The organism is Cellulomonas sp. P5_C5 (assembly GCF_054049655.1).
Genome location: NZ_JBFULY010000031.1, coordinates 1 through 46,481, shown reverse-complemented (window position 1 = coordinate 46,481; position 46,481 = coordinate 1). Strand labels below are relative to the sequence as shown.

At 72.1% G+C, this 46,481-nt stretch carries 47 protein-coding genes; 21 read left to right on the top strand and 26 right to left on the bottom strand.

Annotated elements, in window-relative coordinates:
* Window positions 1-89: 89 nt before the first annotated feature.
* Window positions 90-2,096 carry an MFS transporter gene (locus tag ACXJKF_RS19010; protein WP_456789286.1) on the bottom strand — a complete coding sequence of 669 codons (2,007 nt, stop codon included), beginning with the start codon at window positions 2,094-2,096 and terminating at the stop codon, window positions 90-92.
* Between the two features lie 145 nt (window positions 2,097-2,241).
* Here ACXJKF_RS19010 and ACXJKF_RS19005 point away from each other — a divergent pair, with 145 nt between their 5' ends.
* The gene (locus tag ACXJKF_RS19005) at window positions 2,242-4,626 is read left to right on the top strand and encodes a pectinesterase family protein (protein ID WP_456789285.1); all 2,385 of its coding nucleotides are present in this window, start codon (window positions 2,242-2,244) and stop codon (window positions 4,624-4,626) included.
* A gap of 99 nt (window positions 4,627-4,725) precedes the next feature.
* A complete protein-coding gene (locus tag ACXJKF_RS19000) occupies window positions 4,726-5,529 on the top strand; it encodes a class I SAM-dependent methyltransferase (RefSeq protein ID WP_456789284.1) in 804 nt (267 codons plus the stop codon).
* 52 nt (window positions 5,530-5,581) lie between these two features.
* Here ACXJKF_RS19000 and ACXJKF_RS18995 read toward each other — a convergent pair whose 3' ends face one another.
* Entirely contained in the window at window positions 5,582-6,268 is a 687-nt protein-coding gene (locus ACXJKF_RS18995) for a DNA alkylation repair protein (RefSeq protein WP_456789283.1), read from the bottom strand.
* Window positions 6,269-6,474: 206 nt separating this feature from the next.
* On the opposite strand from ACXJKF_RS18995, the gene ACXJKF_RS18990 reads away from it, so the two are divergent.
* The 3 genes from ACXJKF_RS18990 to ACXJKF_RS18980 are packed head-to-tail and all read left to right on the top strand — an operon-like array spanning window position 6,475 to window position 9,360.
* Window positions 6,475-8,265: a ribonucleoside triphosphate reductase gene (locus ACXJKF_RS18990; RefSeq protein ID WP_456789282.1), complete on the top strand. Its 1,791-nt coding sequence runs from the start codon at window positions 6,475-6,477 to the stop codon at window positions 8,263-8,265.
* Window positions 8,262-8,942, top strand: a complete 681-nt coding sequence (locus ACXJKF_RS18985; RefSeq protein ID WP_456789281.1) for an anaerobic ribonucleoside-triphosphate reductase activating protein — start codon at window positions 8,262-8,264, stop codon at window positions 8,940-8,942. Before ACXJKF_RS18990 ends, ACXJKF_RS18985 begins: the two co-directional genes overlap by 4 nt.
* 19 nt (window positions 8,943-8,961) lie before the next feature.
* Window positions 8,962-9,360, top strand: a complete 399-nt coding sequence (locus tag ACXJKF_RS18980; protein WP_456789280.1) for a VOC family protein — start codon at window positions 8,962-8,964, stop codon at window positions 9,358-9,360.
* Between the two features lie 9 nt (window positions 9,361-9,369).
* On the opposite strand, the gene ACXJKF_RS18975 is transcribed toward ACXJKF_RS18980, so the two are convergent.
* The gene (locus tag ACXJKF_RS18975) at window positions 9,370-10,338 is read right to left on the bottom strand and encodes an EamA family transporter (RefSeq protein ID WP_456789279.1); all 969 of its coding nucleotides are present in this window, start codon (window positions 10,336-10,338) and stop codon (window positions 9,370-9,372) included.
* Between the two features lie 81 nt (window positions 10,339-10,419).
* Between ACXJKF_RS18975 and ACXJKF_RS18970 the strand changes: the two genes are divergently transcribed.
* The 4 genes from ACXJKF_RS18970 (at window position 10,420) to ACXJKF_RS18955 (ending at window position 14,603) form a co-directional block, all read left to right on the top strand.
* On the top strand, window positions 10,420-10,998 hold the full coding sequence (locus ACXJKF_RS18970) for a CGNR zinc finger domain-containing protein (protein WP_456789278.1): 579 nt from the start codon (window positions 10,420-10,422) through the stop codon (window positions 10,996-10,998).
* Window positions 10,995-13,277 carry a beta-L-arabinofuranosidase domain-containing protein gene (locus ACXJKF_RS18965; protein ID WP_456789277.1) on the top strand — a complete coding sequence of 761 codons (2,283 nt, stop codon included), beginning with the start codon at window positions 10,995-10,997 and terminating at the stop codon, window positions 13,275-13,277. Before ACXJKF_RS18970 ends, ACXJKF_RS18965 begins: the two co-directional genes overlap by 4 nt.
* A 76-nt stretch (window positions 13,278-13,353) precedes the next feature.
* Window positions 13,354-14,115: a deoxyribonuclease IV gene (locus tag ACXJKF_RS18960; protein ID WP_456789288.1), complete on the top strand. Its 762-nt coding sequence runs from the start codon at window positions 13,354-13,356 to the stop codon at window positions 14,113-14,115.
* A gap of 107 nt (window positions 14,116-14,222) precedes the next feature.
* A complete protein-coding gene (locus ACXJKF_RS18955; protein ID WP_456789276.1) occupies window positions 14,223-14,603 on the top strand; it encodes an SHOCT domain-containing protein in 381 nt (126 codons plus the stop codon).
* Between the two features lie 62 nt (window positions 14,604-14,665).
* Here ACXJKF_RS18955 and ACXJKF_RS18950 read toward each other — a convergent pair whose 3' ends face one another.
* From ACXJKF_RS18950 to ACXJKF_RS18935, 4 genes are all read right to left on the bottom strand, one after another.
* The gene (locus ACXJKF_RS18950) at window positions 14,666-14,986 is read right to left on the bottom strand and encodes an SHOCT domain-containing protein (RefSeq protein ID WP_456789275.1); all 321 of its coding nucleotides are present in this window, start codon (window positions 14,984-14,986) and stop codon (window positions 14,666-14,668) included.
* 22 nt (window positions 14,987-15,008) lie between these two features.
* Window positions 15,009-15,458: a DUF6325 family protein gene (locus tag ACXJKF_RS18945; protein WP_456789274.1), complete on the bottom strand. Its 450-nt coding sequence runs from the start codon at window positions 15,456-15,458 to the stop codon at window positions 15,009-15,011.
* Window positions 15,459-15,723: 265 nt separating this feature from the next.
* Window positions 15,724-16,194, bottom strand: coding sequence for a Rieske (2Fe-2S) protein (locus ACXJKF_RS18940; RefSeq protein ID WP_456789273.1), 471 nt, complete (start codon window positions 16,192-16,194; stop codon window positions 15,724-15,726).
* A gap of 1 nt (window position 16,195) precedes the next feature.
* Window positions 16,196-16,762, bottom strand: coding sequence for a DUF6529 family protein (locus ACXJKF_RS18935; RefSeq protein ID WP_456789272.1), 567 nt, complete (start codon window positions 16,760-16,762; stop codon window positions 16,196-16,198).
* A 150-nt stretch (window positions 16,763-16,912) separates the two neighbouring features.
* On the opposite strand from ACXJKF_RS18935, the gene ACXJKF_RS18930 reads away from it, so the two are divergent.
* Window positions 16,913-17,311 (top strand): VOC family protein, encoded by a 399-nt coding sequence (locus ACXJKF_RS18930; protein ID WP_456789271.1) that lies wholly within the window; start codon window positions 16,913-16,915, stop codon window positions 17,309-17,311.
* A gap of 56 nt (window positions 17,312-17,367) precedes the next feature.
* Here ACXJKF_RS18930 and ACXJKF_RS18925 read toward each other — a convergent pair whose 3' ends face one another.
* A complete protein-coding gene (locus ACXJKF_RS18925; protein WP_456789270.1) occupies window positions 17,368-17,880 on the bottom strand; it encodes a COG4315 family predicted lipoprotein in 513 nt (170 codons plus the stop codon).
* Between the two features lie 153 nt (window positions 17,881-18,033).
* Between ACXJKF_RS18925 and ACXJKF_RS18920 the strand changes: the two genes are divergently transcribed.
* Window positions 18,034-18,540 carry a sigma-70 family RNA polymerase sigma factor gene (locus ACXJKF_RS18920; protein ID WP_456789269.1) on the top strand — a complete coding sequence of 169 codons (507 nt, stop codon included), beginning with the start codon at window positions 18,034-18,036 and terminating at the stop codon, window positions 18,538-18,540.
* Entirely contained in the window at window positions 18,537-19,262 is a 726-nt protein-coding gene (locus ACXJKF_RS18915) for an anti-sigma factor family protein (protein ID WP_456789268.1), read from the top strand. Before ACXJKF_RS18920 ends, ACXJKF_RS18915 begins: the two co-directional genes overlap by 4 nt.
* Window positions 19,263-19,270: 8 nt before the next feature.
* Here ACXJKF_RS18915 and ACXJKF_RS18910 read toward each other — a convergent pair whose 3' ends face one another.
* The 8 genes from ACXJKF_RS18910 to ACXJKF_RS18875 form a co-directional block, all read right to left on the bottom strand.
* On the bottom strand, window positions 19,271-20,842 hold the full coding sequence (locus ACXJKF_RS18910) for an esterase/lipase family protein (protein ID WP_456789267.1): 1,572 nt from the start codon (window positions 20,840-20,842) through the stop codon (window positions 19,271-19,273).
* A gap of 84 nt (window positions 20,843-20,926) precedes the next feature.
* A complete protein-coding gene (locus ACXJKF_RS18905) occupies window positions 20,927-22,831 on the bottom strand; it encodes a SpoIIE family protein phosphatase (protein WP_456789266.1) in 1,905 nt (634 codons plus the stop codon).
* Window positions 22,832-22,844: 13 nt separating this feature from the next.
* Window positions 22,845-23,831, bottom strand: coding sequence for an ANTAR domain-containing protein (locus tag ACXJKF_RS18900; protein WP_456789265.1), 987 nt, complete (start codon window positions 23,829-23,831; stop codon window positions 22,845-22,847).
* A 141-nt stretch (window positions 23,832-23,972) separates the two neighbouring features.
* Window positions 23,973-24,317 carry a UBP-type zinc finger domain-containing protein gene (locus ACXJKF_RS18895; protein WP_456789264.1) on the bottom strand — a complete coding sequence of 115 codons (345 nt, stop codon included), beginning with the start codon at window positions 24,315-24,317 and terminating at the stop codon, window positions 23,973-23,975.
* Window positions 24,314-25,801: an ATP-binding protein gene (locus ACXJKF_RS18890; protein WP_456789263.1), complete on the bottom strand. Its 1,488-nt coding sequence runs from the start codon at window positions 25,799-25,801 to the stop codon at window positions 24,314-24,316. The genes ACXJKF_RS18895 and ACXJKF_RS18890 overlap by 4 nt, the downstream gene beginning before the upstream one ends.
* Window positions 25,798-27,471, bottom strand: coding sequence for an FAD-dependent oxidoreductase (locus ACXJKF_RS18885; protein WP_456789262.1), 1,674 nt, complete (start codon window positions 27,469-27,471; stop codon window positions 25,798-25,800). The genes ACXJKF_RS18890 and ACXJKF_RS18885 overlap by 4 nt, the downstream gene beginning before the upstream one ends.
* 35 nt (window positions 27,472-27,506) lie before the next feature.
* Window positions 27,507-27,992 carry a YbaK/EbsC family protein gene (locus ACXJKF_RS18880; protein WP_456789261.1) on the bottom strand — a complete coding sequence of 162 codons (486 nt, stop codon included), beginning with the start codon at window positions 27,990-27,992 and terminating at the stop codon, window positions 27,507-27,509.
* Complete coding sequence (locus ACXJKF_RS18875; protein ID WP_456789260.1) at window positions 27,989-28,969, bottom strand: pirin family protein; 981 nt, start codon at window positions 28,967-28,969, stop codon at window positions 27,989-27,991. The genes ACXJKF_RS18880 and ACXJKF_RS18875 overlap by 4 nt, the downstream gene beginning before the upstream one ends.
* Before the next feature lie 62 nt (window positions 28,970-29,031).
* Here ACXJKF_RS18875 and ACXJKF_RS18870 point away from each other — a divergent pair, with 62 nt between their 5' ends.
* From ACXJKF_RS18870 to ACXJKF_RS18860, 3 genes are read left to right on the top strand one after another with little or no spacing between them, the layout of a single operon-like run.
* A complete protein-coding gene (locus ACXJKF_RS18870; protein ID WP_456789259.1) occupies window positions 29,032-29,508 on the top strand; it encodes an RNA polymerase sigma factor in 477 nt (158 codons plus the stop codon).
* Window positions 29,505-30,101: a methylated-DNA--[protein]-cysteine S-methyltransferase gene (locus ACXJKF_RS18865; RefSeq protein ID WP_456789258.1), complete on the top strand. Its 597-nt coding sequence runs from the start codon at window positions 29,505-29,507 to the stop codon at window positions 30,099-30,101. Before ACXJKF_RS18870 ends, ACXJKF_RS18865 begins: the two co-directional genes overlap by 4 nt.
* A gap of 11 nt (window positions 30,102-30,112) precedes the next feature.
* Entirely contained in the window at window positions 30,113-30,463 is a 351-nt protein-coding gene (locus tag ACXJKF_RS18860) for a DUF2277 domain-containing protein (protein WP_456789257.1), read from the top strand.
* Here ACXJKF_RS18860 and ACXJKF_RS18855 read toward each other — a convergent pair.
* The 3 genes from ACXJKF_RS18855 to ACXJKF_RS18845 form a co-directional block, all read right to left on the bottom strand.
* Window positions 30,460-30,723 carry a hypothetical protein gene (locus ACXJKF_RS18855; RefSeq protein WP_456789256.1) on the bottom strand — a complete coding sequence of 88 codons (264 nt, stop codon included), beginning with the start codon at window positions 30,721-30,723 and terminating at the stop codon, window positions 30,460-30,462. The two genes, ACXJKF_RS18860 and ACXJKF_RS18855, sit on opposite strands and share 4 nt — an antisense overlap.
* A gap of 23 nt (window positions 30,724-30,746) precedes the next feature.
* Entirely contained in the window at window positions 30,747-32,231 is a 1,485-nt protein-coding gene (gene mqo / locus ACXJKF_RS18850; protein WP_456789255.1) for a malate dehydrogenase (quinone), read from the bottom strand.
* Window positions 32,232-32,405: 174 nt separating this feature from the next.
* Window positions 32,406-35,204 (bottom strand): cellulose binding domain-containing protein, encoded by a 2,799-nt coding sequence (locus ACXJKF_RS18845; RefSeq protein ID WP_456789254.1) that lies wholly within the window; start codon window positions 35,202-35,204, stop codon window positions 32,406-32,408.
* A 221-nt stretch (window positions 35,205-35,425) separates the two neighbouring features.
* Here ACXJKF_RS18845 and ACXJKF_RS18840 point away from each other — a divergent pair, with 221 nt between their 5' ends.
* Window positions 35,426-35,632: a hypothetical protein gene (locus ACXJKF_RS18840; RefSeq protein ID WP_456789253.1), complete on the top strand. Its 207-nt coding sequence runs from the start codon at window positions 35,426-35,428 to the stop codon at window positions 35,630-35,632.
* 26 nt (window positions 35,633-35,658) lie between these two features.
* On the opposite strand, the gene ACXJKF_RS18835 is transcribed toward ACXJKF_RS18840, so the two are convergent.
* The 4 genes from ACXJKF_RS18835 to ligD (ACXJKF_RS18820) form a co-directional block, all read right to left on the bottom strand.
* The gene (locus tag ACXJKF_RS18835; protein ID WP_456789252.1) at window positions 35,659-36,891 is read right to left on the bottom strand and encodes an App1 family protein; all 1,233 of its coding nucleotides are present in this window, start codon (window positions 36,889-36,891) and stop codon (window positions 35,659-35,661) included.
* Window positions 36,888-37,448, bottom strand: coding sequence for a Dps family protein (locus ACXJKF_RS18830; RefSeq protein ID WP_456789251.1), 561 nt, complete (start codon window positions 37,446-37,448; stop codon window positions 36,888-36,890). Before ACXJKF_RS18830 ends, ACXJKF_RS18835 begins: the two co-directional genes overlap by 4 nt.
* Window positions 37,449-37,538: 90 nt before the next feature.
* Window positions 37,539-38,417, bottom strand: a complete 879-nt coding sequence (ligD, locus tag ACXJKF_RS18825) for a non-homologous end-joining DNA ligase (protein ID WP_456789250.1) — start codon at window positions 38,415-38,417, stop codon at window positions 37,539-37,541.
* Window positions 38,414-39,334, bottom strand: coding sequence for a non-homologous end-joining DNA ligase (gene ligD / locus ACXJKF_RS18820; protein ID WP_456789287.1), 921 nt, complete (start codon window positions 39,332-39,334; stop codon window positions 38,414-38,416). The genes ligD (ACXJKF_RS18825) and ligD (ACXJKF_RS18820) overlap by 4 nt, the downstream gene beginning before the upstream one ends.
* A gap of 90 nt (window positions 39,335-39,424) precedes the next feature.
* Between ligD (ACXJKF_RS18820) and ku the strand changes: the two genes are divergently transcribed.
* The 4 genes from ku to ACXJKF_RS18800 all read left to right on the top strand — a co-directional run bounded on the left by ku (window position 39,425) and on the right by ACXJKF_RS18800 (window position 42,284).
* A complete protein-coding gene (gene ku / locus ACXJKF_RS18815; RefSeq protein ID WP_456789249.1) occupies window positions 39,425-40,327 on the top strand; it encodes a non-homologous end joining protein Ku in 903 nt (300 codons plus the stop codon).
* A complete protein-coding gene (locus tag ACXJKF_RS18810) occupies window positions 40,324-41,358 on the top strand; it encodes a PHP domain-containing protein (protein WP_456789248.1) in 1,035 nt (344 codons plus the stop codon). Before ku ends, ACXJKF_RS18810 begins: the two co-directional genes overlap by 4 nt.
* Before the next feature lie 146 nt (window positions 41,359-41,504).
* A complete protein-coding gene (locus ACXJKF_RS18805) occupies window positions 41,505-41,786 on the top strand; it encodes an HU family DNA-binding protein (protein ID WP_055914607.1) in 282 nt (93 codons plus the stop codon).
* Between the two features lie 93 nt (window positions 41,787-41,879).
* A complete protein-coding gene (locus ACXJKF_RS18800; protein ID WP_056028532.1) occupies window positions 41,880-42,284 on the top strand; it encodes a Fur family transcriptional regulator in 405 nt (134 codons plus the stop codon).
* A 7-nt stretch (window positions 42,285-42,291) separates the two neighbouring features.
* Here the strand turns inward: ACXJKF_RS18800 and ACXJKF_RS18795 are convergent, their stop codons facing one another.
* Window positions 42,292-42,780, bottom strand: a complete 489-nt coding sequence (locus ACXJKF_RS18795) for a DUF6328 family protein (RefSeq protein ID WP_456789247.1) — start codon at window positions 42,778-42,780, stop codon at window positions 42,292-42,294.
* A gap of 87 nt (window positions 42,781-42,867) precedes the next feature.
* On the opposite strand from ACXJKF_RS18795, the gene ACXJKF_RS18790 reads away from it, so the two are divergent.
* Complete coding sequence (locus ACXJKF_RS18790; RefSeq protein WP_456789246.1) at window positions 42,868-43,914, top strand: threonine aldolase family protein; 1,047 nt, start codon at window positions 42,868-42,870, stop codon at window positions 43,912-43,914.
* 40 nt (window positions 43,915-43,954) lie between these two features.
* On the opposite strand, the gene ACXJKF_RS18785 is transcribed toward ACXJKF_RS18790, so the two are convergent.
* Together ACXJKF_RS18785 and ACXJKF_RS18780 are read right to left on the bottom strand one after the other, a co-directional pair.
* Window positions 43,955-46,177, bottom strand: a complete 2,223-nt coding sequence (locus tag ACXJKF_RS18785) for a cellulase family glycosylhydrolase (RefSeq protein ID WP_456789245.1) — start codon at window positions 46,175-46,177, stop codon at window positions 43,955-43,957.
* Window positions 46,178-46,268: 91 nt separating this feature from the next.
* Window positions 46,269-46,481 (bottom strand): cellulose binding domain-containing protein (locus ACXJKF_RS18780; RefSeq protein ID WP_456789244.1); only part of this gene is annotated, 213 nt, incomplete at its 5' end.

Sequence of the window (46,481 nt, the reverse complement as noted above, 5' to 3'; positions counted from 1 at the left end):
GCGTTCGAGGAGGGCGGCAAGCTCGTCGGGATCGCGACGACGCTCGGGTTCGCGGTCGCGTTCGCCATCCACCTGCTCGACTAGCAGCGTCAGCCGCGCAGGCCCGCCGGGGTCGGGTCCTCGCGCCAGAGGCGCGCGGTCAGCTGCTCGACGAGCTGGTCGAGCGCCGGCTCGTCGCCGCCGCTCCACTGGTCGATGATCCGGCGGAGCTCGACGCGCTCGTGCTCCCGCACCTGGTCGGCGACCGCGTGGCCGGCGTCGGTCGGCCGGACGGTGCCACCGTCGACGGTGACCAGGCCCCGGGCGCGCAGCGCCTCGGCCGCGGCGACCACGCGCTCCCGCTCCACCCCAGACCTCTCCGTCATCGCGTCGATCGTGCGGGAGCCCTCGGCCGTCACGCGTGCGAGCATCCAGCACTGGCCGGGGGTGAGCCCGATGTCGAGGTCGCGGGTGAGGATCGCGTACGCCCGGAGCGGGTCCTGGTGGCCGACCTCGCGCCAGAGCAGCAGCCGGAGCTCCTCGAAGGACGTCCGGCTGGACGGCAGCGCGAACACCTCGCCCTGCTCGGGCCGGCTCGCGGCCGTGCGCAGGGTGACCTCGGGGATCAGCCAGGCCAGCACGAACGCGAGCGCACCGACGGGCACGGCGCACAGGAAGATCGTGTGGATGGCGTCGGAGTAGCCGTCGAGGAACCAGTTCTGCACGTCGGGCGGGCACGACGCCAGCGCCGCGGACGTGGCGCTGAGCGCGGGGCCGGCGCAGGGTCCGACGGCTCCGGCCGGGGGAGCGGCGGCCAGGTTGGACGTGAKGTTCGCGTTGAAGACCGTGCCGAACACGGCGACGCCGACGCAGCTGCCGATGGTGCGGAAGAAGGTCGCGCCGCTGGTGCCGACGCCGAGGTCGCGGTACTCGACGGCGTTCTGCACCGCGAGCACCAGCACCTGCATGACCATGCCGAGCCCGGCGCCCAGCACGAACATGGAGAGCCCGGACTGGACGGACGTGGTCTCGCGGCCCATGAGGGAGAGCAGGTACAGGCCGACGGTGAAGATCGCGGAGCCGACGATGGGGAACACCTTGTACCGGCCCGTGCGGCTGATGATCTGACCGCTGGCGATGGAGGTGAGGAGCAGGCCGACCATCATCGGGATCATCTGCAGGCCGGAGCCGGTGGGGGTCGCGCCCTGCACCTGCTGCAGGTAGAGCGGCAGGTAGGTGATCGACCCGAACATCGCGAAGCCGACGACGAACCCGACGACCGCGGTGGTGGAGAACACCCTGTTGGTGAAGAGCCGCAGGGGCATGACCGGCTCCGGGACGCGCGCCTCGACGAACCCGAACGCGACGACGGCCACGACGGCGAGCACGGACAGCCCGATGACCTGGACGGAGCCCCAGTCCCAGCTGCTCCCGCCGAGGCTGGTGACGAGCACGATGCACGTGGCGACCGTCGCCAGGAGCGTGATGCCCCAGACGTCGATCTTCGGCGAGGTCCGCGCCTTGGTCGTCGGCAGGACCGCGGCGACGACGGCGAGCGCGAGCGCTCCGATCGGGAGGTTGACGTAGAAGACCCAGCGCCACGACAGGTGGTCGACGAAGAACCCGCCGAGCAATGGTCCAGCCACGCTGGACAGCCCGAAGACCGCGCCGAACGCGCCCTGGTACCGGCCGCGGTCCCGGGGAGGGACCACGTCGCCGATGATCGCCTGCGCCAGCACCATGAGCCCGCCGCCGCCCACGCCCTGCACGGCGCGCCAGGCGATGAGCTGACCCATCGTCTGCGACGTGCCGGCGAGCGCGGAGCCGACGAGGAAGATGACGATGCACGCGAGGAACAGGATCTTGCGGCCGTAGAGGTCACCGAGCTTGCCCCACAGCGGCGTCGTGACGGTCGACGCCAGCATGTACGCGGTGACCACCCACGACAGGTGCTCGGCGCCGCCGAGGTCGCGCACGATGGTCGGCAACGCGGTCGCGACGATCGTCTGGTCGAGCGCGGCCAGGAGCATCGCGAGCATCAGCCCGCCGAAGATCGCCCAGATCGCACGCTTCGACAGGTCCGGCTCGACCATCGGCGCCGCCTGCTGCTGGGACATGAGCTCCCCCTCGCTCCCTCGGCATCGTCGACCCGTTGCCTGGGGCTCGCAACACGGACGGCTGACCGGCACATGTCGAGGTGAACCGTTTCGACGATCCCTACAGCGTTGTAAACCGACAGGTGTCGGCCATACCGTCCCGGACATGCACACCCCTCGCTCCCTGGTCCGGAGGCGCGGCAACGACGCCGCGCCGGTGCCCGTCCGCTCCCGCTGGGCGGCGCTCGTCGCCGCGGCAGCCCTCGCGCTCTGCGCCGGCGTCGCCGCGGCGGCCCCGGCGACCGCCGCACCGGGCGAMCCGGTGACCGTMGCGGCCGGCACCTACGTGCTGCGCTCGGGCGCGTCGGGGAAGTGCCTCGAGGTCCCCGGCGGCGTGACCACCAACGGCACGCTGCTGACCGTGGCGACCTGCGTGGCCGGTGCCGCGCGCCAGCAGTGGACCGTCAGCCCCCAGGGCGCCGGGTTCCGGCTGACCAACGCCGCCTCCGCGCGGTGCCTCGACGTGCCCGGCGCCTCCACCGCGGCCGGTGCACGGCTCCAGCAGTGGGGCTGCGCCGACCAGACGAACCAGACCTGGACCGCGAGGTCGTCGGCAGGCTCGGGCAAGGCGCAGATCGCCTCGGCCGCGAGCGGGCTGTGCGTCTCGGTCGAGGGCGGGTCCACCGCCTCCGGGGCACCCGCGGTGCAGGACACGTGCGACGACGCGGCGAAGGTGCAGTGGTCGCTGCCGGTCGCCGGCGGCACGACTCCGTCGGGTCCGTGGGCGGAGGTTCCCGACGGCTTCGCGACGGGCACGACCGGCGGCACCGGCGGCACGACCGTGACGGTCACGACCCTCGCCGACCTGCGCACGTATGCCGCCGCGAGCGGCAGGTACGTGGTGCGCGTCGCGGCCGCGATCACCGTGACCCCATACGGCGACGAGATCCCGATCTCGTCGGACAAGACGATCATCGGTGTCGGTACCAGCGGTCAGATCGTCAACGGCGGCCTGCGCCTGAATGCCGGGACGAACAACGTCATCATCCGGAACCTGACCATCCGGGACACGAAGATGGCCGACGACGACCCCGACGACAAGGTGTACGACTACGACGGCATCCAGATGGACACGGCGTCCAACGTCTGGATCGACCACAACCGCATCCTGCGGATGAACGACGGCCTCATCGACAGTCGCAAGGACACCACCAACCTCACGGTGTCCTGGAACGAGATGGGTGGCAGCAACAAGTCGTTCGGCATCGGCTGGACGGAGAACGTCACGGCCCGGATGACGATCCACCACAACTGGATCCACGACACCAACCAGCGCAATCCCAGCACCGACAACGTGGCGTTCGCGCACCTCTACGACAACTATCTGCAGAACATCACGTCGTACGGGAACCTCTCCCGCGGGGCGACGAAGATGGTGCTGGAGAACAGCTACTTCGACAACGTCAAGAACCCGTACGCGCCCCAGGACACCGCCGAGCTGAAGCAGTCCGGGAGCATCGTCGTGAACTCCACGGGCAACCAGACCACCCGGGGCTCGGCGTTCGACCCGAAGAGCTTCTACGCGTACACGCTGGACCCGGCGTCGGCCCTCCCCGCGCTCCTCACGAGGGCGACCGGCCCGCAGGCAAGCATCGGCGGTGCGACGCCGCCGGCGGCGGCGCCCGTGGTGGCAGCCGACGGGACCGGGAKCTTCCGCACGATCCAGGCGGCGGTCGACGCCGTACCGGCGAACAACACGACCCGGCGGGTGATCACGATCAAGCCGGGCACCTACCGGGAGATCGTCACCGTGCCCGCGAACAAGCCCCTCGTCACGCTGCAGGGCCTGGGCGGCTCCGCTGCCGACACGGTGCTCGTCAACAACCGCAGCAACGCGGGCGGGTACGGGACGTCAGGCAGCGCGACGTTCTTCGCGAACGGTGCCGACCTGGTCGCCACCAACCTGACGATCGCCAACGACTACGGGGAGGGCAGCCAGGCGGTGGCCGCCAACCTCAACGCCGCCCGGTTGGTGTTCCGCAACGTGCGGTTCACCGGCAACCAGGACACCTTGCTGGTGAACGACGCCGCCCGCGCGTACGTCGTCGACAGCTACGTGGACGGCACCGTCGACTTCATCTTCGGCGGGGGGACGGCCGTGTTCGACCGGGCGTCGATCTACCAGAAGCGGTCCACCGGAGGACCGATCACGGCAGCGCRCACCGATCCCGCCAAGCAGTACGGCTTCCTGTTCTACAAGAGCACGATCACCGGGAAGACCGCGGCGACGACCCAGCTGGGTCGGCCGTGGGGCGCGGACGCTCAGGTGCTCTACCGCGAGAGCTCGCTGAGCAACACCATCTCGACCGGTCAGCCGTGGACGAACATGTCCTCGAACGTGTGGACCGCCGCGCGGTTCTCCGAGTACAGGAACACCGGCGCCGGAGCAGGGACGGGCACGAACCGCCCGCAGCTCAGCGACGCGCAGGCGCCGAGCTACACGCCGCAGAAGTACCTGGCGGGCAGCGACGGCTGGAACCCGGTGGGGTGAGCGTCGAGCGGCCCTCGCGTCCGCGTCACGAGGTTCCGCGGGGTACGCGGCCGGGCCGCCCGCGTTGCGGATCTCGGGATCGGCGAGTCAACTGGCCTGGTGAGGCGCAGCGAGGAGGCGGTCGCCGCAGGGCGTTCGCAGCACGCGTCCGGCTACGACACCGAGCTGCAGCTGCTCGACGTCGTGTTCCGGCGGGCGTGCGACGTCCAGGTGCGGGACCGGGTCCTCGACGTCGGCTGCGGCACGGGTCAGACGACTCGGGCAGCAGCGCTCGCCGCGCCCGAGGGTGGCGCGCTGGGTGTCGACAGCTCCGCCTCGGCCATCGAGCGTGCTCGCGCGCTCGCCCAGGCCGACGGGATCGCCAACGTCGCGTTCGAGCGGGGTGACGCGCAGGTCCTTCCCTTCGCGCAGGAGGGCTTCGACCTGACCGTCAGCCGATTCGGCACGATGTTCTTCCACGACGCCACCGCGGCGTTCACCAACCTGGCGCGGGCGCTGCGCCCGGCCGGCCGCCTCGTGATGATGGTCTGGCAGGACGCGGACCGCAACGAGTGGGATGTCGCCATCCGCCAGGCGCTCGGAGGGGCGGAGCAGCCGGTCGGCACCTCGCCGGCGTTCTCGCTCGCGGACCCGTCCCGGACGTCCGAGGTGCTCGACGCCGCCGGGTTCGTCGACGTCGTCGTCACGGACGTCGACGAACCGGTCTGCTACGGGCCGGACGTGGCCGCGGCCGAGGCGTGGGTGCGTGGCTTCACGAGCACGAGCGAGCTGCTGGCGCGGCTCGACACCGAGACCGAGGAGCGCGGGCTCGACCGGCTGCGGGAGGCGCTGTCGGACCATCTGCGCGACGACGGTGTCTGGTTCGGTTCGCGTGCCTGGATCGTCACCGCGCGACGTCCCTAGAGAGGCCCGGCCGCGTGCGGACCTCGAGCTCGCAGGAGCCTGCGGCTGACGGTCACCCGCTGCTCTGGCGTCGGACGATCTCCGCGATCCAGCTCGGCGCGAACGGCGAGGTGCAGCCGGGCGGGGTGGGGTAGTCCTTGAGCACCTCGAGCCGCTCCCCGATGTCGACCGCGCGCGCACGGAGCTCGGGGTGGTGAATCCCGATGGTGGCGAGGCACTGGTTCATGGCCCATTGCAGACGGTCCGGCGCGTCCTTCATCTGCGCCTCGATGACGTCGAGCAGCCCGACGAGGTCGAGCCCGGCGGGCGAGCCGGCGACGCGGTCGCTGGTCAGGGCCCAGCCGGCACTGGCGACGACGGGGTCGGGATCGGCGAACCACGCGACGCGCAGCTCCTCGACGTGCGGGCCCTTCTTGACGACGTAGCCGACCAGCCAGTCGTGCACCTTCGGGACACGTGCGTCGCGCAGCATCCCGTCCAGCTCGGCTGCCGAGTAGAGCTTGGGGCGGCTGATGAGGATCGCGACGAGCCGGGCTGCGGTGTCCCCGGTCTCCCAGAGGCGGCCGGCGAGCTCGGGGTCGGTCTTGAGGGTCTTGGCGACCGAACGGAGCCGGGTGAGGTTGACGCCGTGGTCGTCGCCGTGGCGCTCGTTGACCGCCCGGATCTTCGGGTCCTCCAACGCCGCCAGCTGAGCCAGCACGTCGTCGACCGTCGCCTGGGGGAGCACACCGGTGGCCACGCGATCTCCTTCACGTCGTCGTTCGCCGTCGTCCTGGATCGTACGTCGGCGCCCGCTCCGGTGCGGTGGACCCACTAGGGACCAAAGGCCCGTCCGGCGAGCCATGCTCCACCCCTAGCGTCTACATCTAGTCCTCCAGGGGCCGATCGACCACAGCATGTTGTGGTCGACGCCGGAGGGCCTCGGAGTAGAGACCGGAGCGGGACATGTCGGACAGCGTTGTCGTGGAGGTCGGTTCGTCGATCGACGAGTACCTGGAGCGCACCGACTGGCGGGTGAACGCGAACGCGAACCAGGGGTACTCGCTCGGCGGCCTGATCCTGCAGACGGCGGGCAAGGTCGTGGCCAACTACTGGCTCAGCCACGTCTATCCGGCGGACGTGGGTGCGGCCCATCGCGAGGGCGACCTCCACATCCACGACCTCGACATGCTGTCCGGCTACTGCGCGGGCTGGTCGTTGCGGTCGTTCCTGGCGGAGGGTCTCAACGGGGTGCCGGGCAAGGTGGACGCCCGCCCGCCGCGGCACTTCGGCTCGGCGGTCGGGCAGATCGTGAACTTCCTCGGCACGATGCAGAACGAGTGGGCGGGTGCGCAGGCGTTCAGCTCGTTCGACACCTACATGGCCCCGTTCGTGCGGCTCGACGCGCTGTCCTACGAGCAGGTCCGGCAGGGGATCCAGGAGCTCGTCTACAACCTCAACGTGCCGTCCCGCTGGGGCACGCAGACGCCGTTCACCAACCTCACGTTCGACTGGACGTGCCCGGACGACCTGCGCGCGGAGGTGCCGTTCGTCGCGGGGGAACCCTGCGACTTCACGTACGGCGACCTGCAGGTCGAGATGGACCTCATCAACCGCGCGTACATCGAGGTCATGACCGTCGGCGACGCGTCGGGCCGTGTCTTCACGTTCCCGATCCCGACGTACAACATCACGCACGACTTCGACTGGCACAGCGAGAACGCCGACCGCCTGTTCGCGATGACGGCCCGGTACGGGCTGCCGTACTTCCAGAACTTCCTCAACTCCGAGCTGAACCCCGGAGACGTGCGCTCGATGTGCTGCCGTCTGCAGCTGGACCTGCGTGAGCTGCTCAAGCGCGGCAACGGCCTGTTCGGGTCGGCCGAGCAGACCGGGTCGCTCGGTGTGGTCACGGTGAACTGCGCCCGGCTCGGGTTCCTGCACGCCGGGGACGAGGACGGCCTGCTGGTCGCGCTCGACAAGCTGCTGGACCTGGCGCGGACGTCGCTCGAGCTCAAGCGGACCGTCATCGCGCGTTACCTCGACGAGGGCCTGTTCCCGTACACGCGGCGCTACCTCGGCACCCTGGACAACCACTTCTCGACGATCGGCGTGAACGGCCTGAACGAGCTGGTGCGCAACTTCATCGGCGACGGCCAGGACCTGACCGACCCGGAGGGGCACGCACTGGTGCTCCGCCTGCTCGACCACGTGCGCGCCCGGATGGTGGAGTTCCAGCAGGAGACCGGGCACCTGTACAACCTGGAGGCCACGCCCGCCGAGGGGACGACCTACCGGTTCGCCAAGGAGGACCGGCGCCGGTTCCCGGGGATCCTGCAGGCGGGGACCGACGCCAACCCGTACTACACCAACTCCTCGCAGCTGCCCGTGGGCTTCACCGACGACCCCTTCGAGGCCCTCGAGCGCCAGGACGAGCTGCAGACCAGGTACACCGGCGGCACCGTGCTGCACCTCTACATGGCGGAGCGGCTCTCGACACCGGACGCGGCGCGCGAGCTGGTCCGGCGCGCGCTGTCGACGTTCCGGCTGCCCTACCTGACCGTCACACCGACCTTCTCCATCTGCCCGTCGCACGGCTACCTGGCGGGGGAGCACCCCACGTGCCCCCAGTGCCACGGCGAGTGCGAGGTGTGGACGCGCGTGATGGGCTACCACCGCCCGGTCAGCTCGTTCAACATCGGCAAGAAGGGTGAGCACGCGGAGCGCACCCCGTTCCGTGAGCCGGCTCTCGCGTGACCGGCGAGCTCGCCATCGCGGGCCTGACGCCTCTGTCGTCGTGCGACTGGCCCGGCCGGCTCGTCGCGACGGCCTTCCTGCAGGGCTGCCCGTGGCGGTGCACGTACTGCCACAACGCGGCGATCCTTGACCCCCGCGCACCGGGCCGGGTGCCGTGGCAGGACGTGCTCGCCCTCCTCGCGCGCCGACGCGGGCTGCTGGACGGGCTGGTGTTCTCGGGCGGGGAGCCCACCCGGCAGACGGGCCTCGTCGCGGCGGCCGCCCAGGTGCGTGCGGCGGGATTCGGGGTCGGTCTGCACACGTCCGGCGCGTACCCGAGCCGGCTGCTGACGCTACTCCCGCTCGTCGACTGGGTGGGGTTCGACGTGAAGGCCCCGGTGCGGCTCTACCGTGCCGTCACCCGCGTCGGTGGCGCGACGACGACCGCCGACGCGACGTTCGCCTCGCTGCGGCTGGTGCTCGACTCCGGCGTGGACGTCGAGGTCAGGACCACCGTCGACCCGACGGTCATGGGTCCCGACGACGTCGCGGAGCTGACCGCCGTGCTCAGCGGTCTGGGTGTGCGCCGGCACGTCCTGCAGCAGGTGCGCCCCGACGGGACGACGGACGAGTACCGGGACGCGCTCGCCAGGGTGCGACAGGATCCGGCCGGGGAGACCATGGCCGACGAACGCTGACGCACCCGAGGAGCTGCTCATGACGACGTACCCGACGATCGTGCAGGTCGTGCTCGACGCGACCGACGTCCGGGCGCTGGCGGAGTTCTACCGCGAGCTGTTCKGGCTCGAGTACCGGCCCGGCGACGAGCCCGGGAACGGCGACCAGGACTGGCTGGTGCTGCGCTCGCCCGGTGGGGTACCGCTCGCGTTCCAGCAGGTCGACGCGCTGCCGCCCGCGACGTGGCCGGAGGGACCGGTCCCGCAGCAGCTGCACCTGGACACGACCGTGCCGGACGTCGCGGAGCTCGACGCCCAGCACGACCGGGCGCTCGCGCTGGGGGCTCGGCTGCTCCACGACCGTTCCGACGACCCCGAGGAGCCGCTGCGGGTCTACGCCGACCCGGCAGGGCACCCGTTCTGCATCTTCGTCGGCTGAGGACCTGCGTCAGACGCGGGCGTCGGCGACCGCGCGCAGCGGGTCGAGCACCTCGACGGCCTCCACCGTCTCGGTCCCGCGCCGCACCAGCGCGATGCCGGCGACCACGAGCACCATGCCGACGGCCTGGACGGGCAGGGGTGCCTCGCCGACGAGCGCCCACGCGAGCAGGACGGCGACGAGCACCTCGGACAGGGCGAGGAACGACGCCAGCCGCTCGCCGAGCAGGCGCACGGACAGGGCGCTGACGCCGTACGCGAAGGCGGTCGGCACGGTGGCCACGACGAGCAGCGGCACGATCCAGTGCACCTGCGACCCGAGCAGGTCGACGCGCACGTCCGGGGCGGCGAGCGGGAGCACGCCGACGGCGGCGACGAGCGCGACCGTGAGGGCGCCGACCGCCATACCGGCTCCGGCCAGGCTGATCGGGGGCAGGGCGGAGGGGCGGCCGGTGAACGCGAAGTACCCGGCGTTGCCCACGGCGGAGACCAGCGCGAACACCAGGCCGACCGGGTCGAGCTCCAGCGAGCCGGTGAGGTCGAGGACGAACACGAGGCCGCCGGTCGCGAGCGCGGCGCCGACGAGGGTGGCGCGCGTCGGCGCCTGCCGGTCGCGCGCCCAGCGCCAGGCGACGAGCAGGAGCGGTCCGGTGTACTCGATGAGCAGGGCGACGGCGACGGGGAGCCGGTCCACCGCGAGGTAGTACATGGTGGAGGCCGTGGCGACGCCGAGCACGCCGAAGCCGAGGATGGTGCGCCACTCGTCCCGCATGACGTGCCACCGGCCCCGCACCGCCCAGGCGGCCGGTCCGGCGAGGATCAGCGCGGCGACGGAGAGCCGCACGAGGATCGCGGAGCCGGGGGACCATCCCGCGACGAGCAGCGGCTTGACCACCGGCCCGCTGGTCGCGAAGGCCACGGCGGCGACGAGACCTGCGACGATGCCGACGGAGCGGTTCGACGTGCCGGTCAGGGCCATCGCCGTGCTCCCGTCGGAAGATGTAAGGAGTGAAGTCTTATTACACTCATGACGCTACTCAGATAGTCGACAGGAGTCAAAGTGGTTTTCGCACCTGACACCGAGATGAGCATCGCCGCGGCCGTCGAGATGGTGAACACGGCTCGCCGTCGCGACGGCCACGACGCGATGGCGACCGCCGACGACGTCGCCGAGTTCTACACGCGCTGGGGGTACACGGCCCGGCACGACGGAGACGACGCCGAGCTGGCGGCGGTCCGGGACGCCCGGGACCAGATCGCGGCGCTGTGGGACGTCGACCGCGACACGGCGGCAGGGGTGCTCAACGAGATGCTGGCGCGCGGGGGAGCGGTGCCGTACCTCACGCGGCACGACGACCTGGACTGGCACCTGCACGGCACCGCGCCGGACGCCCCGCTGGCGACGGTCCTCCTGGTCGAGACGGCGATGGCCCTGTCCGACGTGGTGCGCAGCGCCGAGTGGGACCGGCTCCAGCGCTGCGAGGCGGACGACTGCGAGGCGGTCCTGGTCGACCTCTCCCGGAACCGCTCGCGCCGGTTCTGCGACGTCAACGGCTGCGCGAACCGCGCGCACGTCGCGGCCTACCGCGCGCGGCAGGCCGGCGGGCAGACGTTCCGGCACRGCGACGTCGTCTCGTGACGGGCATCGCGTTCCTCCCCCTGAGCGACGTCGACCTGGGCGCGGGGGTGTTCCGCGGTGCGCAGGACCGGGTCCACCAGACCCTGCTCGGGCTGTCCGTCGACCGGCTGCTGGCACCGTTCCGTCGCGAGGCGGGCCTGCCGCCCGTGGCCGAGCCCTACGGCGGGTGGGAGTCGACGGGGCTGGACGGTCACACGGCCGGGCACGTCCTCTCGGCCCTGTCGACGCTGGCCGAGTCGACCGGCGACGGCCAGGTCCGCGCGCGGGCCGAGCGGCTCGTCGACGGCCTGCGCGAGTGCCAGGCGGCGGGCGGGACCGGGTACGTCGGAGGGATCCCGGACGGGCCGCGCCTCTGGGCGGAGCTGCGCCGCGGGGACATCCGGGAGGCGACGTTCGACCTCAACGACCGCTGGGTCCCGCTGTACAACCTGCACAAGACGTTCGCCGGGCTCGTCGACGCGACGCACGCGCACGTCCCCGGTGCCCGCGAGGTGCTCGACGGCCTCGTCCGCTGGTGGGACGGTCTCGCGGCCGACCTGTCCGACGTCGACGTCGCGCGCATCCTGGTCACGGAGTCGGGCGGCCTCAGCGAGACGTTCGCGCTGGTCGCCGAGCTGACGGGCGACCCGCGTCACCTGGTGACGGCTCGGCGTCTGCTGCCTCGTGACCTCGTGGAGCCCCTGGCCGACGGCCGGGACGAGCTCGACGGTCTGCACGCCAACACCCGGGCACCCATCGCGGTGGGCCTCGCCGCCATCGACCGGGTGGAGCGTGCGCTGGCCGTCGGACCGGGCGACGACCGCTGCCGCACCGCCGCGCACACGTTCTGGGTCTCGGTCGCGCAGCGCCGCTCCGTCGCGATCKGGGCAGCCAGCGTGCGCGAGAACTTCCACCGCGCCGACGACTTCGACACCATGTTCACCAGCCGTGAGGGCCCGGAGAGCTGCCTGACATACAACATGGTCAAGCTCTCGGCCGAGCTGTTCCGCACCACCGGCGACGACGCCTACCTGGACCACGCCGAGCGGGCGCTGACCAACCACCTGCTCTCCACGCAGCACCCCGAGCACGGCGGGGTCGTCTACTTCACCTCGCTGCGACCCGGCCACTACCGCACCTACTCGGCCCCTGAGGAGGGGTTCTGGTGCTGCGTCGGCACCGGGCTGGAGACGCACACCCGGCACGCCGCGCTGGCGTTCTCCACGGCGGGCGACGAGCTCGGCGTGAACCTGCTGGTCGACGCCACGGCGCGGTGGCGCGACCGCGGCGTCACGGTCCGTGTCGTCTCCGGCTACCCCGCCGGCGAACGCGCCACGATCGAGGTCGAGACGACGGCGCCGGTCCGCTTCACGCTCGCGGTCCGCATCCCGACGTGGGTGGACGGCGCGGCGACCGCGACGGTGGACGGCCGGCAGCGGGCTCCGGTCCCGGCGGGGTCGCGGCTGCGCGTCGACCGGGAGTGGACGGGGGTCACGACGATCGACCTGGCCCTGCCGGCGCGGACCCGCCTCGAGCCGACTCCCGACGGCGGACCGTGGGCGCAGCTCCTCTGGGGTCCGCTCGTCCTCGCCCATCGCGTGCCGGACGACTCCCTGGACTACGTCGCCGCCCCGACGCGCATGGGCCACATCGCCAGCGGCCCCCTGCGACCGCTGCTCGACGCTCCCGTCCTGGGCCCGCACTCCGGGGACTCGATCGCCCGGTCCGGCACCGGCTTCACGGTGCGCGACGCCGACGGCACCGAGATCGCCCTCGAACCGTTCGCGACGCTGCACGACGCGCGGTACGTCGCCGCGTGGCCGTACGCGCACGACGGGGACGCCGCCGCACGCCGGGCCGTGCTGGCCGTCGCCGACCGTGCGTCGCTCAGCCTCGCGGCACGCACCCTCGACGAGGTCGCGTTCGGGGAGCAGCAGCCCGAGGTCGACCACGGCGTCGTCGGGACGGGCACCGTCACGGGACGGGCGGGCGACGCGCGGTGGCGGTCCACCACGCAGGACCTCCGGCTGACGCTCGCCAACTGGCGCAGCACCGCCTCGTCGGTCCAGGTCGAGTGGCTCGGGGACGCAGGGCCGACGGCGCTGCAGGTGCTCGTCGCAGGGCAGGTCGTCCTCGACGACGTGCTCGAGCCGGCCGACCCGACGCACCGGACCGTGCGCGAGGTCGCGCTCCCTCCGGGAGTGCGCGACGTCGAGGTCCTGGTCGAGGTCCGCGCGACCGGTGACCTCCCGACACCCCGCCTGGTCGGGATGCGGCTGCTGACCACAGCGGGGGAGTGAGCACACCTGGGCGCACGTGTGCGCCTGTCACCGGTCCGGTCTAGCCTGGCGCGTGCCCGACCGGAGGGAGACCGACGTGGTGCTCATCGGCGCCCATGTGCGTGGTGACGACCCGGTGGCAGCCGCCGCCGAGCTCGACGCAGGCTGTGTCCAGCTGTTCCTGGCGGACCCGCAAGGCTGGAAGAAGCCGGTGCCGCGTGCCGACGCAGACGCCCTGGTGTCCTCGGGCCTCGGCATCTACGCGCACGCGCCGTACCTGGTGAACGTCGCGTCGACCAACAACCGGATCCGGATCCCGAGCCGGAACATGATCGCGCAGCACGCGGCCGCGGCAGCAGGGCTGGGCGCGCGGGCGCTCATCGTGCACGGTGGGCACGTCGGCGACGGCGACGACCTMGCCGTCGGCATCGAGAACTGGCGCAAGACGTTCGAGCGCGCCACGTTCCCCGTGAGGATCCTGGTCGAGAACACGGCGGGCGGGGAGAACGCGTGCGCACGCACCCTCGACGGGCTCGCGATGCTCTGGGACGCGATCGGCGGCTACGACGTCGGGCTGTGCCTCGACACGTGCCACGCCTGGGCGGCCGGGGAGGACCTGGAGACGGTCGTCGAGCGGGTGCGGAGCATCACGGGTCAGGTCGACCTGGTGCACGCCAACAGCTCACGGGACGCGCAGGGTTCGGCACGTGACCGGCACGCGGGCTTCGCGTCGGGCACGATCCCGCCCGAGCTGATCGCGCACGTGGTCCGGGAGGCCGGCTCCGACGCGGTCGTCGAGACCCCGGCGGAGACCCAGGCCCAGGACATCGCATTCCTGCGGGCGGCCCTGGCCGGCTGAGGACCGCGCTCGTGTCGCGACCGATTCGGGGTGATTCACGCGTCGCAGTGGTTAGCCTCAGACCACGAGCCCCCCACCAGAGGCGGGGTCAGCACAAGGACGGTTCCATGAACACGCTCGGCCAGTGGATCTGGATGTTGGTCTGGTTCTTCCTGTTCTTCGTCTACCTCGTCATCCTGTTCCAGATCATCGGTGACCTCTTCCGGGACCACGCCCTCAGCGGCTGGTGGAAGGCGGTCTGGATCATCGGACTCGTCTTCATGCCGTACCTCGTCGCGCTGATCTACCTGATCGCGCGCGGCAAGGGCATGGCGGAGCGGCAGCGCGGGGCGTTCGTGGAGGCCAAGGCCGCCCAGGACACGTACATCCGCACGGTCGCGTCGGGCAAGTCACCGGCGGACCACATCGCCGACGCGAAGGCCCTGCTCGACTCCGGGGCCATCGACGCGGACGAGTTCGCGACGCTCAAGGCGAAGGCGCTCGCCTGACGCACTGACGACACCGGCCCGGCACGAGAACGTGCCGGGCCGGTGTCGTGTGCGACGGGTGTCTAGCTCGTCAGGATGCGGTTCTTCTGCACCTCGAACTCGATGTCGCTCAGCACGCCGGCGTCCCGCAGCGCGCCGAGCTGGGCGAGCTGGGCGAGCTTGGCGTCCATGTCCGCGGGTGCGGCGGCCGCCGGCGGCGGCGGCGCGTAGGCCGGCTCGGGCGCGGCGTACTGCGGGGGCGGCGGCGGTGCGGCAGCGGCCTGCTGCTGCTGCTCCTGAGACGCCCAGCGTCCGGCCTGTCGCCGGGAGACCCGGTTCGAGACACTCGTGGCGGTTCCGGCGATGACGGCGGTCCTGGCGACCCCGCGGATCAGTCCTGGCATCGGTAGCTCCTCCTCAGGGGTTTCAGGCGACGGGTTCGATGGCGTCCAGCGCAGCGATGACCGCCTGCACCGGGATACGTCCGCTGGCTACGAGCTGGCCACCGGCGCGCCGCAGCGCGACGGCGAACGGGGCAGCCCACACGTTCTCGTACACGAACACCCCGGCCGCGTCCCCCGGGGCCAGCGCGTTCGCCGCCTCCGAGATGTCGTCGTCGCCCAGCAGGCCGGACGAGGCGCCCTCGAAGATCGTGAGGTCGACGCCGCCGTCGGCCAGCTCGCTGAGCTCGAGGCCGGAGACCGTCCCGTCCTCCGCCTTCTGGATGAAGGTCAGGTCGAGGATGCGGATGATGCCGCGCTCCACCAGGTCGACCAGGAGAGGGAATGCCTCTCCGGTGAAGTGCGCGTTCGGGAAGGCGACCACGATGTAGTCGATGGGGCCTGTCTCCTCGAGCCCCTCCAGGTCCTGCGTCATTCGGGCCGTCCTCTCGCTGTTGCCGGTCGAGATCCTGTCGACGATCACTGCACGACGGGGACCCGAAAAGCTTTCCCCATCACGCAGGCGACGGCCCCGTCGCCGCCGCCTTCCGTACCCTTCGTCTGGAACGTACCACCCAGGTCAGGCGTGTCCAGGCAACACAGGACGGCGTCTCAGGAGCGCAGTGCGGCAAGCATCGCGCCGACGGTCGCGGCCGCGCCGGCGATCCAGAGGAGAGTCGGCAGGCGCTCTCGGAACGACCTCATGCGCGCAGCACCTCGCCCTCGTCGGTGACCTCGATCTTCTCCGGTTCCAGCGGCTCGGTCGCCGGGCCGTGGACCACCGCGCCTGTCGCGGCGTCGAACGTGCTGCCGTGGCACGGGCACCGGATCTCGCCGTCCTGCACGCCGGCGACGAGACACCCCTGGTGCGTGCACACCGCCGTGAAGCACCGGACCGAGTCGCCCACGCGGGTGAGCACGAGCTTGTCGTCGCTCAGCACGATGCCGCCGCCGTCGGGGATCTCGTCGAGCGTCGCCAGGAGGTGCGAGTCCTCCTCGCCGTCACCGCTGGAGTCCTTCCCGGACGAGTCCTCGAGGTCGTCGTCCCCGTCGTCGTCCGCGTCCGGCGCCGGTCCGAGCGCCACGAACCCGACGTACCCGAGCGTCCCGGCCGCGAGCGCGACCCCGGCACCCTCGAGCACCGAGCGGCGGCCGACCTGGGGGTCGCCCATGTCAGTAGCCCACCGAGCCGGACTGGCCGAAGTACCACAGCGCCGAGCTGAACCACAGGACGACGATGACGGCGGCGAGCAGGCCACCGAGGAGCGGCACGGTGGCGGACGGCAGGCCGCGCAGTCGCAGGGCGAGCATCTTGGCGGCGAACACGCCGTAGAGCACGCACCCGGCGACGGAGTGCACCAGCACCCGGGCGGGCTCGTCCTCGAAGCCGAGCGACCAGACGCAGTGGAACGCGACCGGCAGCGTGAGCAGGAAGGCGACCGTCCCTGACCAGCGGTGCAGGCCGGGCGCCCAGGCGGGCGGAGCGCTCACCCCGGGGAGCCGGCCCCACATCGCCAGCGCCGAGAGCACCTGGACGACGACGAGCGCGGCCGCCGCCGTGGTCAGCCACGCCTTCATCTCGAGCAGGCTGCTGAACCCGAGCGTCGTGAGCGCGGCGCCCTCTCCGGGGTGGATCTGCGCGTACGCCGCGAGCGCGGCCGCGACCGCCAGGCCGACCGCGCCGAGCACGGCCAGCCCCCACTGCGACGGCCCGTCGGGCGCCCGTGCGTCGGTGCTCACGAGTCGATGGTGTCGCGCCACAGGCCCGGTGCGAAAGCCTGCGGGTGAGGTGCTGCACAGATGTGCAGCAGCCCTGGACGCGTGTCCGCCACGGTCCTAGCGTCGAGGTGCCGGCCCGCCGACGGACGGCTGGCCCGCACGGGAGGCACCATGCTCGCCGACCACGCCGCCATCCCCGTCCTCGCCGTCACCGACCTGGACCGGGCGCGGGAGTTCTACGAGGGGACGCTCGGGTTCACCAGCGGCCCCGACGTCCCCGACGGTGTCATCTACGGCACGTCGAACGGCGGCTTCCTGGTGTACCCGTCCGCCTACGCGGGCACGAACAAGGCGACCGGGATCTCCTTCCAGCTGTCCGCCGCCGCCTTCGACACCGAGATCGCCGCTCTGCGGGCCGCCGGGATCCAGTTCCAGACGTTCGACCTGCCGGGCGACGCCACGTGGACCGACGGCGTCCTGTCCGACGGCACCATGAGCGCGGCCTGGTTCACCGACCCCGACGGGAACGTCCTCAACGTGGAGACGGACCCGCGCAGCGGCCTCGGCTGACCGGTCGCACGCGGACCCGGACGACGGCACACGCGGCCGTCGCCCGGGCGTGCGCGTCAGTCGTCGTCGATCTCGGAGCCGTCCGGCGCGATGACGTACCAGACGTCGTTGACGCCCTGCCCGTTGACGTCACCGGGTGCCGCGTCCTGGGCGAACGTGTAGATCGGCCGCCCGTCGATCGTGATCTGCGTCGACCCGTCGGTGCCCGTGATCGTGCCGACCTCGCCCGTCACTCCMTCGACCGTCGGGGTGTCGGACTCCGCCGTGATGGGCGGCCAGGCCGTCAGGCAGTCGCCCGCGCAGGCGCTGGTGCCGGAGTCCTTGACGTCCTTGAGGAAGTAGTAGGCGGTCATGCCGTTGCCGTCCACGACGACGGTGCCCAGCGATGTCTCGGCGGTCGCGAGGTCGGTCGTCATCTCCTCGGCGGGCGACTCCTCTGCCGGGGACTCCTCGGCGCTGGTCGTGTCGCCTGCGGACTCCGGCGTCTGGTCGTCGGAACCGCCTCCGCAGGCGGTCAGGGTGGCCGCGGCCACGAGCGCGGTGATCGAGTACAACAGTGTCCGTCGCACGATGCTCTCCTCTGCTGGGCGCCGGTCCCGCCCCCGGGACCCGTCACGTGGGACTACGAGGCCGCCGGTCCCTGGGTTCACCGCCCGATGAACCTGAGGCCGGGGTGCATCGTTGACGAGGTAGGGACGGAGATCCGACCGGGAGGAGGCGGCGTGGGCGAGGAACCGGACGCGCTCCTGCGCGCGCTCCACCAGACCTACGCGCGCCCCCTGCAGAGCTACGTCGTGCGCCTGACCGGTGACCGCGCGCTCGCCGAGGACGTCGTCCAGGAGGCGATGGTGCGGGCGTGGAAGCACCCGGAGGTGCTGGCGCGCGAGGAGGGGGCGACGCGGGCGTGGCTCTACACGGTGGTGCGCAACCTGGTGATCGACGACCGTCGCAGCGCTCGCCACGCACGTGAGCGCACGACGGACACCGCTCCCGACACGCCGCAGCCCGACGCGACCCAGGGCGTGCTGGACGCCTGGCTGGTGGCGGACGCGCTCGAGCAGCTGACGCCGGAGCACCGGGCGGTGGTGGTCGGTGCCTACTACGGGGGCAGGTCCGTCGCGGAGCTGGCCCGTGAGCACGACATCCCGGAGGGGACCGTGAAGTCCCGGATGCACTACGCGCTGCGCGCGCTGCGGCTCGCGCTCCAGGAGAGAGGGGTCTCGGCATGACCGGCCGTGACACGGACGACCGGCGGGCGACGGGCGAGGACCCGTACCGCGAGTGGGACGCGGCCTACGTCCTCGGCTCGCTGGATCCCGGGGACCGCCGCGTGTTCGAGGAGCACCTGCGCACGTGCGGCTCGTGCCGGGCGGCCGTCGCCGAGCTGGCGGGCATGCCCGGCCTGCTCCGGATGGTGCCGGCCGACGAGGCCGCCGCGCTCGGGGGGACCCCGGCCGCGGAGGTCGTCGAGCTGGCGTCCGTGGCACGGGCCGTGCACCGGGACCGCCGGCGCCGGATCGCGGTGCTGGCGAGCGCCGCAGCGGCGCTGCTGGTGCTCGGCGGCGTCGCCGGCGCGCTCCTCGGTCGACCGACCGTGGCCCCTCCGGTGGCGGCTCCGTCATCGACGTCGCAGGTGACGGCCCTGCAGCTCGAGCCGGTCGGTGCCACCGCGGTGAGTGCGGACCTCACGCTCCAGGAGAAGCGTTGGGGCACGCGGATCGACTGGGAGTGCCGCTACCCGTCCGAGAGCACGCTCTACGGCGGCACGCCCACGTACGAGCTGGTCCTCGTCGACGACGACGGCACGAGCACCGTCGTGGCCACCTGGACCGGCGGCAGCACCGGCGCACGCGGGCTCGGTGCGTCGTCGAGCATCGTCACCGACACGATCCGACGGGTCGAGATCCGGGTCCAGGGTTCGGACGCGGCCCTGGCCGCCGCGCAGACCTGACCGGCGGCTCAGGCCGGTGCGCGGCCCGACACGGCGACGGTGATCGCCGCGCTCTGGCCGAGGAGCTCGCGCGCCGCGACCGGGAGCTGGATCCGCGCGAGCCAGCTCCCCGTCGCCGTGTCGACGTCCTGGAGCTGCGCGTCCGTCGCCGCATCCGGAACCCAATCCCGGATCGCCGTCCCCAACGCCGAGCTCCACACCGCCCACGACCGCGGTGCGCTGCCGTCCTGCGGGAAGTCGATGTCGACCACCAGCACGTCGGACCAGTCGGCCGTCTGCTCCAGGTGGTCCAGGAACGACAGCAGCCCACCTTGCTTGCGCAGCGAGAGCAGCCGCAGCTGCAGGACGTGCCGCATGGTGGTGACGCGGCGGCCGTCGCCCGCGACCGTCGGCCGCGTCGCACGGGTCGACAGGAACGTGCGGACCAGCGGGATCGGGGTGGCCGCGGCGTCGGCCGTCTCGGGGCGCTCGATCTGGATGGGGCACAGGTGCGCGGTGCTCTGCTCGTGCAGCACCACGGGCAGCCCGCGGATCGACAGCGCGGCCTCGAGCTGCCAGACGGTGTCGTCCTGGGCCGTCCCGGGCAGGTGGACATCGGTCAGCTGCGCGCGCACCTCCACGTCGCCGAACAGGAACCGCTGCAGGTTCTGGTATCCCTCCTCGGAGTTCACGATGCCGAACCGTCCCGAGTGGCTGCGGTGCACGAGCGCCCGCGGGGCACCCTTCACGTAGGCGTTCTCCACCTGCACGAGCCCGTCGCTGCGGGCGCCCACGGCGCGGCTGGACAGCCCGAGCGCGGCGGCGTAGTCGCTGGAGTTGGTGCCCACCAGGCAGAAGATGCGGTCGACCGGGAAGCCGTCGGCGGGCATCGTGGTCGCGTCCCAGTCCGCCGGGACCCTGGGCTGCGTCGACGCCTCCGGTGTCAGGTACCGGTACATGCGCTCCGGGCCGAAGATGTCCGCCCCCGCGACCCCCGTCAGGTCACGCAGCTTCTCGAGCACGCCGAAGCCCAGCGAGAACTCGATCCCGCCGTGCGGGGTGGCGTAGGTGAAGATCCGGTCCACGTGGTCCCGGGCAGCGTCCTGCGCGCCCCCGGTCGCGTCGGGGATCGTCTTCTGGATCATGGCGCGCACCACGAGGCCGCCCATCGAGTGGGCGACCAGGAAGACACGTGGGGCGCCGGTCTTCCGGCGCACGAGCGTGACGAGGTCGAACAGGCTCTGTGCGGCGCGCTCGATGCTGAACGGGTCGGGGTCCTGGGTGAGGTTCGGGGCGAACTCGTCGTAGAAGCGGTGGACCCAGATCGTCGCCGGGTCGATCGTCGCGTCGTCGCGCTGGTCGAGGTACCCCCGCTGGTTGCCCTGCACCAGCAGCTGGTACCCGTGGTCGATCATCAGGCGCAGCAGCGGGCTCTCGAACTGGTGGAACGCCGGGCGGTCGGTGTCGTCCACCCGCACCTGGACCGACCCCTCGTTGAACCCGTAGAACGGGTCGTCGACGGCCGAGCTGATGCCGGAGGGACCCCCGGCGAAGCCTCGTACGTAGATCACCGGCAGCCGGTCCGCGGTCGCGTCACCCATGAGCGCTCCTCCGTCCGTGCGAGGGTCTCGACCTCGCGACGCCTGAAGGAGTCGCCGGGCCGACGGTCGATACGTCCTGGCAGGTCACACGTCCGACGTGACGAACGGGGTGCCGGCGACCTCCAGCGTCTGCGCGGCGGGCGTCCCCTCGGGCGCGATGACCTGGAGGTGGTCGATCGTCAGGAGGAGGGACTCCAGGACCCGGACACCGGCGCTGCCGAGGTGGACGACGTCGCGCAGGTCGATCGTGACAGGGACGAGCCCGTTCCGCGAGAGTCGCAGGATCTCGGCCTGCACCTGGGCTGCCGCTGCGCGGTGGTCCACCGCTCCGCCCACCCGGACGACGCGCGACCCTGCCCGGCCCGTGGTCACGGCGAGCGGCGCCCGCTGCGCCCCACCGACGCCGACCACGTCGGCCTGGTCGACGGGCGCCGGTCGACGGGCGGGGCACTCGAGGGTCACCGTGGTGCCCTCGGCGGACGTCTCCACACCGACCTGCAGTCCCGCCGACGCCATCATGCTGAACCCGCGACCCCGCTCGCCGGGGTCCAGGTCGGGTTCGCGCCAGCGCCCGTGGTCACGGACGACGACCTCGACGATGGCGTCGTCACGGATCGTCGCGTCGAGCTCGACGGTGCCGAGGTCGCCGTCGCGGTACGCGTGCTCGACGGCGTTGGCCATGACCTCGCTCGCTCCCAGCACGAGCGCGGACCGGTCACGCGTGCCGAGGCCGATGCCGCGCCCCCAGGAGTCGATCTCGGCCCGCACCTCGGCCAGTCGTCCCGGTGCGGCGGGCACCGACAGGTGCAGCGGTGCCGGGGCCGCGCGGCGGTGCGCCACGAGGACGGTCACGTCGTCGGTGAAACCCCCGTCCGTGAGGACCGCGGGCACGTGCTGGCAGATCCGGCTGGCGACCGACCGGGTCGAGCGGAACGCGTCCGACGTCCCCTGGTAGGCGTCGACCGCGGTGGCCTCGAGCACCCTCATGCCGTCCCGCAGCGGACGGTGCAGGTTCTCCACCAGCCCGTCCGTGAACAGGACGATCGCGTGGCCGTCCGGCAGCCGCGTCGTCGCGACGCGGCCCTCGGTCCGCGACCCGAGCGGTCCGTCGCCGGTGGTCGGCAGGATCCGGGCGCCCTCGGGACCGACCACGAGCGGTGCCGGGTGCCCGCGGGTGGCGTACTCGAGGTCGCCGGTGTGCGGGTCGAGCAGCGCCACGCAGAGGGTGGCCGCGAACGCGCCGGAGACGCGTCCGGCGAAGGCTTCCACGGCGTCGAGCGCGTCGAGGATGCCGGCACCCTCGAGCAGGCGGGCCGCCAGCACCGCGCGGAGCTGGCTCATGATGGCGGACGCCTCGACGCCGTGCCCGACCACGTCACCGACGGTCAGGGAGACACGCCCGTCGGGCAGGGTCGCCGAGTCGAACCAGTCCCCGCCGGCGGCCTGCTCCAACCCCGCCACGAGGTAGGACGCCGCGACGTCGACGCGGGGGAGCAGCGGGACGGTCGACGGCAGCAGGGCTCCCTGCAGCCGCAGGACGACCTCACGGGCACGGGCCAGACGCTCGTCGGCCGTGGCCGCACCCGCTCGTTCGAGGTTCGTGGCGCGCACGCGTGCGGTGACGTCGACGCCGGCGGCGATCGCACCGAGCAGCGCGCCGGACCCGTCGCGCCACGGGGTGACCTCCAGGTCGACCCACAGGCCCGACGCCGGGTCAGACCAGTCGGCCACGACCGGGATCGCCTCCTCGTGGAAGCGCACACCTGTCCGGACCACCTCGCCCAGGGCCGTCACGATCGTCTGGATGCCGGGGTCGCGCAGGTCCTGGAGCAGGACGTCGACCAGGTGGTCGCGCTGCAGGAGCTCGCGGGCACCACGGTTCGCCGCGACGATGCGGAGCTCGGGGGCGCGGACGACGATCTGGATCCCCGGGGAGCCGTCGAACGCCTGCAGGACGGCGGACTCGTCGACGGTCCCGTCGGTCGCCATCCTGGGCTCCTCCTCAGCTGGTCGGGGAGACCTGGTCCGCGGTCGCGCTGACGACGTCCAGGCCGTGCGCCCCCGCCAGTCCCATGCTGGTTCCGGGGGAGAGCACGATACGCATCCTCACACCTGCGGCCGCGCTCCGCCGGTGGGCGGCGCTCAGGGCCGAGACGCCGACGGATCCGAGATGGGTGACCTGGCGCAGGTCGACGACCATCGCGCCGACCTCGCGGGCCCTGATCATGAGCTGCGTGACCGCTGCCGTGAGCTCGTGCGCGGTCGCGAGGTCGACCGGGCCCTCGACCCGGACGACAGGCACGTCCCCGGACGTGTCGAAGGTGGTGTCGAGGCCGGGGGACGTGCGCGAGGTGGGCAGCTCCGGGACGCCGTCGGTGAGGCTCGCGAAGTAGAAGTCGTCGAGTCGCTGCCGCGTGTCCGAGCCGAGCCCGCCGCCCGCCTCGACAGCCGCCACGAGCCGTTCCGCGAGCGTCAGGAGCCGCACGTTGCGCTGCTGGGAGCCCCACCGGAGCAGCTCGAACGCGGCGTCGCTGTCGATCCCGTAGCCGAGCATCAAGGCACCCTTGGCCTGGTCGATGACCGCGTGCGAGCGCAGCGCCTGCGTGAGCTCCTCGTTGACCTGGTGCGCGACGGCGTCCCGCTGGGCGGCGGTGGTGTCGACGAGGAAGCCGGTGACGGTCCGGAGCGTGTCACCGTCGGCACCGCCGGCGCCCGTCAGGGTCACGAAGCGCTCCGCACCGGTCAGGTCCAGCAGCCGGTACTGGCAGCCGAACGGCTCACCGTCGACGCCGCACTGGCCGAGGGTGTCCAGGACGCGGCCGCGGTCCTCCGGGTGGATGTGCCGCGACACGATCGCAAGGGTCGGCACCACGTCTCCCGGGGACATGCCGTGGACCTCGAACATGCCGTCCGACCACCACCAGCGGCCGGTGGACGCCGTGTACTGGAAGCGACCGACCTGCGCGGGCCTGGGAAGGGGGGTGGGCACGACGTCCTCCGCGACGCCCCACGTGCGGGGGCGGGAGCTCTCGGTGGGCTCGTTGCTGAACCCGGTGGTGGGCGGGACGGACGCCCGCGTGATGCGACMCGCAGCGTATGTCAGGAAGTGGCCAGGGGCCTGCCGAGCCGGTCAGTGCAGACGGCGTCGCCAGTCGTCGGGGACGCGCCCGGCCGGGCCGGGCACGGTCTGCTCGAGGGGACGGTGCTCGGGGTCCGCGAGCGCGGGACCGTCCGCGTAGTCGTCGGTCGTGTAGTCCCAGAACCAGTCCTCGCCGGGCTCGAACGTGCGCATCACCGGGTGCCCGGTCTCGCGGAAGTGCGCGGTCGCGTGCTGCGACGGCGAGGTGTCGCAGCAGCCCACGTGCCCGCAGGTGGCGCAGCGGCGCAGGTGGAACCACCAGCCGTCGGTGGCGTCGCACTCGAGACAGCCGGTCCCGCTCGGCGGCACGGTCGGGTCGATGGCGGTCGAGGTCACGGGGTGGGTCCTTCCGTCGGGGTGTAGGGCAGGCGGACGAGGAAGCGCGTGTCGCCGGGCACGGAGGTGACAGTCAGGTCGCCGTGGTGCTTGCCGACGACGATCCGCCACGAGATGTCGAGCCCGAGGCCGGTCCCGGAGCCGACGGGCTTGGTGGTGAAGAACGGCTCGAAGATCCGGTCGACCACGCCGTCCGGGATGCCGGGCCCGGTGTCGGCGACCTCGACCTCCAGCCAGTCGTCGGCTCGCCGCGTCGTGAGGGTCAACGTGCCGTGGCCGTCCATCGCCTGTGCGGCGTTGTCGATGAGGTTGGTCCACACCTGGTTGAGCTCGGCGCCGAACACGTGGATGGGCGGCAGGGTGCGGTCGTAGTCCTTGACGACGGTGATGCCGTCACCGAGCTGTCGTTCGAGCATCGTGACCGTGCTGTCCAGGAGCTCGTGGATGTCGACGGTCTGGTCCGGTGCACGGCCGATCTGCGAGTACTGCTTGGCGGCGCCGACGAGGGCGGAGATCCGGCCGGTCGCGTCCTCGACCTCGTTCATGAGCGACTCGGTCTCCAGGGTGTACGCGAGCCACCGGACGGCGCCCTCCAGCACCTCCGGCCCCACGCACGACGCGACCATGTCGAGCCATCGCGTGTCGAGCCCGGCGGCGACGAAGCTCGGTGCGAGCTCCCAGCCGCCCGCGATGGCGTGGTCGTCCATCCACTCGCCCAGGGCGTCCTCGAGGTCGGAGACCTCCAGGGCGGTCGGGACCACCTCGGACGCGCGCGTGCGGGCGAGCGCGGCGACCGCCTTCTCTTGCAGGTGGATGATCTGCGCCAGCTGCTCGCGGTCGTACGGTCCGGACGCGATGATCGCGAGCTTGTGACGCATCCCCGCGACGCGCTCGCGCAGGGTCGCGGTCGCCCGGGTCGCGGCGGCCGCGGGGTTGTTCAGCTCGTGCGTCAGGCCGGCCGACAAGGACCCCAGCGCGAGCAGTCGCTCGCGCTGCCCGGTCGCCGCCTGCGAGCTCTGCTGGCCGAAGAACAGGCCCTCCAGCAGGTGGACCGCCATCGGGAACCAGTCGGTCATGAACGACGCGAAGTCGGCCGCGGCTAGCACGTAGTACCGGGACGGCTCCAGGACGCGCAGCGTCTGCGAATAGGTCTGCGGCACGCGGTCGCCCAGGTAGGCCGCCCACGCGCCGGCGTAGACACCGGTCTGGCCCGTCCGGGCGATCTCGACGTCGTCGGCGCCGACCCGGCGGTACAGCGCCAGCGAGCCGGAGAGCAGCACGTAGAAGTCCGTCGCCGGATCCCCCTCGCGGTACAGGACCCCTGCCTCGACGTGCTCGACGTGCCCGTGCGAGCACAGCCACAGCAGCTGCTCGTCGCTCAGGTGCTCGAACAGGAAGAGGCTGCGCAGCTCGTCGATGTCGCACGCGAGGTGCCGGCGGATCGTCGCCGCCAGCGGTGCTGTCGTCGGTTCGGTGGTGGTCACAGCTGCTCCAGGTAGCGGTGGACGAGCATCACGGCCATGGCGCCCTCGCCCACGGCGGACGCCACACGCTTGGCGGACTCGGCGCGCACGTCGCCGGCCGCGAACACCCCGGGGACGCTCGTCTCCAGGTGGTACGGAGGTCGGTCGAGCGGCCACGAGTCGGGCACCTTGCCCTCGACCAGCAGGTCGTGACCGGCACACACGAACCCGTGGTCGTCGCGGGTCACGGTGCCGTCCAGCCACGTGGTCAGGGGTGCGGCCCCGATGAACACGAACAACCAGCCGGTGTCCACGGATTCCTGCTCGCCCGTGACGGTGTCCCGCAGCACGATCCGTTCGAGGTGGTCGTCCCCGACGGCCTCGACCACCTCGCTGTGCGTGCGGACGCGGATGCGGTCGTTCTGCTCGACCTGCGCGATCAGGTAGCGCGACATCGACTGGTCCAGCGATCCCGCGCGCACCACCAGCGTCACGCTCTTCGCGTGCCGGGACAGGTACATCGCGGCCTGCCCCGCGGAGTTGGCGCCGCCGACGACGTAGATGTCCTGGTCCTCGCACGCCGTCGCCTCGGTGAGGGCGGAGCCGTAGTAGACCCCGCGCCCGGTGAGCTCGCCGATCCCCGGTCCGGCGAGCTCGCGGTAGGCGACGCCGCTGGCGACGATCACGGTGTGCGCGTCGACCGTGCTGCCGTCGTCGAACCGCACCGATCGCGCCGCGCCGCGCACCTCGAGCGCGACGGCGTCCCGGGTCATGACGATCTCCGCACCGAACTTCAGGGCCTGCCGACGGGCGCGCTCGGTCAGCTGGGCGCCGGAGACACCGTCGGGGAAGCCGAGGTAGTTCTCGATGCGCGAGCTCTGCCCGGCCTGCCCGCCCGTCGCGGTCCGCTCGACCAGCGCGGTGCGCAGCCCCTCCGAGGCGCCGTACAGCGCGGCGCTGAGCCCCGCCGGGCCGCCACCGATCACGACCAGGTCGTAGAAGCGTTCCGACGGGCTCACCGACAGGCCGACCTGCTCGGCCAGCTGACCGTCGGTGGGCGCGACGAGCACCTCACCCTGCGTCGTGACCACCACGGGCAGCGTCGTGTCGTCGGCGCCGGCGACGTCGAGCAGGACGCGGCCCTCGGGGCTGTCGCTGGCGTACCAGCGGTACGGCACCTGGTTGCGCGCCAGGAACTCCCGGACCTCCGACGACCGAGCGGACCACCGGTGCCCGACCACCTTCGTCTCGTGCACGGCCTTCGGCGGGTGTGCCGTCCAGGCCTCCAGCTGCGCGTCGAGCACCGGGTAGAACTTCTCCTCCGGGGGGTCCCACGGCTTGAGCAGGTAGTGGTCGAGGTCGACGACGTTCACCGCGTCGATCGCGACGTCCGTGTCGGCGTACGCGGTGAGCAGCACGCGCCTGGCCTGCGGGTAGATGTCCATCGCCTGCTCGAGGAACTCGATGCCGGTCATCTGGGGCATCCGGTGGTCGGCGAGCAGCACGGCCACCGGGTCACCGCGCAGCCGGAGCTCACGCAGCGCGTCCAGGGCGAGCGGGCCCGAGTCGGCGCGGACCACGCGGTACGCGTCGCCGTAGCGTCGGCGCAGGTCCCGGGCCACCGACCGGGACACCGCGGGGTCGTCGTCGACCGTCAGCAGCACCGGCTTGCGGGTGGACGTGTCCTCCACGTCGTCTCCTCTCTCCGTCAGTCGTCTCTGTCGGCTCAGTCGCCGACGACGAGCGCGGACCCGCCGGTGATCCGGACCAGCTCGTCGAACGTCGTCGGGAAGATCGTGTGCGGGGTCCCGCCCGCCGCCCAGACCTGCGGGTAGTCGGCGAGCGCCACGTCGACCACGGTCTCGACCCGCTGCGGGTGCCCGAGCGGTGCCACGCCGCCGATCGCCTGGCCGGTGGCGGCCCGGACCTGCTCGGGTGTCGCGCGTCCGACGTGCGTGCGCCCCAGCTGTCGCGCCAGCGCCACGGTGTCCACGCGGTGCCGCCCGCTGGTCAGCACGAGGAGCGGACGGTCGTCGGCCCAGAAGATCAGGCTGTTCGCGATCGCCCCGACCTCCGTGCCGAGCGCGGCCGCGGCCTCGGCCGCCGTCCGCGCGGAGTCGGGCAGCTCGACCACCTCGCCGAGGACCCCGGCGTCGGTGAGCGCGGCGGCGACGACCTGCGAGCGGGCCGGCAGGTGGGAGAGGTCGGTCACGAGGGCTCCTTCGGGGTGCGGGGCAGGCGGCGGCGCGGCTGGAGGCGGATGTTCGGCAGGTCGGGGGCGGGGATGCGGGACCCGTCGTGGCCGGCGACGACCCCGAAGCGGTCGGCGCGCGCGTCGGACTCCCAGTCGGCGCGCGCCCGGGCGATGTCGGCGTGCGTGCGGCCGACGAAGTTCCACCACATGACGAGGTCGTGGGCGAACGGCGCTCCGCCGAGCAGGAGGAGGCGCGCGCCGTCGAGCGACCGGACCCGCAGGTGGTCACGCCCGTCGCCGAGGTAGAGGAGCCCGCTGGTGGTGTGCGGCGTGCCGGCGACCTCCGCGCTCCCACCCAGGAGCAGCACGGCGTGCTCGAAGCCGCGCACCAGCGGGATCTCGATGTCCGCGTGCGCGTCGAGCACGACCTCGGCGCCGAGCAGCGGCGTGTGCACGTGCGCCGGTGACCAGGTCCCGTCGAGGTCGCCGATGAACACCGTCGCCCGCGCCCGCGGCGCCTCCCACACGGGCAGGTCGCTCACCTGCTCGAACCCGGCCGCGCCCTCGGCCACCCCGTCGGGCAGCGCCACCCAGAGCTGGACGGCGTGCAGCAGGGGCTCGGTGCCCAGCGAGAACTCCGAGTGGGACACCCCGTGCCCCGCGGTCATGAGGTTGAGCTGCCCGGGCCGCACGACCGCCTCGGAGCCGACGCTGTCCCGGTGCAGGATCTCGCCGGCCACGGGCCAGGTCACCGTCTGCAGGCCGGTGTGCGGGTGGGGGAGCACCCGCATGTCCACGTGCTGCGGCCCGAACTCGTCGAGGAAGCACCAGGCGCCGACCAGCGGCAGGGCACGTTGGGGGAGCGTCCGCCGCACCCGCATGGCCCGCACCCCGCCCAGCGGCACGTCCCGGGCCTCGTGCAGCTCGACCACGGGCCCGTGGGACGGGACGAGGTCGCACAGCTCCGGAACCGGCCGCACCTCGAGGTTCGTCATCGGGCCACTGTAGGAGCCGGACCTCACACCCGGCAGGCCTGGTGCGTCTGCACACTGTGATGGTGAAGGAACCCTTCGAGCGTGTCGTCGTCCAGCACGGCGCCACCGTCCTGCGCGTGTGCCGCGCGGTGGTCGGACCGGTCGACGCCGACGACGCGTGGTCGGAGACGTTCCTCGCGGCCCTGCGCGCCTACCCGGACCTGCCGTCCGACGCGAACGTCGAGGCGTGGCTCGTGACGATCGCGCACCGCAAGGCGATCGACGTCGTGCGCCGTGCCGCCCGGCACGCGGTGCCCGTCGCCGAGGTCCCGGACCGGGTGCTCCCGCCGCAGGGACGGGACCTCGACCTGTGGGCCGCGATCGCCGCACTGCCCACGAAGCAGCGGCAGGTGGTCGCGTACCACCACCTCGGCGGGCTGCCCTACGACGACGTCGCCGCCCTCGTCGGCGGCACGGCCGCCGCCGCGCGCCGCGCCGCGTCGGACGGCGTCGCCACCCTGCGACGGACCTATCCCGCGATCGACCAGGAGGAGTCATGACGTACGTCCCCGACGTCGCCGACGCCGATCTCCGGCGCCTGCACGCACACCTCGTCTCGCGCGCCGCGACGGACGGTCTCCTCGACGTCGCCTACCGGACGGTGGACAGCCCGGTGGGCTCGCTGCTCCTCGCACGCACGCCCTCCGGCCTGGTCCGGGTGGCGTTCGGCGTGCAGGACCACGACGCCGTACTCACGACGCTCGCGCAGCAGGTCAGCCCGCGGGTGCTCGAGGCGCCCGGACAGCTCGACGACGTCGCCCGCGAGCTCGACGAGTACTTCGCCGGCCGGCGGACCGCCTTCGACCTGCCGCTCGACCTGCGGCTGCTGCGCGGCTTCCGCCGTGACGTCGTCCTGCACCTGCCCGACATCGCGTACGGGCACACCGCCAGCTACGCGCAGATGGCGGGGCTCGCGGGCAGCCCGCGTGCGGTCCGGGCGGTCGGCACCGCGTGCGCTCTCAACCCCTTGCCGGTCGTGCTGCCGTGCCACCGCGTGGTGCGCTCGGACGGCACACCGGGGCAGTACGCGGGCGGTGCGGCGGCCAAGCTGACCCTCCTGGACCTCGAGACGCGTGTCGGCGTGGCGGCGTAACGTCGGGGAGCATGTGCAGGAACATCACCACGCTCCGAGGGCTCGAGCCGCCCGCCACCTCGGAGGAGATCGAGGCCGCCGCGCGGCAGTACGTCCGCAAGGTCACCGGGGTGCAGTCGCTCAGCGACGCGACGCGTGAGCCCTTCGAGGACGCCGTGCGGCAGGTCGCGGAGATCACCGCGCGCCTGCTCGACGAGCTGCCGGCGCGACGCCAGCCGCCGACCACGGTGCCGCCGCTGCGTCGCGCCGACGTCCAGGCCCGGATCGCCGCGCGCGAGGCGCACGAGCGGGCGCACGAGCTCGGGCTGCCCCACGAGCACGAGGACGACGACGACCACGTGCACGAGCCCGCCCGGGTCTAGAGCGGCCAGGCCACCAGGCGCGGGATGCCGTCGGGTGCGACGGCGGCGAGCGCGAGGAACCGCGCCTCGGCCCGGTGCAGCCGGATGTGCTCGTCGAGGGACCACGTCGGTCCGTTGGTGAGGTCCATGCCGCACGCGCACGCGATGCTGACGCGCCCGTCCGCGGTGGTCGTGACCTGGCCGACGGTCGTGTGCTCGGTGGCCGCGCGGACCTTGGCGTGGCGCATCTCGGCGCTCACGGCTTCCACGGGGTCGCTCATGCCCCCATGATCGCGCAGGTCGGTCAGCGGTCCGACCCGACCTGCTCGTCGTCCACCAGCTGCTCGAGCTCGAACGACTCGTCCCACTCGCCGCCGCCCAGGCTCGGCATCATCGCGCGCAGCTGCTGCTGCCAGCCGTCGATGCGCTCGGGGAAGCACCGCTCCAGCAGGTCGAGCATGGTCGCGACCGCCGTCGACGCACCCGGGGAGGCACCCAGCAGGCCGGCGATGGTGCCGTCCGCCGCGGTGACGAGCTCGGTGCCGAACTCCAGCACCCCGCCCTTCGCCTTGTCCTTCTTGATCACCTGGACACGCTGCCCGGCGGTCACGAGCTCCCAGTCGCGCGGGTGCGCGGTCGGCATGAACGCCCGCAGGGTGCGGAGGCGATCCGTGTCCGTCGCGGTGACCTCACCGACGAGGTACTTGACCAGGTCCAGGTTCCGCACGCCGACGGCGAGCATCGGGACGAGGTTGCCGGGCCGGATGGAGCGGATCAGGTCCGTCCACGAACCGTGCTTGAGGAACTTCATGCTCCAGCCCGCGTAGGGGCCGAACAGCAGCGCCGTCCCGCCGTCGACCACGCGGGTGTCCAGGTGCGGCACGGACATCGGGGGAGCGCCGATGTCGGCCTTCCCGTAGACCTTGGCCTGGTGCTGCGCGACGATCCGCGGGTTCGTGGTCTTGAGGAACTGGCCGCTGATCGGGAAGCCGCCGAAGCCCTTGGCCTCGGGGATGCCGGAGCTCTGCAGGAGCGGGAGGGCGCCGCCACCGGCGCCGACGAACACGAACCGCGCGTGGACCTTGCGGCTGCGCACGTGCCCGTTCCAGCGGCGGTCGGCCACCCGCAGCGACCAGGTGCCGTCCTTCTTCTGGCGGAGCCTCGTGATCTCGCTCTCGAGGTGCAGCCGCGCTCCACGCTCGACGGCGTCGCCGATCATCGCGCGCGTCAGGCGACCGAAGTCGACGTCCGTGCCTGCGGCGGCACGCGTCGCGGCGACCACCTCGTCCGGGTCGCGGTCGTCGACGAGCAGGGGAGCCCACTGCGCGATCTGCGCCGGGTCGGTGCTGAACTCCAGGTCGGAGAACAGGGGGTGCCGGCGCAGGGTCTCGTAGCGACGGCGCAGGTAGTCGGCGTTCTCGGCACCGCGCACGAAGGTCATGTGCGGGGTGGTCGAGAGGAAGCCGTCGCCGCCTGGGAGGCGGTCGTGCGTGGCCAGGTGGTGCCAGAGCTCGCGCGACAGCTCGAACTGCTCGTTGATCGTCACGGCCTTGGCGATGTCGATCGAGCCGTCGGCCCGCTCGGGCGTGTAGTTGAGCTCGCAGAGGGCCGCGTGACCGGTGCCCGCGTTGTTCCAGGCGTTCGAGCTCTCCTGCGCCAGCTCGGCGCGGCGTTCGTGGATCTCGACGGTCCACGTGGGCTCGAGGGTGGTGATGAGCGCGGCAAGCGTGGCGCTCATGATCCCGCCCCCGACGAGGACGACGTCGACAGTCTCTTCGCGTTCTGGCACGAGATCGATCGTATGTTGACGTCGAGATACCTCCAGTCCTGGGATGTGTGACGTTGCGCACGCTGACGCACCAGGGGCACGGAAAAGGCCCGACCTGCCGCGGGGTCGGTGCGGCAGGTCGGGCCGGTGCGGGGCGGGCGGCGGGTCCGTGTCACACGCCGGCCACCCCGCGGCTCATGAGGTGGAGCAGGTCCTGCCGTCGAGCATGAACACCCCCGGCTTCGGGTTCGTCCCGGTGTGGGACCCGTTGAAGCCGAGCTCCACGCTGCCACCGGGCTGGATCGTCCCGTTCCACGGGGCGTTGGTCACCACGACCGACGACCCCGTCTGGGTGTAGGCGCCCGACCAGAGGTTGGTGACCTTCTGACCGGCCGTGAATCCGAAGCTGAGCGACCAGCCGTTCCGCACCACCGAGGTCCCGTTCGTGATCTTCACCGACGCGGTGAAGCCGGTGTTCCAGTCGTTCGTCGTGTAGCGCACCGAGCAGTACCCGGGTTCTGACGTCGGCGTCGACGTGGGGGTCGGCGTCGACGTCGCGGTGGGCGTCGGCGTCGATGTGGGCGTGGGTGTGGGTGTGGGCGTCGTCGTCGCGGTGGGCGTCGGCGTCGGCGTGGGGGTCGTGGTCGGTGTCGCCGTCGGCGACGTCGTCGGGTCGGTGCCGGTGAGGTTGCCGACGATCACGCCGCGCCCGTTCGTGCCCACGTAGACCCGGCCGTAGACGTCCGGGTCGCCGATGACGACCGAACCCGTCCAGCCCCACTGGTGCTTGTCGTCGTTGAGCCGGACCCAGCTGGCCCCGGCGTCGATCGACCGGAAGATCCCCCGGACGCCGTTGATCTTCGACGAGGTGTAGATCGCCGGGTAGGACGCCCCCGGTGCCGCCTTGCCGAAGCCGATCGCGTCGCCCTCGTTCACCGCAGCGAWCTTGGTGAACGTGGCGCCCGAGTCGGTCGAGTGCCACATGCCGTAGGTCGAGCTCGTCGTCCCGCCCGTGAGCCAGATGTCACCCTCACGTCCCGGCACAGCGGCGAACCGCACGTTGCCGGTCGCCGGCAGGCCCGTCGCCGACGACGCCGTGAACGTGGCGCCACCGTCGGTCGAGGTGGAGAAGGTGCCAGCGGAGAACGCGTAGAACTTCGACGGGTTGACCCGGTCCGACTCGACGCGTGCACCGGTCGCGGCGCCCGTGGACCTGGTCCAGCTGGAGCCGAGCGTCGACGACGTGTGCACGCCGGCGCCGTCCGCGCTCCAGACGATCCGGCTGCCGTCGGCGCTCACGGCCACGTTGCCGCCGCCGGTGACGCCGGACGGCTCCTGACCGGCCCACCACGAGCTGCCGCTCGAGGTCGAGACGCTGATGTGCGAGCTGCCGGCGTCGCCGGAGCCGACGCGGACCATGGTGGCCGGCGCCTTCTCCGCGAAGTCGGTGCCGTTGACCGAGCCCATGAACGGGGCGCTCGCCGAGTACGCCGACGGCGCCTTGGTGATGTCGGTGTGCACGAAGCCGCCGATGTCACCGAGGCCGGAGACCAGCTGGACCGATCCCGGAGGGGCGGCCAGGTCGAGCACGGCCGTCTCCTCGAGCCCCTGCGCCTTGACGCCGATCGCGACCTTGCCGCCGGTGTCCCAGGCGGTGAGGTTGGAGCCGCCGTAGATCGTGGCGCCCGTGCCGTACAGGAACGAGTCGGAGTCGAACGGGTCGATCTCGAAGGACTCCGTCATCCAGCCCAGCTTCGGGCTGGGCTCCGGCGGGGCGGGCTGCTTGCCGAACGTGAGCCAGCCCGACCCGGAGATGTCCAGCGTGTACCGCAGCGTGCGGTCGGGATAGCCGTTCCAGTCCCAGATCCGGGACCAGGTGGCACCGCGGTCCCTGGACCGGAAGACCTGGATGTCGGGGAACCAGGAGATCTGGGTGACCGCCATGATCGTGTCGGGGTCCTTGCGGTCGATCGTCAGGCCGCTGTACCCGAAGTAGTTGTCGGTGCTGGACGACGGGACGGGGCTGATCTGCGTCCAGACGCCGGTCGCCGCGTCGAGCCGCCAAAGGTCGCCGTGACCGCCGTCGTAGGGGCCGCCGGTGTCGCTCGTCGAGATGTAGAGCTGCTTGCCGACGGAGTCGAACACGCCCTTGTGGGCGATGTACCCGGTGGGCTGGCCGGCGATCCGCGACCAGGTGACGCCTGCGTCGGTCGACCTGTAGACCGTGTTCTCCTTGTCGGCCACGCCGACGTAGATCGTCTTGGTGGGTGACCCCTTGGTCCCGCTGGTCGGGTCGAACGTCACCCACACCACGCCCTGGTTGGTGGTGAGGTACCCGTTGGGGTCGCTCGGGTCCTGCGCGTAGTTGCCGACGTTGGTGAAGCTGGAGACCTTGCCCCAGGTGACACCGGAGTCGGTGCTGCGCCACAGGCCGTTGCCGCCCTCGGTGCCGAAGTACAGGACGCGGTTGTCGTTGGGGTCGATCTGCAGGCGCTCACCCATCCCGCGGCCGGGCATGTTGCCGCCGACCTTGAACGGCAGGGTCGTCCTGGACCACGTGGCACCGCGGTCCGACGACCGCAGGATCGCACCGTTGTTCGGGTCCCAGCTGTTCGTGTACATCCCGACGGCGGCGTACACCTTGTCGGGGTTCACCGGGTCGGTGGCCATCGACAGGACGCCGTTGTGGCCCCAGTCGTCCCAGCCGACGTGGTCGAGCAGCGGGATCCAGCGCTTGGTGGTCTTGTCGAGCCGGTACGCGCCACCGATGTCGGTGCGTGCGTAGACCAGGCCCTTCTCGGACTGGTTGTAGATGATGCCGKGGACGAAGCCGCCGCCGACGATCTCGACGTTGCCCCAGGAGTAGGGGGCGTCGGCGGCGTGGGCGGGCTCCTGGCCGGCGATGGCGACGAGTGCGCCGGCGACCAGGGCGCCGGCGGCGGCGAGCGCCGCGATCCGGGCCGGTGCGCGGGGAACGAGCGAGAGGGCGGACATCCGCGGCACTCCTTCGTGAAGGCGGTGAGGGCTCTCGGCGGCACTGCCGGGAGTCCCAGGGGATCGACGCTGGCGACGACCGCCGCGACCGTATCGAAGCGCTTCGAACGTGCAGCAGGGCGCGAATCGTTTAGCCCGCCCAGCAACGCTGCGACGGGACTCGATCGACCAGGTGCTGGTCCGCGCGTGCACGTCCGGTCGGCGCGGGGTAGAACCGGACCATGAGCCGCGACCGCGACCTGACGTCCGACCCGTCCGCCGAGCACCTCGCCGACCGCGAGCGCGCGCAGGCCGAGCTCGATGCCGCCGACGCGCGGTCCGGGGGCAACCCCGACCACGCCCCGCGCTCCCTCCACGCGGTCGAGCTCCAAGCCGACGACGAGGCCATCGCCAGCAGCGACGACTGGGACGACCCCGAGCGTCTTTAGGCGAGGGTCTGGGGTGCGGTGCGTCTCTAGGAGAGGGTGAGGCCCTCCGCGCGGACGTCGCGCAGCAGCTCCTGGCCGTCGGCTCCCTGCAGGACGGGGATGCCGTCGGGCCGGTGCGCAGCCTGCCGCTCCGCCCGGACGGAGTCGACGGTCGGCATGGGCACCCCGTGCGCGAGCACGTGCTCACCGAAGGTCAGCTGCCGGATGAGGATCGCCCGGACGTGGTCGCCGAAGCGCTGTGCCGCGCCCGCGTAGATCTGCGGGTCGCGCTGCCCGTCGTCACCGACCAGGACCCACTGGACGTCCGGCAGCTCGTGGAAGAGCCGACGCAGCTGGGTCACCTTGTGCGCGGGCCCGCTGCGGAACCAGCCGCTGTTGGTCGGTCCCCAGTCCGTGAGCAGGAGGGGTCCCGCCGGGTACCGGTGCCGGCGCAGGAAGCGCGCCAGCGTGGGCGCCGCGTTCCAGGCGCCGGTCGACAGGTAGACCACCGGAACGTCCTGGTCACCGGCGCGCAGCTCGGCGTACAGCCGCGCCATCCCGGGTACGGCCTCGCGCGCGTTCTCGTGCCGCATGAACACGTTCCACGCGGCGACGAAGGGGCGGGGGAGACGCGTCACCATGACGGTGTCGTCGATGTCGCTGACGATGCCGTACCGGACGTCAGGACCGATCACGTGCACCGGCGCGGTCGCCGTGGCGCCGTCGCTCGTCGTGAACCGCACGTCGTGCCACCCCGGCGCCAGGTCGGACTCGAGGATCGTGTCGACGTAGCCGCCGCGGTCGGTCACGACGTGGTGCGTCCGATCGCCGACCTGCACCTCGAGCTCGGCGCCCGACACCTGGGCGGTCGCGAAGCTGCGCCAGCCGCGCAGTGCGCTGGCCGAGCGCGAGCCCGCCTGGGCACTGCCGCCGGCGCCCGGCAGCTCGTCGTCACGGACCTGCGGTGCGGCGAGCAGGGTGCGCGCCAGGACCCGCACCCAGCCCGTGGCGCCGTAGCCCGCGTACGGCTCGATCCGCACGGTCCAGCCCCGGCGGCGCAGCTGATGGGCCACCGCGCGGTCGAAGCCGTTCTCCAGGTGCGCGGCCAGGTGCGTCCTCGGCACGGACGACGCGGGGTTGGTCGACGCGGACGACGGGCCACCCGGCCGCGCGGTACGGAGCACCGGCCCGCCGCCGGACGAGCCGACGACGGGCCGGGCGCTGGGGGACCCGCGCCTGGTGCTGGAGGGCCCGCGCCTGGTGCTGGAGGGAACGGTCACGCGTTGTCCTTCGCCGACGCCTTCCGAGCCGCGGTCTTCTCGGTCTGCGCGTTGCCGGTGGTGAGCACGCCGCCCGCCGACTCCAGGTGAGCGCGGACGAACCAGTGGAACAGCTCGAGCTCGTGCAGGTGGCCGACCAGCAGGTCGTTGGTGACGTCGTCGATCTCCTCGACGTCCTTCGCCGCCTTGCGGTGGTCCTCGATGACGCCGACGTAGACGACGTCGAGCGCGCCGAGGTGCGCGATCGCGCTGTCCCGACCGATCGAGTAGTCCTCCCAGGTGCGGTTCTTGACCAGCTCGCCCGGCGTGCCGACGGKGGCGACCCCGAGCGTGGCGATGCGCTCGGCGATCGCGTCGACCATCAGCCGGACGGCGTCGACCTGCGGGTCGAGCATCTCGTGCACGGCGATGAAGTGCGGTCCGACGACGTTCCAGTGGATGTGCTTCAGTGTCAGCGCCAGGTCGTTCAGAGCGTCCAGCCGCGTCTGGAGGACGGCGGCGACGTCGGCACCCTCCTGGAGGGTGAKGGACGGGACGGTGTACTTCGGCAGCGCCATGACGGCTCCTTCGGGTGCAGTCTGTCGGGTTGTCTTCCCGGCTCGCGACCACGCTGCCAAAGGTGGACCCACCCCGCCATCCGAGCGGCGTCAGCCGAACGGATCTCCGCGCTCGGCGTAACGCGCGGCCACCTCGTCGGGACCCAGCTGGGTCAGCCCTGGCCCGATCTCGTCCCACCAGCGCGGCGCGGCGACGTGCGGCGCGTCCCGGCCGCGCAGCGAGTACGGGGTGATCGTCGTCTTGGACGGGTGGTTCTGCGACCAGTCGATGAGCACCTTCCCGCCACGCAGGTCCTTCTTCATGATGGCGACCACCTGGCCCGGGTGCGCGGCGGCGATCTCGTAGGCGATGTCCCGCGCGTACTGCCGGATCTCCATGACCGTCTGGCTGCCCGACAGCGGCGCGTACAGCTGCATGCCCTTGCTGCCGGAGGTGACGGGCACGGTGGTGTCGAGCCCGTCCTCGCGCAGCCGGTCCGCGACGAGGTGCGCCACCGCGGCACACTCCTTGAGCCCGGCCGGTGCGCCGGGGTCCAGGTCGACCACCAGGCGGTCGGGCCTGTGGATCTTGCCGCGCGGCCCGACCCGCCACTGCGGCGTGTGCAGCTCGAGCGCCCCCTGGTTCGCCGCCCACACCAGCCCCGCGAGGTCGTCGAGGAACGGCAGCTCCAGCTCGGCTCCCTCGTCCTCGGCGCCGGGGGCGGCCCGGAGCGTCTGCCGGCGGACCCAGTCCGGGGCGCCGCGGGGCGTGTTCTTCTCGAAGAACTTCTCGCCGCCCACACCGTCGGGCCACCGGATCCGGGTCACGGGCCGGTCGCGCAGCTGGTGGAGCAGCGCCGGGGCCACCTGGACGAGGTAGTTCATGACCTCGGCCTTGGTCATCCCCGTCGAGGGGTACATGACCTTCTCGAGGTGGCTGACCCGGACCTGGCGACCCTCGACGTCGACCATCTGGCGTTCTGGCGTCACGGCTGCTCCCACGGGTCGGCGTCGGTGTCGGTGCGGACGGCCCGCACGACCGGCTGGCGGAGCCGGCCGGTCGGGTTGCGGGCGAGGTACAGCGTGTCGACGACGACGGTCGGCTCGACCCAGCGGGTCCCGCGGGCGTCGACGGGCGGCACCTCGTCGTCGAACGGGGAGTCGGCACGCGGTACCAGCAGCTTCTGCAGGTCGGTGGCGCGCCGGCCGGTCAGCCCGCTGCCGGCCCGGCCGAGGTAGCGCAGGGCACCGTCGGCGTCGCGTGCGCCGAACAGCACCGCACCCATCCGGCCCGAGCCGTTCGTCTCCTCGCGCCAGCCACCGACCAGCGCGGCGCGCGTGCGGCGGTGCGGGGCCTTGACCCAGTCGGGTGAACGTCGGCCCGCGACGTACGGCGACGACCGGCGCTTGGCGACGACGCCCTCGAGGCCGAGCTGCTTGGTGACCTCCCACAGCTCCTGGCCGTCGGGGTACACGGGGGAGAGCTCCACCCGGTCGGGCAGCTCGAGCCGGGACAGCGTCTCGCGGCGCTCGTCGTAGGTGCTCCGCGTGACGTCGACGCCGTACAGCCGGAGCACGTCGAACACGAGGAACGTCACCGGGCGCTTCGCGGCGAGCGCCTCTGCTCGGCGGGGATCACGTACGTGCATGCGCTCGGCCAGGGCCGTGAACGACGGGATCCCGTCGGCCATCAGCACGATCTCCCCGTCGAGCACCGCGCCCTGGACGGTCTCCAGGCCGCGCAGCTCGGGGTACGCCGCGGTGATCTCCCGTTCGTTGCGGCTCCACAGCCGCAGGCGGCCCGAGGTGGTGTCCGCGAGCGCGCGCACGCCGTCCCACTTCACCTCGTAGGCCCACTCCGGGCCGCGCGGGAGCTCCGCCGGACCGGTCGCAGGGGTGGCGAGCATGGGCTCCACGGGTCCATCCTGCCCATAGGAAGCCGCGCAGGCGCGGCTTGGTATCGACACGCCCACAGCCATCGAGGACAGGACACGGCCATGCGAGCGATCTGGAAGGGCGCGGTCGCCTTCGGGCTGGTCAACGTCCCGGTGCGGCTCTACTCGGCGACCGGGGAGCACGAGGTCACGCTGCACCAGGTGCACAAGGAGGACGGCGGGCGCATCCGGTACCGCAAGTTCTGCAGCATCGACGGCGAGCCGGTCGAGATGTCGGACATCGCCAAGGGCTACGAGACGGACGACGGCGAGCTCGTGGTGCTCACCGACGAGGACTTCAAGTCGCTGCCGCTGTCCACCGAGCGCGAGATCGAGGTGCTCGAGTTCGTGCCGGTGGACCAGGTGGACCCGATCCTGCTGCAGAAGACCTACTACCTGGAGCCGGAGAAGACCGCCGCGAAGCCGTACGCGCTGCTCCGCGGTGCGCTGGAGCAGGCGGATCGCGTGGCCGTGGTGAAGGTCGCCCTGCGGCAGCGCGAGTCCATGGCGATCCTGCGGGTGCGGGACAACGTCATCGTCATGCAGACGCTGCTGTGGCCCGACGAGGTGCGCGCCGCCGACTTCCCGGTGCTGGACGAGGACGTCTCCGTGCGCCCGCAGGAGCTCGCGATGGCCGCGTCGCTGGTGGACTCGCTCGCGGCGGACTTCGACCCGTCGCAGTACGAGGACCGGTACGCGGCTGCGCTGGAGCAGCTCATCGAGGCCAAGGTGTCCTCGGGCAGCACCCGGGCGGTCCCGGTGCCGGTCGGCGAGGAGGGTGCGGGCGATGGCGGGGGAGACGTCGTGGACCTGCTGGCGGCCCTGCAGCGCAGCGTCGAGAAGGCGCGCGGTGCGCGGGGTGAGGAGCCCGAGCCCGAGGAGAAGCCGAAGCCGAAGGCCAAGGCGAAGAAGAAGGCCGACGAGGACGAGCCGACCCCGCGCAAGACGCGTCGCAAGGCGTCGTGAGCGGCTCGTCCGCCGACCGGCAGGCCGACGCTGTCGCGGCCCTGCGTCGCATCGCCTTCCTGCTGGAGCGCGCCCAGGCGAGCCCGTACCGCAGCGAGGCGTTCCGCGGAGCGGCGCGCAGCATCGAGCGGCAGGCGCCCGACCGGCTGGCCGCGCTGGCGGCCTCGGGGTCGCTCGCGGACCTGCCGGCGGTCGGGGCGCGCACGGCGGACGTGGTGGCCCACGTGCTGCGAGGCAAGCCGGTCGAGTACCTCGACGAGCTCGAGCGCGAGCACGCGACGTCTCTCGACCCGGCCGCGGCCGCGCTGCGGGAGCGGCTCCGCGGCGACCTGCACTCGCACACCGAGGCGTCCGACGGGAAGACACCGATCCAGGAGATGGTCCTGGCCGCCCTCGAGCTGGGGCACGAGTACCTCGCGATCACGGACCACTCGCCCCGGCTGACCGTGGCCAACGGGTTGTCCGCGTCGCGGCTGCGCGCCCAGCTGGACCAGGTCAGGGCGCTGAACGGCGCCGTCGGACCGTTCCGGGTGCTCACCGGGATCGAGGTCGACATCCTTGATGACGGCGGGCTCGACCAGGACCCGGACCTGCTGGACCAGCTCGACGTCGTGGTCGCGTCGGTGCACTCGAAGCTGCGCATGGAGTCGGGGCCGATGACCCGCCGGATGATCGCCGCGGTGAGCAACCCGCGCACCGACGTCCTCGGGCACTGCACCGGTCGGCAGATCAAGGGCAAGAGCCGACCGCAGAGCGAGTTCGACGCGCGCGCGGTGTTCGACGCCTGCGCCGAGCACGGTGTCGCGGTGGAGATCAACTGCCGCCCCGACCGTCTGGACCCCCCGCACGAGCTGCTGGCGATCGCGATCGAGGCCGGCTGCGACTTCTCCATCGACACCGACGCCCACGCGCCCGGTCAGCTGGACTGGCTCGGGGCCGGCTGCGCGCGGGCCGCGGAGCACGACCTGGACCCCGCGCGGGTCATCACGACGTGGCCGGTGGAGGACCTCCTGGCGCGAACGCACAGGTGACGCGACACGCCCGATGCACGGATTCCTGCGGTAGTCGGGTTAGTGTCAGCCGATCGTCCCCGTTGCTCGTGGCTACTGCTGCGCGCCCCGGGGAACGGCCCGGTAGTGGGCCTGCATGTCCGAGTGAACACAGAGGAGCACATCCAGTGAGCGTGAACCGCACCGAGCTCGTCCAGGCCGTCGCGGCCAAGACCGGCCTGACCAACACCGACGCGGACAAGGCCCTCAAGGCCTTCCAGGAGGTCCTCGTCGAGAACCTCGCCGCCGGCGAGGCCGTCACGATCCCGGGTTTCCTGGCCGTGGCACGCGCCGAGCGTGGTGCTCGCACCGGCATCAACCCCCAGACGGGCGAGAAGCTGGAGATCCCCGCGGGCTACCGCGTGAAGCTCACCGCCGGCAGCGCCCTCAAGCGCGCCGTCCAGGGCTGACCTCAGCACCCTCGACCGGGCCCTCGATCCTCCGGGATCGAGGGCCCGGTCGCGTTATAGTGGGAACCAGTCTCAGGAAGGATGGTCGGCGCGATGGTCGTGGTCCCCCGTCAGACACGGCAGCGTGCCGAGATCCTCGACCTGCTCGAGGACGTCGACGAGTTCCGCAGCGCCCAGCAGCTGCACGAGATGCTCCGGGCCCGCGGGTCCAGCGTCGGTCTGGCCACCGTGTACCGGGCCGTGCAGAGCCTGTCGGAGCACGGTGACGTCGACGTCCTGCGCACCGAGGACGGCGAGTCGGTCTACCGCCGCTGCGAGCAGCGCAGCCACCACCACCACCTGGTCTGCCGCAGCTGCGGCCGCACGGTCGAGATCGAGGCCGGGCAGGCCGAGGCGTGGGCCGCGCAGGTCGGCGCCGCGCACGGGTTCGACGACGTCGACCACACGATCGAGCTCGTCGGCACCTGCGCGACCTGCCGGGCGGCCGCCGCGTCCTGACGTCCGGTCAGTCCCTGGCGCGCCTCGCGATGAGCCGGGGGACCAGCCACCACGACACGAACAGCAGCACGAGCGACGCGATCCCGACGGCGCGGCCCGCGTCGCGCGACAGCACGACGTCGAAGATCAGCATCGCGCTGCCTGCCATGACGAGGGCGAGCACCAGAAGACCTGCCCGAGCGAACCGGCCTCCGGCGGTGACCAGCTCGGGCTTGAGCCGCCGGCCGAACAGGATGCGGTGCAGGCTCACGGGCGCGACGAACAGCGCGGTCGCCAGCACCGCGAGGACGACGAGCACCAGGTACAGGTCCTTCTGGTAGGCGTCGAGGTCCGTGAACCGCTGCTGGAACGGGATCGTCAGCAGGAAGCCGGTGAGGATCTGCGTGCCCGTCTGGGTCACGCGGAGCTCCTGGAGCAGCTCGTTCCAGTTCCGGTCGGCCCGCTCGTTGTGGGTCTCGTCCCGGCCGTCGTCCGGGTTGGCGTCGTGCTTGTGCACGGTGGTCCTCCTCGTGGTCTGCACGGATCATGCCGCACCCGCCCGTCGTGCGCAGGCGGACGCGTGTCGTCGTAGAGACTGGTCCCCGTGACCCGACTGCACGATGCCGACCGCCGCGACTTCGCCTCCGACAACTACGCGGGGGTGCACCCCGAGGTGCTCGCCGCGATCGCCGAGGCCAACGGCGGCCACCAGACCGCGTACGGCGAGGACGTCTACACCTCGCGGCTCCACGAGGTGGTCGCCCAGCACTTCGGCGACCAGGCCACGGTGTTCCCCGTGTTCAACGGCACGGGCGCCAACGTGCTGTCGCTGCAGTCCGTCCTGCCGCGCTGGGGGGCGGTGGTCTGCGCCGACACCGCGCACATCCACACCGACGAGAACGGGGCCCCGGAGCGGATGGGCGGCATCAAGCTGCTGACCGTGCCGACGCCCGACGGCAAGCTGACTCCCGACCTCGTCGCGACGCAGACGTGGGGGTTCGGCGACGAGCACCGGGCGCAGCCGGGCGTCGTGTCGATCACCCAGTCGACCGAGCTGGGCACGCTGTACACGCCCGACGAGGTGCGCGCGCTGGCCGACCAGGCGCACGAGCACGGGCTGCGGCTGCACCTCGACGGCGCCCGCATCTCGAACGCGGCCGCGAGCCTCGACGTGCCGCTGCGCGCGTTCACCACCGACGCYGGCGTCGACATCCTGTCGCTCGGTGGCACCAAGAACGGCCTGCTGTACGGCGAGGCGGTCGTGGTGCTCGACCCCACGGCTGACGGCGGCCTGACCTACCTGCGCAAGATGGACATGCAGCTCGCCTCGAAGATGCGCTTCGTCTCGGCGCAGCTCGTCGCGCTGTACGAGGGGGACCTGTGGCTGCGGTCCGCGCAGCACGCCAACGCGATGGCCGCGCGGCTGCGCGCGGGCATCGAGCACCTGCCGGGCGTGCAGGTGACCCGTCCGACGCAGGCCAACGGCATCTTCGTGATCTTCCCGCCCGGTGTCGCGGACGTCCTGCGCCGACGGTGGCGGTTCTACGACTGGRTCGTGGAGACCGGCGAGGTGCGGCTGATGTGCTCGTTCGACACCACGGACGCGGACATCGACGAGCTGGTCGCCGCGGTCGCCGACGCCGTGAGCTGACCCGCGGGGGCCCGCATCCGGACCCCCGCGAGCCGTGCCCTCACTTCACCGTGCAGGCCGCCCCGTTCACCGTGAACGCGGTCGGTGCCGTGTTCGTGCCGGTGTGCGTGCCGTTGAACCCGATCTCGGTGCTGGCTCCGGGAGCCAGCGTCGAGTTCCACGCCACCCCTGTCGCCGTGACCGACGAGCCCGTCTGCGACCAGGTGGCGCTCCAGCCCTGCGTCACCTTCTGGCCGTTCGCGTACGTGAACGCCAGCATCCAGCCCGCCAGCGGCGCGGTGCCGGTGTTGGTGATCTTCACGGAGCCCGTGAAGCCGGTGCTCCAGCTGTTCGCGGTGTAGGTGACCGCGCACGAGCCGGTGGCCACGTCAGGAGCCGTGTAGGCGGTCAGTGCCGTGGACGCGGCCGACCGGTTGCCCGCGACGTCCTTCGCCACGACCGTGAACACGTACGAGGTCCCGGCAGCGAGACCCGTGGCCGTGTAGCTCGGCGTCGTGCTGCTGCCGACGAGCGTGCCGGCGCGGTAGACGTCGTACCCGGCGACGCCCGAGCCGCCGGAGTTGTCGGTCGACGCGGTCCACCGCAGCGGGATGGACGTCGTGGAGCCAGTACCGGCCTCGAGCCCTGTCGGGACGCTCGGTGCGACCGTGTCGCCACCCGTGACGACGGCGGTGCGTGCGGTGACGGCAGTGGACGCCGCGGACACGTTGCCGGCCACGTCCTTGGCGCGCACCGTGAACGAGTAGGCGGTGTCGGGGGACAGGCCGCTCACGGTCAGGCTCGTCGACGTCGTGCTCCCGACGAGCGTGGTGCCCTGGTAGACCTGGTAGCCGGCGACGCCGGACCCGCTGTCGGTCGACGCCGACCAGGTGAGCGGGATGCTCGTGGTCGACGGTGTCCCTGCCGCGAGGTTCGCGGGCGTCGTCGGCGCGGTGGTGTCACCGGTCTGCCCGCCGACGTCCGAGACGGACTTGCCCGTGGTGCTGCCGACGCCACCCAGCGGGACTGCGTGGTCGAGGCCGACGAACTTGCCGCCGTCCTGCCACAGCGACGGCTTGAGCAGCGCGTACTTGGGCTCGTCCCAGGTGGTCCAGTCGTAGTTGAGCAGGCCGCCGGTGTCGCCGGAGTTCGGGTTGAGCACCCAGAACGTGTGGCTCAGGCGACGGTCGACGATGAGGTCACGGATCGCGACCATCCACTTCTCGTTGCGTCCGCCGTCCATGAAGCCGCCCCACTCGCCGATGAGCAGCGGTGCGATGTTCTCCTTGTGCAGGTACAGCCAGTTCGGGTCCCACACGTCGCGCTCGAGCGTCGAACGGTCCCAGGTGCCCTGGAACCACTTCTGCTCGAACACGAGCGGGCCGTAGTCGTGGGGGGAGTAGACGAGCTGGTCCTGGTTCGAGCCGAGGTTGATCGGGAAGTCTCGGACCCCGCGCAGGTTCCCGCCCCACCACGTGCCGTAGTAGTCCGTCAGACCGGTCGAGGTCCACGGGACGCCCGGCTTCGGGTAGACCTCGATGCCCTCGACGAAGATCAGCCAGTTCGGGTTGATGGCCAGGATCTTGCGGCCGGCCGTCTCGGCGAAGTGCTTGAAGTTGTCCTTGTCCGTCGAGCCGTCCCACTTGGCGCGCTCGGTGGAGCCCTGCGTGCCGTGCGGCTCGTTCTTGACGTCCGCGCCGACGATCGTGTCGTTGCTCTTGTAGCGCTCCGCCACCCACTCCCAGCCGGCGTAGACGTCCTCGGTGGTGATGGACCCCTTCCACCACACGGGGTAGACGTGGCCGGAGTTGTCGGCCTCCGCGCTGTGCACGTCGAGGAAGACCTTGATGCCGTACTTCTCGCAGAGGGTCAGCCAGTAGTCGAAGATCTGGAGGCTGTTCTTCCCCTCGAGCTCGGGATTGGCGTACGTGTTGACGTTCGGCTTCAGGAACGTCCCCGCCTTCCACTCCAGCAGCAGCTGCGTGGAKATCGGCACCCGGACGGTGTTGATGCCGCGGTCGGCCATGCTCTTGGTGATCGTCGTGATGTTGGCGGACCAGAGGCCGTGGAAGACGCGCTCGCTCGCGTTGAACCCGAACCAGTTGGCGCCCGTCAGCAGCACCTCCTTGCCGGACTCGTCGACGATCTTGTTCCCGGAGACGTGGAGCCAGTCGTCACCGGCAGCGGCGCTGGCGGGCACGGCTCCGATCACGAGGGGCGCGGCCAGAGCGGCTGTCGCGGCGACGCTCGTCGCGAGGATGCGTAGGCGGTGGGTGGGGGACACGGTTCTCCTCGGTGCTGAAGGGTTTCGGTAGGTCCTGTCATGCAGAGCGGGGGCCCTCCGCTGGAGGACCCCCGCTCGTCATGCCGCTAGATCACGCGGTGGTGCAGGCAGCACCGTTGAGGGTGAATGCCGTGGGCGCGTTGTTCGTGCCCGTGTGCGACCCGTTGAAGCCGATGTCGGTCGACTGGCCGGCACCGAGGGTGCCGTTCCAGGCGGCGTTCTTGGCCGTGACTGCGGTGCCGGACTGSGWCCAGTCGGCGCTCCAGCCCTGGGTGACCTTCTGGCCGTTGGCGAAGGAGAAGCC

Excerpts from the sequence above, each read along its gene's own strand:
- ACXJKF_RS18990 (WP_456789282.1), top strand. The coding sequence starts at position 6,475 with ATGTCGGACAGCGTTGTCGTGGAGGTCGGTTCGTCGATCGACGAGTAC.
- ACXJKF_RS18975 (WP_456789279.1), bottom strand. The coding sequence starts at position 10,338 with ATGGCCCTGACCGGCACGTCGAACCGCTCCGTCGGCATCGTCGCAGGT.
- ACXJKF_RS18955 (WP_456789276.1), top strand. The coding sequence starts at position 14,223 with ATGAACACGCTCGGCCAGTGGATCTGGATGTTGGTCTGGTTCTTCCTG.
- ACXJKF_RS18950 (WP_456789275.1), bottom strand. The coding sequence starts at position 14,986 with ATGCCAGGACTGATCCGCGGGGTCGCCAGGACCGCCGTCATCGCCGGA.
- ACXJKF_RS18945 (WP_456789274.1), bottom strand. The coding sequence starts at position 15,458 with ATGACGCAGGACCTGGAGGGGCTCGAGGAGACAGGCCCCATCGACTAC.
- ACXJKF_RS18940 (WP_456789273.1), bottom strand. The coding sequence starts at position 16,194 with ATGGGCGACCCCCAGGTCGGCCGCCGCTCGGTGCTCGAGGGTGCCGGG.
- ACXJKF_RS18930 (WP_456789271.1), top strand. The coding sequence starts at position 16,913 with ATGCTCGCCGACCACGCCGCCATCCCCGTCCTCGCCGTCACCGACCTG.
- ACXJKF_RS18915 (WP_456789268.1), top strand. The coding sequence starts at position 18,537 with ATGACCGGCCGTGACACGGACGACCGGCGGGCGACGGGCGAGGACCCG.
- ACXJKF_RS18910 (WP_456789267.1), bottom strand. The coding sequence starts at position 20,842 with ATGGGTGACGCGACCGCGGACCGGCTGCCGGTGATCTACGTACGAGGC.
- ACXJKF_RS18905 (WP_456789266.1), bottom strand. The coding sequence starts at position 22,831 with ATGGCGACCGACGGGACCGTCGACGAGTCCGCCGTCCTGCAGGCGTTC.
- ACXJKF_RS18875 (WP_456789260.1), bottom strand. The coding sequence starts at position 28,969 with ATGACGAACCTCGAGGTGCGGCCGGTTCCGGAGCTGTGCGACCTCGTC.
- ACXJKF_RS18865 (WP_456789258.1), top strand. The coding sequence starts at position 29,505 with ATGACGTACGTCCCCGACGTCGCCGACGCCGATCTCCGGCGCCTGCAC.
- ACXJKF_RS18860 (WP_456789257.1), top strand. The coding sequence starts at position 30,113 with ATGTGCAGGAACATCACCACGCTCCGAGGGCTCGAGCCGCCCGCCACC.
- ACXJKF_RS18855 (WP_456789256.1), bottom strand. The coding sequence starts at position 30,723 with ATGAGCGACCCCGTGGAAGCCGTGAGCGCCGAGATGCGCCACGCCAAG.
- ACXJKF_RS18840 (WP_456789253.1), top strand. The coding sequence starts at position 35,426 with ATGAGCCGCGACCGCGACCTGACGTCCGACCCGTCCGCCGAGCACCTC.
- ligD (WP_456789287.1), bottom strand. The coding sequence starts at position 39,334 with ATGCTCGCCACCCCTGCGACCGGTCCGGCGGAGCTCCCGCGCGGCCCG.
- ku (WP_456789249.1), top strand. The coding sequence starts at position 39,425 with ATGCGAGCGATCTGGAAGGGCGCGGTCGCCTTCGGGCTGGTCAACGTC.
- ACXJKF_RS18800 (WP_056028532.1), top strand. The coding sequence starts at position 41,880 with ATGGTCGTGGTCCCCCGTCAGACACGGCAGCGTGCCGAGATCCTCGAC.